We start from the raw sequence: 44,798 nt of genomic DNA, 5'->3' as shown, positions 1-44,798 counted from the left end.
GGCGAATTGACGGCGGGGCGCCGGAGGCGGAGGAGTCGCGGGGGGCCGGGGCCCCCGGCACGGGTGGCGTGTCGGGTGCGGCGAAGTCGACCGATCCCACCGTGGTTCGACCGTGATCAGGACACTCGTGGTCGACGACGATCCGATGGCGGTGTCGGTGCACCGGCAGTTCACCGAGCGGGTCGAGGGTTTCGAGGTAGTCGGGGAGGCGACCTCCGGGATGGCGGCCTTGCGCGCGGTGAGCGCGCTGCGGCCGGAGTTGGTGCTGCTGGATATGTATCTGCCGAGCGACGGGCCGGGCGTGGGCGGAATCGACGTGCTGCGGCGGATTCGGGCGGCGGGGCAGTCGGTGGACGTCATCGCCATCACCTCGGCCAAGGATGTCGATGTTCTGCGGGCGGCCATGCACCTCGGGGTGGTGCACTACGTGGTCAAGCCGTTCACCTTCCGTATCTTCCGGGAGCGCTTGGACTCCTACGCCGCCGCGCACGCTCAGCTGCACCGCATGCGCGCCCCCGCGCAGCGCGATATCGACCGGCTCTACGGGCGGCTGCGCAGCAGCGGCGAGGATTCGCTGCCCAAGGGCATCTCGGCCGCCACACTCACCCACGTCACCGAGACGTTGCGTCCGCTCGGCGACGGGCTCACCGCCACCGAACTGGCCGAACGCGTCGGCTTCAGTCAGGCGGTGGCCCGTCGCTACTTGAAATTCCTGCACGACACGGGAGCGGTGGAGATCGCTCCCCGCTACGGGTCGGCGGGTCGGCCCGAGCACCTCTATCGCTGGGTGGGGGCCGAGGGGGGACTCGACTGCCGCTGAGTGCGGGAGTCGTACCGCCGATGCGGCGAGCTACGCCGGGACGGTGGAGTGGTCGCCCGGAGTACGATGCGTGGCGGCCGCGGGTTACTACCGCTTCTCGGTGACGAATATCGCTGTGCCCGGGAAGATTTCGCCGCGCAGCGGACTCCACTGACCCCATTCCTGGTCCAGCCATTCCGGCCATTCGGGTTCGATCAGGTCGATCAGGGTCAGCCCGGCCGCGACGATCTCACCGATCCGGTCCCCGAGGGTGCGGTGGTGTTCGACGTAGGTGGGCGTCCCGTCCGCGTCCACCTCGACGTACGGGGTGCGGTCGAAGTACGGCATGGTCGCGCGCAGCCCGTCCGGGCCCGGATCGTCGGGGAAGATCCAGCGCATCGGATGGTTCACGGAGAACACCCAGCGCCCGCCGGGCCGCAGCACCCGTGCCACCTCGCGCATGACCCGCGCCGAATCGGCCACGAAGGGCACCGCGCCGAACGACGAACAGGCCGCGTCGAAACTCGCGTCCGCGAACGGCAGTTCCTCGGCCCCGGCCTGCACCAGCGGCACCCGCGGCCCGCCGCGCGCCATCGCGGCCAGTCCGCGCTCGAGCATGCCGCGCGACAGGTCCAGCCCGACCGGATACGCGCCGTGGGCGGCCAGCCAGCGGGCGCACGGCGCGGAACCGCAACCGACCTCGAGGATTCGCTTTCCATGGAGATCACCGATATCGCCGAGCAGATGCCAGTCGCCCTCGTGCAGGCCCTCCGGACACCAGACGAACTCCCCGTCGGGCGAATCGACGCCGAGGAACGCGGCATGCTCATCGTGGTACTGTGCCGCGTCGGCATCCCACCAGCGGCGGTTGGCTCGGGCACTGCTCGTCGAGTCGACGCGCGTACGGGCGATGGCGCTTGTGCCGAGCAGGGCTGTGGCCTGCGCGTGCGGGTCTGCGGGGTCCTCGTGCGGCATGATGGAAGGGTATCGACACCCGCAAATCGCTACCGCGACCCTTGTTTGCTTGGTACAACGAGCGTCGCGTACGCTGTTTTCGCGAGTGTCCTCAGTGTTTACGTACCGGTACGTGAGTGCTGTCGATACTCGTGAGCTGTGAGTTTCAGGGCAGGACAGCGTTGTGCTGTGTCGCGGCGATGTGCTGTGAAGGTGCAATGTAGTCCCCGAGCTGTGAAATCACAGCAAAACCGAGAGTTCCAATGTCCACTACCGACCACAATCCGTCCGGAGCAACCCCACATATGCCCACCACCATTACCTCGCCGCAGGTAGCCGTCAACGACATCGGCACTGCCGAGGATTTCCTCGCCGCAATCGACAAGACGATCAAGTACTTCAACGACGGCGATATCGTCGAAGGCACCATCGTCAAGGTCGACCGCGACGAGGTCCTGCTCGACATCGGTTACAAGACCGAAGGCGTGATCCCGTCTCGCGAGCTGTCCATCAAACACGATGTCGACCCCAATGAGGTCGTTTCCGTGGGTGATGAGGTCGAGGCCCTCGTTCTCACCAAGGAGGACAAGGAAGGCCGCCTGATCCTGTCGAAGAAGCGCGCGCAGTACGAGCGGGCGTGGGGCACCATCGAGGAGCTCAAGGAGAAGGACGAGGCCGTCAAGGGCACCGTCATCGAGGTCGTCAAGGGTGGTCTGATCCTGGACATCGGCCTGCGCGGCTTCCTCCCGGCGTCGCTGGTCGAGATGCGTCGTGTCCGCGATCTGCAGCCGTACGTCGGCAAGGAGATCGAGGCCAAGATCATCGAGCTGGACAAGAACCGCAACAACGTGGTCCTGTCCCGCCGCGCCTGGCTGGAGCAGACTCAGTCCGAGGTGCGCAGCGAGTTCCTGCACCAGCTGCAGAAGGGCCAGGTCCGCAAGGGCGTCGTGTCCTCCATCGTCAACTTCGGCGCGTTCGTCGATCTGGGCGGTGTCGACGGTCTGGTGCACGTCTCCGAGCTGTCCTGGAAGCACATCGACCACCCGTCCGAGGTCGTCGAGGTCGGCATGGAGGTCACCGTCGAGGTTCTCGACGTCGACCTGGACCGCGAGCGGGTCTCGCTGTCGCTCAAGGCGACTCAGGAAGACCCGTGGCGTCAGTTCGCCCGGACCCACGCGATCGGCCAGATCGTCCCGGGCAAGGTCACCAAGCTGGTTCCGTTCGGCGCGTTCGTGCGCGTCGAAGAGGGCATCGAGGGCCTGGTGCACATCTCCGAGCTGGCCGAGCGCCACGTCGAGGTGCCGGACCAGGTCGTGGCCGTCGGCGACGACGCGATGGTCAAGGTCATCGACATCGACCTGGAGCGTCGCCGGATCTCGCTGTCGCTGAAGCAGGCCAACGAGGACTACCACGCCGAGTTCGACCCGTCGAAGTACGGCATGGCCGACAGCTACGACGACCAGGGCAACTACATCTTCCCCGAAGGCTTCGACCCCGACACCAACGAGTGGCTCGAGGGCTTCGAGAAGCAGCGCGAGGAGTGGGAGGGCCGCTACGCCGAGGCGGAGCGTCGCCACAAGATGCACACCGCGCAGATGGAGAAGATGGCCGCCGACGCCGCCGCAGAGGCAGCCAACGGTGGTCCGCAGAACTACTCCTCCGAGAGTGGCGCCCAGGCGAGCTCCTCGTCCTCGTCGTCCAGCTCCTCGTCGGAGTCGGCCGGCGGTTCGCTCGCGAGCGACGCCCAGCTGGCCGCGCTGCGGGAGAAGCTCTCCGGCAACGCGTAATCCGATCGTCTGACGAGGGCCTCGATCCGAACGGATCGAGGCCCTTGTTTTATTTGTGGGGTTGACCCCACAGGCGCGTGTCGTGTTGCGACACACCGAGATTCGTTCCAAACCCCCGTAATCAATTGGCGTCATTGTCGCGTTCGGCACTAGATTGCCGGACTATGGCTGTGATGCCGAATACACCACATGACTTGTTCTTTCGCAAGATCATGGAGCGCTGGCAGGCTGTAGCCGCGGAGATGCGGGCCGTGCTGACGCCGGGGATGGCGGCACTGGTGGACTGGACCCAGATGACGCCGGTGTCGAAGAGTTTCGTGGCTCCACCGTTGCGGGGCCGCTACAGCGATGTGCTGTTCCGGACTCGGATCGCGGGGCGGCCCGGGTTCGTCTACGTGCTGGCCGAACATCAGTCCAGCTCGGATGAATTGATGGCGTTCCGGATAGTGGAGTACATGGTGGCGATCTGGAATTGCTACCTCGAGGAGCATCCGGGTGCCAAACGACTACCGATGATCATTCCGCTGGTGGTGCACTGTAGTCCCCGGGGTCTGCGCTGGAATGCCCCGATGGATCTGGCCGATCTGCTCGACCTGAACGATTCGGAGCGAGCGACAGCGGGCGATCTGGTGCCTCACGTCCGGTACCTGCTCGATGACGTGAACGCGGTGAACGCGCAGCAGTTGGCCGAGCGGGAACTGCCCCCCGACGTGCTGATTCTGCTGTTGCTCCTGCGAGAAGCGCCGAACAATCCGCTGCTGGTTTCGCTACTACTGGACTGGGCCGACGAGCTCAGGGCGTTGATCGAAGAGCCGGGCGGTCTGCAGCGCTGGGAGACGGTCGTGACCTACATCTATACTGTCAACGCTGGTCGAATCGGAATCCAGGATCTGGATCCGGTCTACGACAAGCTCGGCGAGAAGGCGAGGGAGGTCGCGGTGACGATCGCGGAACAGCTCGAAGCACGGGGCGAGGTGCGGGGCGAGGCCAAGGGGCGGATGGCGGAACGGGCCGAAACGCTGATGCGCCTGTTGACAGCCAGGTTCGTGCAGTTGCCCGACTGGGTCGCCGATGCCGTTTCTGCTGCCGATATGGACCGGTTGGAGATGTGGACGCTGCGAATCCTCAACGCCAGTACTGTCGAGGACGTCTTCTCAGTCTGAAGTCGGGCGGCGGTTCGCTCGCGAGCGATGTTCAGGTGGCCGCGCTGCGGGAGAAGCTCTCCGGCTACGCGTAATCGCTTCATCGCGAAAGGCCCCTGGATCGTATGCGATCCGAGGGTCTTCCCGTATGACGAGCCGGATCGTGCCGAGCACGGCCGCATTCGTCGGCGGCGGAGCGGCCGAACTGCGGCATGGCGCACTTGCGCCGCAGGTGAAAGTTCGAGGGATTCCGGACTTTTCGCCTAGGGTGGCCGATGGGCGGAGAACTCTCTCTGTTTCACTCTGTTTCACATACGTGGAAGGTCTGAACGGCGACATGGGCGTCTTCGACGGCATCAATCGGCGCGATTTTCTGACGAAGGCGATGGCCGCGGGTGGGGTTGCCGCGTTGGCCTCGCTGGCGGATCCGATCATCGAGCGGGCGTATGCCGCCGATCCGGCCGGGATGGGCGGGCTCGGGGATATCGAGCACATCGTGCTGCTCATGCAGGAGAATCGCTCGTTCGACCACTATTTCGGGACGATGCCCGGAGTGCGGGGATTCGGCGACGCCTCGGCCGCTTGGAAGCAGTACGGCTACGCGCCCGGCGTCGGGCCGACGGCGGACGGATACGTCATGCCGTTCCGGTTGGACACCACCCGCGGCGCGAGCCTGGACGGGGACTGCATCAACGACCCGGACCACAGCTGGCCCGGGATGCACCAGTCCTGGAACGGCGGCCGCAACGACCGGTGGATGCCGATGTCGATCGCCAGCGTCGGCGCCGGAAACGGTCCCGCGGCCATGGGGTATTACCTGCGTGAGGATATTCCGATCCATCACGAGCTGGCCGACGCGTTCACCCTCTGCGACCACTACCACTGTTCGGTGCTCGGCCCCACCGACCCCAACCGCCTGTACTGGATGTCGGCTCATATCGACCCCGAGGGCGTGGCCGGGGGGCCGCTGGTGGAGACCCCGGCCATCATTCCGCAGAACGCCTACACCTGGCGCACGATGCCGGAGAATCTCTCCGCGGCCGGGGTCAGCTGGAAGATGTACAACAACCGCGACGTCGGTCCGATCTCCTCGGTATTCCTCGACGGGATGATGGGCTGTTTCAAGCAGGCCGCGGACCCGAATTCCGAACTGGCGCGGCGGGGTAAGGCTCCGGTCTATCCGCACGACTTCGCCGACGATGTCGCCGCCGACCGGCTGCCCTCGGTGTCGTGGGTGATTCCGGCGCTGATGAACTGCGAGCACCCAGCCCTCCCGCCGGCGTTCGGCGCGGTCGGCATCATGCAGGTGCTCGACATCCTGACCTCGAATCCTCGAGTGTGGGAGAAGACCGCGCTGATCGTCAGCTATGACGAGAACGGCGGATTCTTCGACCATGTCACCCCGCCGACCGCGCCGGCCGGCACACCGGGGGAGTACTTGAGCGTGGACCTGAACCGGGTGCCCGCGGCCAAGGGCGTGCGTGGACCGATCGGATTGGGTTATCGCGTTCCGTGTTTCGTCATCTCGCCGTATTCGCGCGGTGGGCTGGTGGCCTCGGAGACCTTCGATCACACCTCGCAATTGCGCTTGATCGAACGCCGTTTCGGCGTCGACGTGCCGAACCTGACCGCTTGGCGGCGACGCGTGGCCGGAGACATGACCTCGGCCTTCGATTTCGCCTCCACACCCGACGCGGCGGCGCCGCGTATCAGCGATCCGAATTCGCGCACACACGCCGCGATCGCGGAATGCGGACCGAATATCGCGCTCGGCTCGGCCGGTAAGGGGACTCCGTATCCGGTCCCGCCCAATGCCATGCCGATCCAGCGATCCGGTAGTCGGCGCAGGCCCAGCGGACTGGTGTGATCCCGGGCGCGCTCAGCCCACCGGAGCGGGAACCCAGCCGACCGCGGCCCAAGCCGCGCGACGTCGCAGCGCTGCCCAGCTATGGCGAGCGGGGTTGAGCAGGGCGATCAGCCCGGTGCGGCGGTAACGCGTCACCGTGTCCGCGACGGCGGGGTTTTCGAGACAATACACCCTGCCCGGCAAGCCCAGCCGGTGCCGACCCGTCTGAATGTTTCGGATGCCCTCTTGGACGTGCACCGCTTGTTCCTTTGCTCGCAATGGGTGGGCTGGATCGCTTGCGGCGAACTGTAGTGGAACAAAAGTGGGTACCGAGCAATTTTGATCGACTTGTGTCCTGACGTGTCCAACAATCTCGGACCTCTGGTCGGTATTCTCGACAGAAAGTTGCGAATTGATATCGCAGCCATCACGAAATGGACAATTGGTTCGTTAGGGGGAATTGCTATGCCGAGGTTTGGGTATTCAGCCTCGTTGGGTGTCCGACCGGTGCTCACCTCTCGGGTGGTCGGCTCGATGCGGTTGCGTGGCTTGGTGTGTCGGCCGCGCCGAGATGAGGCGGACAGGGTGAGCGGGGTGGGGAGATAGGGGTAGTGCGAGACTGGGGGAATGTTGCGTATTGGTCTCACCGGAGGCATGGGAGCGGGTAAGTCGACGGTGGCGCGGATGCTCGTGGAGCGGGGCGCCGTCCTGGTCGACAGCGATGCGATCGCCCGCGAGGTGGTGGAGCCCGGTACCGAGGGGCTGGCCGCGCTGGTCGAGGCGTTCGGGCCCGAGATCCTGGCGCAGGACGGCAGCCTCGACCGGCCGGCGTTGGCGGCCAAGGCATTCGCCAGCGACGAGGCGCGGACCACTCTCAATTCGATCACGCATCCGTTGGTCGGGCGCCGCACCGTCGAACTGATCGCCGCCGCCCCGGCCGATTCCATTGTCGTGCAGGATGTTCCGCTGCTGGTCGAGAACGGTCTCGGCGCGATGATGCACCTGGTGCTGGTGGTCATGGCCGATGTCGAGACCAGGGTGCGGCGCCTGGGCGAGTTCCGGGGTATCGCCCGCGACGACGCGCTGGCCCGGATTCGCGCGCAGGCCACCGACGAACAGCGCCGTGCGATGGCCGATGTGCTGCTGGACAACGACGGCTCGCCCGAAGATCTCGAACCCCAGGTGCGGGCGCTGTGGGAGGAGCGGCTGGCGCCGTTCGAGCAGAACCTGCGTACCCGGTCGTGGCCGCCGCGCGGTCCGATCCATGTGGCCGAACCGAATCCGGAATGGGCGGCGCAGGCGCAACGGCTGATCGCGCGGATCGGATTGGTTTGCGGCGGTGCGGCTTTGCGTATCGCTCACATCGGTTCGACCGCGGTGCCCGGGTTCCCGGCCAAGGACGTGATCGATCTGCAGCTCACCGTCGCGGATCTGGAGACCGCCGATCGACTGCGCGACCCGTTGGAGCAGGCCGGTTTTCCGCGAATCGAGCACATCACCACCGACGACGGCAAGGCGGGCACCGACATCGCGCTGTGGGAGAAGCGGATTCACGCCGCCGCCGATCCCGGGCGACCGGTGAACCTGCATGTGCGGGTCGACGGGTCGCCGGGGCAGGTCTTCGCACTGGCGTTCCGGGATTGGTTGCGCGCGGTGCCCGAGGCGCGGGAGGACTACCTGGCGGTCAAGCGCAAGGCCGAGGCGGCGGCCGCGGGGCTGTCCGATCCGCGCGCGATCGAGGCATATCTCGAGGTGAAAACGCCGTGGTTCGACGAGGTGTATCCACGGGTGCTCGCCTGGGCCGACCGGTCGCGGTGATTCGAGCGCCCGGCGTCGCCGGTGTGTTGCGCGCTCGCCCGTCGATGAGACCTGCTGTCCGCCTCACTTCCAGCTCAATGTGATCCCGTAGGTCTTGTCGATCCAGCGCTCGAAGTTGTACCCGTGCCCCGCGATTCCGTCGATCGCTGTGGTGGCCGTCTCGACGGCCTGTTGTGCCTCCCGCAGGGTGAGGTACCCCGCCGTGTGGGCGGCGAGCAACTCGTCCACGTCGAGCAACTCGACCCCGCGGCCGGTGCGCACCGAGAGATCCAGGTAATGATCGACCGAGCGCCACCGGCCCGGCTCGACCTCGCCGAACTCGCCGATATCGATGTAGTAGTCCTGATCACGCAGGTTCACGGGGGTGAAGTGGAAGACCGTGGCGCGCAACGACAGTGCGGGTAGGAACCAGGATTCCAGATAACTGAACTCGGCATGGTCGGCCGTGCGGGCCATGTACAGCCCCCACGGCTCGACCTGATACCGCTCGACCGTCCGCACGAACCCCTTGGGATCGGTGTTGGTGAGCTCGGCGATGTCGAAGTATTCGACCTTCGGTCGGTGCAGATCCACTGCTTGCGCCTGGGTCATGTCTGCCCAATCTACCGGTGATCGGGCTTTGGTTCATTACAACCAGCTGAGGGTGATCCCATGGGTGCCCAGCCAGCGTTCGAGATGATGGTTGTGCGCGGCGACCCCGGAGACCACGGTATTGGCGCGTTCGATGATGCGCTGCGCCTCGGCGGCGTCGACGTAGCCCACGTCGTGGGCGGCGAACAGTTCGTCCAGGCCGTGCAGTTCGGGGGTGCGGCCGTTGCGGCACACGATATCCAGGTAGTGGTAGGTGGCCCGCCACCGCTTGGACTCGATCCGGGCGTAGTCGCCGAGGTAGACGTGGTAGACCGGATCACGGTCGTGCGCCGTGTTCACGTGGCTCATGGTGATCCGCAGCGCCGGCCCGGGCAGTAACCAGGTCTCGGTATACCGTTCGGGCGGGGCGTCGGCCGTGCGCACGAGGTACAGACCCCACGGCTCGGCGTGATAGCTCTCGACCGAGCGCACGAAACCGCGCGAGTCGGTCTTGGTGCACTCGTCGAGGTTGAAATACTCCGTGGACGGGCGGCGCGGGACATGTACGGGCGCGACGAGCTCGGCGGAGTTCGTGGCGTGCGGGGTGGCGCTGTGCGTATGGACGGTCGCGAGCAGGTTGCGTGCCGCGTTGCGCAATGGTTGAAGACTGGTCATTGCACTGCCCCTTCTTGACTGCCTGGGAACCGGATAGGACAGTACACCCGGATAGCCGGTCTCGCTCTCGCATAAACGCGCCGTCCGCGCGTCGTGACGAATTCGCCACATACCTGCAGATAGGTGAACCGCGTTGTGCCACCGGACATTTCGGACATGTGCCGATTGTGTTACGTACCGGGGTCACATCCGCCGAGGAGTTTGCCGTGAATATGCTGTCAGCGGTGTGTCGTGAGGGTCCGCGATGGGTCTTCGGTGCGGTCCGCGCTGGTCCAGGGGCTGAGAGGTGTTTGTTGTCGGTGGGTGGTCCTACGCTGTGAGGTATGGCTTTCGCAACCGAACTTCCCGTCGAGCCGGACCATGAGGGCAATACGCCGCTGGCGCATTCGGAGTTCCGGCCCATCGGTGCGATCGAGCGGACCGATGGCCGGTTCGAGGTGGTCAGCGAGTATCGACCCGCTGGTGATCAGCCCACCGCGATCGCGGAGCTCGAGCGCCGATTGGCGGCCGGCGAGCGCGACGTGGTGCTGCTGGGCGCCACCGGCACCGGTAAATCCGCGACGGCCGCCTGGCTGATCGAGCGGGTGCAGCGACCGACCCTGGTCATGGCGCCGAACAAGACGCTGGCCGCGCAGCTGGCCAACGAGCTGCGAGAGATGTTGCCGCACAACGCGGTCGAGTATTTCGTCTCGTACTACGACTACTATCAGCCCGAGGCGTACATCGCCCAGACGGATACGTACATCGAGAAAGACAGCTCGGTCAACGACGATGTCGAGCGGCTGCGCCACTCGGCCACCATGAGCCTGCTGTCCCGGCGCGATGTGGTCGTTGTGGCGTCGGTCTCGTGCATCTACGGCCTGGGCACCCCGCAGTCCTATCTGGACCGCTCGGTTCAGCTGAACGTCGGCCGTGAGGTCGACCGCGACAGGCTCCTGCGGCTGCTGGTGGACGTCCAGTACACCCGCAACGACATGTCGTTCACACGCGGCTCGTTCCGGGTGCGCGGCGATACCGTCGAGATCATCCCCTCCTACGAGGAGCTGGCGATCCGCATCGAGTTCTTCGGCGACGAGATCGAGGCGCTGTACTACCTGCACCCGCTCACCGGTGATGTGGTGCGCCAGGTGGATTTCGTCCGTATCTTCCCGGCCACGCACTATGTTGCGGGCCCGGAGCGGATGGAGCGCGCGGTCCGCGATATCGAGGCCGAACTCGAGGAGCGCCTGGCCGAATTCGAGCGTCAGGGCAAGCTGCTCGAGGCGCAGCGGCTACGCATGCGCACCCAGTACGACATGGAGATGATCCGGCAGGTCGGCTTCTGCTCGGGCATCGAGAACTACTCGCGGCATATCGACGGCCGCTCGGCCGGCTCCGCCCCCGCCACGCTGCTGGACTATTTCCCGGACGACTTCCTGCTCGTCATCGACGAGTCACACAACACCGTCCCGCAGATCGGCGCCATGTACGAGGGCGATATGTCCCGCAAGCGTAACCTCGTCGAATACGGCTTCCGGCTGCCCTCCGCGGTGGACAATCGCCCGCTGACCTGGGAAGAGTTCGCGGATCGGATCGGCCAGACCATGTACATGTCGGCCACCCCGGGCGACTACGAAATGGGGCAGGCCGCCGGTGAGTTCGTCGAGCAGGTCATCCGCCCGACCGGTCTGGTGGATCCGCATATCGTGGTGAAGCCGACCAAGGGCCAGATCGACGATCTGGTGCACGAGATCCGCCAGCGCGCCGAACGCGACGAGCGGGTCCTGGTCACCACCCTCACCAAGAAGATGTCCGAGGATCTCACCGACTATCTGCTCGGCCTGGGCGTGCGGGTGCGGTATCTGCACTCGGAGATCGACACGCTGCGCCGCGTCGAGTTGCTGCGCCAGCTGCGCCTGGGCGAATACGACGTGCTGGTCGGCATCAACCTCCTCCGCGAGGGCCTGGACCTGCCCGAGGTGTCCCTGGTGTCGATCCTGGACGCCGATAAGGAGGGCTTCCTGCGCAGCACCAGATCGTTGATCCAGACCATCGGCCGCGCCGCCCGCAACGTCTCGGGCGAGGTGCACATGTATGCCGACAGGATCACCGACTCGATGCGCAACGCCATCGACGAGACCGAACGCCGCCGCGCCAAACAGGTCGCCTACAACGAGGCCAACGGCATCGACCCCAAACCGCTGCGCAAGCGGATCGCCGACATCCTCGACCAGGTGTATCGGGAGGCCGAGGAGACGGAGGTCGAGGTCGGCGGCTCGGGCCGTAACGCCAGCCGTGGGCGCCGCGCCCAGGGCGAGCCCGGTCGCGCGGTCAGCGCCGGTGTCTACGAGGGCCGCGACATCAAGTCCATGCCGCGCGCCGAACTGGCCGATCTGATCAAGGAGATGACCGACCAGATGATGAACGCCGCCCGCGAACTGCAATTCGAGCTGGCGGGTCGCCTGCGCGACGAGATCGCCGACCTGAAGAAGGAGTTGCGCGGTATGGACGCGGCCGGTCTGAAATGATCCGGCCGGCCGGTCGCCCGGCGAGGCCGGAGCCCGGGCGCACGCACTCCGAGGGGTGCACACAGGGAAGGTGCGCCTGGGCTCCGGCTCCGCCGGAGCGGTGGTCAGTCCTGGGGGGCTTCTTGGCTGGCCATCCACTCGGTGACGCGGCGTTCGGCCTCCTCGCGGGAGACGTCCTCCACCCGGGTCATGACCACCCAGCGGTGGCCGAAGGGATCCATCACCAGGCCGTAGCGATCGCCGGTAACGAAGGTCTCGGGGTCGGTGACGCGTTTCGCGCCGTGTTCGCGGGCCAGTTTCGCGACCGCGTCGACGTCGGGGCAGTAGTGCACGACGCTGGTGTGCACCCAGTCCTCGGCGGGGGCCCGGACGCCCTCGGTGGGTATCGGCATGCCCAGTTGGAACGTCGAGTCGCCGATGCGCAGTTCGGCGTGGGCGGGCTGGCCGTCGGGCAGGTCGTTGCGGCTCACGACTTCGGCGCCGAAGACGGCTCGGTAGAACTCGATGGCCTTGTTGCCGTCGGGGACGGCCAGGAAACAGTTGATCGAGTGATAGCCCTCGGGGATCGGATTCACGCTGTTCGTCATGTCCACGACTCTCGCCGATCCGGTTCTGCCGGTCTTGTAAGAACGCGACAGCGGAGTGGGCATGGTCGTATCCGATGACGGCGTTGGCGCGGAGGCCGCGCCGGAGTTCGTCCCGGTGCCGCCGCCGGAGGTCGCAAAGGGCATTCTGCGGCCGCGCGAGCAAGATCGGCACAGCAGCCTGCGGCGGCTCGCGGCCGGTCCGCAGACGTGCCGGTTCGTGGAGTGGTACTGGGCGATCGACTGGGATCTGCGCGGCCGGCCGGACTACTACGCGGAGGTGCTGCCGTCCCCGAGTATCAACGTGAGCTTCGAGCGGACCCACACGCGGTCGGGCGGATTCGTCTACGGCGTGTCCACGACGAAGTACGTGCGTGAGCTGCGCGGAACCGGTGAGACCTTCGCGGCTAAATTCCGGCCGGGTGGATTCGGCGCGTTCACCGGCTTGGATGTCGGCGAATTCCGGGACGAGGTGGTCGAGCTCGCCGAGGTGCTGCCGGATACGGCGGGATTGACCGACAAGGTCCTGGACGCGTCCACCGATGAGCAGCGCCGCGAGATAGTGGAGCAGTTCTTCACGGCTGCGGCGGGGCAGGTCCCCGCCGACGAGTCCTATCGGCTGGTCCTGCGGATTATCGCGGCCATGGCCTCCGATCGGAGCCTGACCCGTGTCGACCAGGTCACCGAGCGCTTCGGCGTGCCGACCCGCACCCTGCAGCGACTGTTCCGGCGCTATATCGGCGTGGCGCCGAAGTGGGTGCTGCGCCGGTATCGCCTCCAGGACGGCGCACAACTGCTCGCCGACGGTCGCACCGCCGATCTGGCCGCGCTCGCCGTGGAACTCGGCTATTTCGACCAGGCGCACTTCACGCGTGAGTTCGCTGTGGAGGTCGGAATGGCGCCGCTGGAATATGTCCGGTCGCTGGGGTGAGCGGAATTGTGGTAATTCACTATTTCCAGCAACGGTCATGTTACGTACGGTTCTGCGGCGTTCGCGGCGGCACTGTGATGAGAATCCCACGGCCGCAAGACCGTTCGCCGAAGAGACGCGACTCTCCGTAGCACCCGGAAGAATCGGAATCGGCGCTGGTAGACAAGGCTATCGCAGCATTCGCCGGTGAATGTGTGTCGCGGCACCACACGGCACGTCGATGTGATGTGATGCAATTTGGGATTTTTCCGACTCGACAGCGGTTATGGTCTAGCGCAGTTGCCGCACGGCGGCCCGCATACGTGGGCTCGCCGCGCGCATCCCACCACCTGCCGTTTGGAGGAGAGATGACCACCGCCTACCGGTCCATTGTCGTCGGTACCGATGGCTCGGACTCGTCGTACGTCGCCGTGGAAAAGGCCGCAGCCCTCGCCGGGGCCTCCGGTGCGACCCTGTATGTCGCCTGCGCCTACTACCCGACCGACGACCGTGACGTGGCCGCCGCGGCCGATGTGCTGAAGGACGAGGCCTATCAGGTCCGCGGCTCCGCGCCCACCAATGAGATCCTGCAGTCGGCCCGTGAGAAGGCGCACACCGCCGGGGCCTCCATCGTCGTGGAGAAGGCGATCGTCGGCGAGCCTGTCGAATCGCTGCTGAACCTGACCAAGGACGTCAAGGCCGACCTGCTCGTCGTCGGTAACCGGGGCCTGAACACCCTCGCGGGCCGCCTGCTCGGCTCGGTCCCCTCGGACGTCGCCCGCAAGTCCATCGTCGACGTGCTGATCGTGCACACCGTGCGGTAGTCGCGATCGCGTCGACACCGACAAGCTATGCCCGAAGGCCACTCTCGCACTGCGAGAGTGGCCTTCGGACTGCGGTGAGTGCGTACGGCGGTACTCGGTCGTCGCGGCCGTTTATCGTGTCGACCTACGGAACAGCGCTCCGGCGACGGCGCCCGTCACCACGGTGATCACGCCGAATTCGGCCAGCGCCCACCAGATATGGTCGCCGGCCGGTTGGCTCAGCATCACTGCGCGTAGTGCGTCGATGGCCTGGCTGAAGGGCTGGTTGGCCAGGACGATCCGTAGCCAACCGGGCATCGTGCCGGTGGGAACCAGTGCGCTGCTGAAGAATACTGGCAGGATGATCAACGCGGACAGCTGCTGAGTGACCTCGAGGGAACGGCCCAGCAGCCCGATCAACGCTGCGAGCCAAGACATTCCGAGCGCCACCAGCACCAGCAGGCCGATCGCGGCTGCCCAGTCGCCGACGCCCGCGTGCGGCCGGAAACCGACCGCGATGCCGACCCCCGTGGTGACGACCACTCCGAATCCGCTGCGGACCAGATCGGCGACGACATGTCCGGCGATCACCGATGACTTCGCGATCGGCAGGGTCCGGAACCGGTCGACCACACCGTCCTGTAGATCGGCGGCCACACTCGTCGTGGTGGTAACCGCGGCGAAGGCGATGGCCACGACCAGGATTCCGGGCATGACGTAATCGATGTATCGCCCGCGACCTCCGGCGCCGATCGCCCCGCCGAGTAGGCAGTTCATCAGGACGACGGTCAGCACCGGCTGCAGGGTCACATTGATCAGCTGTTCGGGATCGTGGCGGATATGGCGCAGGCTGCGCCGCACCATCTCCCAGTAGTCGCTGAATATCCAAGCGAGCGAACCACTTCGGTGGATCGGGGGAGTGAGCGCGGTCATGCGGCGGCCTCGGCTTCGGCAGGTCTGGCATGCCCGGTCAGGTGGAAATAGACGTCGTCGAGATCGGGATCGCGCACGGCGTAGCTCTCGACGTCGACCGCCGCGCGCAGGGCCGCGTCGAGTACGGCCCGCAACTCCTTCAGGCCGCCATCGCCGGTGGCGGGCACGGCGATTCGCACGGTCCGATGGTCGGCGACGGTGTGATAGCCGTCCAGGCATGTGGTCAGCCGTGCGGCATCATGCGCGGACGTCGTCGTGAGGACGAGTTGGGTGTTCGCGGCGCGTGCCTTCAGTTCGGCAGGGGTCCCGGTGGCGACCACCCGACCGGCGTCCAGGAATACGATCGAGTCCGCCAGCGCATCGGCCTCGTCGAGGTACTGCGTGGTCAGCAGGACCGTCGTGCCGTGCTGGACCAGGCCGCGGATCACCTCCCAGAGCGCATGCCGACTCGCCGGATCCAGGCCGGTGGTCGGCTCGTCCAGAAACAGCACCATCGGCTGGGCCATCAGACTCAGCGCGAGATCGAGCTTGCGGCGCATCCCGCCGGAGTAGGTCTTGACCGCGCGCGTGCCCGCGTCGGCCAGACCGAACGTCTCCAGCAGCTGTGCCGAGCGCTCCCGCACGACGGGCCAGGACAGTCGTTGCAGACGGCCGAACATCCGCAGATTCTCGTGCCCGGACAGTTTGGCATCGACGGCGACCGATTGGCCGGTCAGGCCGATGACGGCCTGCACGCGTTCCGGTTCGCGCAGCACGTCGTGCCCCGCGACCCGGATCACGCCGGAGTCGGGCCGCAGCAGGGTCGACAGGATCCGCACCATCGTGGTCTTGCCCGCGCCGTTGGGGCCGAGCAGGGAGGCGACCGAGCCGGCCGGGACGTCGAGGTCGACATCGTGCAGGCCGGTGGCGCCCGCGAATTCCTTGGTCACCCCGGTGGCCGTGATCGCGGCCGGGTCGCGTCGGGGCATGCTCACTCACCCCGGCCGACGCGACTGGCGATGAACTTCTGCAGACCCACCAGGACGCGCGGGGGCTCGGCGTGGGCGTTGGAGTTCCAGCGCGCCGCGCGGACCGCGGCGGCCTCGTTCACCGTGGTGTTCCAGCGCTGCGCCCGGGCCTTTCCGGCCGCGTTGACGGCGGTGTTCCCGCGCGCTGCGCGAATCCGGCCGGACCGGTTGCTGTTTCGCGCGGCGGCCTCGTCGTGATCCGGGAAGCCGGGCAGGCGGTGCATGGCGTCGTGGAGGCGGGCGTAACTCATGATGTCCCCTATTCGTGTCTCATACGAGAGTTTCGTATGTGATACGAAAAGATTATTCGTATGCTGTACGCATGTCAACGGCGGACAACACACCCATCTGGGCACACCCCGAGCCGGGCGGCCGCAAACCGCGCTTCACCCGCGAGCAGATCGGTGCGGCGGCCTTGCGCATCGCCGATACCGAGGGCTTCGAGGCCGTCACGATGAAGCGCATCGCCGCCGAACTCGGCGCGGGCACGATGACGCTGTACTACTACGTGCGCAACAAGTCCGATGTCGTCGCGCTGATGCAGGACACGATCCTGGCCGATCAACTCGTATCGGATGCCGAGTTGCGCACAGGATGGCGTGCGGCCACGGCGGCCATCGCACGCCGTACCCGGGCGGTCCTGATGGCACACCCCTGGTCGCCGGCCGCCCTCACTGCCGCCGCCTTCGGCCCGAATGCCATGCGGCACATGGAGCAGAACCTCGCCGCGCTGGCCGGCACCCGTCTGGGCAAGCAGGAGAAATTCGAGCTCATCGCCGCAGTCGACGCCTATGTGCTGGGTGCGTCACTGCACGCCATCGAAACCCTGTCCCGCACAGAGCTTGCCGAATCGGATCCCGAATCGGTCTCCGCCGTGGTCGAATTCGGGATGAGGCTGATGCGTACCGGCGAGTTTCCGAACCTGAATGCCATGAATGATCAACTGTCGGAAGGTGATTCGGCCATTGTGCCGAACGCCGACGCCCTGGACGGCCGATTCGAACGCGGCCTCGAGGCGCTGCTGGACGGCCTCGCCGCCCGCATGACGATCGACTGAATCGGCCGGTCGGTGTCACCGGTGGTATCCGCGCCGCACCCGCTTGGGTCCGCCGGACCTTACGAGCGCGAATTCCCGGACCTTACATGCCAGCGGTCGCATTTCGGCCGGGGAATCGAATCCGCACGGGGCGAGCGCGATTCCCCGGCCCCTGTGCGGCGAACTGTCGCATGCCGGCTGAATCCCGGCCGGAGTGGACTCGGGGCGGGATTCAGCCGTCGGGGCGTAGGCCGGCGTGTCCGAATCGGGAGCTCACCTCGGCCGGCCCCGGCGGCTTGGCCCAAGACAGCTTCGGGGCATGGGTCGGCCGCCTGTGCGGGCGTGGGCTGTGCCGGGGCGGGGGCGCTCCTCAGTGTGCCCTGGCAGCTGGTCCAGGACAGCAGGACGTTCACGGGCCGAGCGCGATTCGGGCAGGAGCGGGTCGTCTGTCCGTGCGTGAACCGATGTGCCGGGCCGGGACGCTCAGCCCAGTGCGCGCAGCACCTCCGGTAGCTCGCCCGAGTGCACCACGGTCAACCGCTGGGTCGCTCGAGTGAGGGCGACGTACAGATCGTTGAGACCGCGCGGGGATTCGTCCAGGATGTCCTGGGGCTCGACGAGGATCACCGCGTCGAATTCCAGGCCCTTGACCTCGCTCACGGTCAGCACGCGCACCGAATCATCGGCCAGATCGGTGTATTCGGCGACCGAGGCGTGCGGTGCGAGGACCGCGGCGGTGCCCGGACGCGGCTGCTCGGCCGCGACGAGGTCGCCGACGGTACGTGCCAGATCACTCGCCGCTACCCGTACCGCTGTTGGCGCGCAACCGGTTTCGCGGACCGATCGGGGAACCGTGGCGTCGGGGTCGATGGCCGCGAGCACATCCGCGGCCACCGCCATGATCTCGGCGGGCGTGCGATAGTTGACGGTCAGCTCGGTGAGTTTCCAGCGCTGGGCCACATAGGGTTCCAGCATCCGCTTCCACGACGAGGCGCCCGCGGGATCGCCGGTCTGCGCGACATCGCCGACGACAGTGACCCAGCGATTCGGGATGCGCCGCATCACCATTCGCCACGCCATCTCCGAAAGTTCCTGTGCCTCATCGATGATCACGTGCCCATAGGTCCAGGTGCGGTCCCCGGCGGCGCGTTCCGCGGTGGTCTGGCGGCTGCCCACCTGCTGGCGCTCGGCCAGCTGGGAGGCGTCGATCAGGTCGTAGGCCATCAGGATCTCCGGGTCCAGCTCGTCCTCGAGATCCTGTGGCGCGGAGCCGCTCAGGATGTCCAGCGCGTCCTGCGCCTCGGCCAGCTGGGCTCGCCAGCGCCGCCGCGACCGCTCGCGCTCCTCCGCGTCGTCGACGCCGAGCAGTTCGGCCAGCTCGTCCAGCAGCGGCGCGTCGGCTGCACTGAACCGGCCACCGCGGCGAGCCGCGTCATTCTCACTGTCCGGCCGAAAAAGCTCCTTGCGATCCTCCGGCGAGAGCTGATCGGCCGCACGGGCCAGCCGAGCCGGATCGGCCCACAGGCCCGCCAGCACCTCCTGCGGCGTCAGGATCGGCCACAGCTTGGCGATGGCGCGCTGGATCTCCGCGTCCGCGCGCATCTCGTCCCGGATCTCGGTCAGATCCGCCTGGCTCAGCAGGTTCTGGCCGCCGGTCAGGTCCTTGCCCATGGTCTCGGCCAGCTGGTCGGTCAGCGCGTCCACCACCGACGCGGCGAATACCGGCCGGGCCAGGTTGTGCGGCCGCCGCGACGAACGCGCCCGCCCGCGCGCCTTGGTGACGATCCTGCGATCCAGGACGAGCTCGTAGCCGTCGAAACTCAGCCGGATCGGGTCCGCAGGGGTCTGCTGCCAGTCCCGCACGCCCTTCTTCAGCGTCTCGATCATGTCCAGCGAACCCTTCAGCTCGCCCGCGTGTAGCGAATCCTCCAGCGCCGCACGCACTCCCGGGTACAGGTTGCCGATCGTCGACAGCAGCACGCCGGTCTCACCGAGCGAAGGCAGCACCTGGCCGATGTAGTCCAGGAAGGTCGAATTCGGGCCGATGATCAGCACGCCCGCCTTGTCCAGCTGCTTGCGGTAGGTGTACAGCAGATAGGCGGCGCGGTGCAGCGCGACGGCCGTCTTGCCGGTGCCCGGCCCGCCCTGCACCACCAGCACGCTCTTGTGTTCGGAGCGGATGATCGCGTCCTGCTCGTGCTGGATGGTCTCCACGATGTCGGCCATCTGGCCGGTGCGGGCCGCGTTCAACGCGGTCAGCAGGGCGCTCTCGCTGCCGACGCCGCTGTCGGCCTCGGTCGCCCCTTCCGCTCGAGCCAGGTCCAGGTCCAGGTATTCGTCGGTGATCGCGGTGATCGAGCGATTGCGGGAGCGGATGTGACGGCGGCGCTTCACACCGTCGGGTGTGGCGGTGGTGGCCAGGTAGAACGGGCGGGCCATCGGCGCGCGCCAGTCCAGCAACAGCGTGGCGTAGTCGTCGTCCTCGTCCAGAATGCCGAGGCGGCCGATGTAACGCTCGGTATCCCCGGGGTTCTCCGGCGTCTCCTCCAGGTCGATCCGGCCGAAGCACAGGCCGTGCTCGGCGGCGTCGTACTTGGCCAGATCCTCGGTGTAGAGCTGGGTGAAGGACTCGCGCTCGCTGCGGGCCTGCGGGGTGCCGCCGGTCTCCAGCAGCACCGTACGCAACCTGCGCTGAGCGTATTCGCGCATCGCGTCCAGGCGTTCGTACAGCAGCGTCAGATGCGTCTGTTCGCGCGCCAGCTCGGCGGTATGGCCGGTCGCCGGGCTGTCCTCGGTGAGGCGGTCGGGCAAGTCGCAACTCCTTGTCACCACGGCCGGCCTGCCGGCCGCGCGCGAAGGGAAAACAGAGTTGTCGAGTCTAGTCAGCAATCTGCCATTGCGCCGTAACCGCAGGTGAACGGTGGGTTGCCGAGCCTTCCCGTCGCATTGCCCCGCGCGCCGGACCGGTATTCGGCGCTCCGGAGCCGGTCAGGAGGCATGGGTATTGTTCGGTCGCCGTCCCATTTGCGAGCCCTCATGGCGAGCCTGGGGTTTGGCCCGGTACATCGCCACGTCGGCATCGTGCAGCACCGCCTCGGGTGTGCGGGAGTCGCCCTGGTGCAACGGCGTCACCCCGATGGAGGCGTCGATATGGATACGGTGCCCGCGCGCGATGATCGGTTCGGCCATGGCCTGGCGCAGGCGTTTGACCAGTGTGGACAGGTCGACAGGCAGGGTGCGCCCGGACAGCAGGACCAGGAACTCGTCGCCGCCGATCCGGCCCACCACGTCGTCCTGGCGCAGGCTGCGCTGGAGTCGCTGGGCCACGATCTGCAGGACGGTGTCGCCGATCGCGTGACCGAGTGAGTCGTTGATCGCCTTGAATCCGTCCAGGTCGATGAACAGCACGGTCGACACCGGCTGCTCTTCGCTGGTGCCCAGCGCCCCGGCCAGCCGGGACAGCACCAGGGATCGGTTGGCCAGGCCGGTCAGCGGGTCGTGGGTGGCCTGGTATTCCAGCTGTCTGCGGCTGGCCCGGAACTCGGTGATGTCGTTGAACGAGGACACCGCCGAGGACTCCGGATCGTCGGGATTCAGCAGCCGGGACGAGCCCGACAGCCAGCGGCGCTGCCCGTCCGGGCGGTCCAGGCCGAACACGTACTGTGCGACGGTCTCGCCGGTGATCAGGGTGCGCGCCACGGGATGCCGTGACATGGGCAGCGGTTGTGAGTTGGTGTCCAGGAAGGACAGCGGCAGCGCCGCGATCGCGATGCCGACCAGATTGCTGCCGTCGTGGCCGAAGATCCGCAGTGCGGCCGGGTTGATCGACTCGATGCGGCCGTCCCGGCCGATCACGACCACGCCCTCCTCGAGCTGGGAGACGACCGTGGTGTAGTGCTGTTCGGCGCGCCGCTGCGCCGCCTCGGCCCGGCGCTGCGGGGTGAGGTCGTGGATGACCACCTGATAGGCGCGGCGGTCGTGCCAGACGGTCAGCACGGAGACGGTTTCCACATCGACCGTCGCGCCGTCGAGCCGGGTGAGGGTCATCTCGGCGGGCGCGGAGGCGTCGCCGGTGTGGGTCAGCAGGTCGATGCGGTCGTGCATGGGGCCCACGTCGTCCGGGGCGACGAATCTGGTCACCGGCTGGCCGAGGATGTCCCCGACCGACCTCGCGCCGAGTAACCGGGCCATAGCCGGATTAGCGAAAACAAGGTTGCCACCCTCGTGTACCACGACACTGTCGGGGCTGTGCTCGACCAGTGTCCGATACCGCAGCGCCAGTTGCTCGACGTCCGCCACGGGATCGTCGTGCTGTGCGCCGTCATCGACGGCGCCGTCCGGGCCACGGCCCACCTCACCCACATGTACCCCCTGGTCATCGACTATTCAGGCCATATCCTGCATGAGATTGTTCTGGTATCGGCGTACCAAAGATCGCGGCGCCGACGCTAACGGGTCAGTCACGGTTCGGGCACTTCGTCGAGCGTTAATCGGACGGTAGAACCACGGGTTAGCTCAGCAGTGGCGAACTGTTCGCTATTCTGCTCGGACCGGCTAAGGAGCGAGACTATGGCGTTCAGCACCCCAAGACACCAAGATCATATGACGATTGCCGGGATCGGCGTCGTCTCCGCGTACGGTTGGGGCCGCGAGACCCTGTGGCACGGGTTGCTGAGCGGAAAGTCCGCCGCCCGGCTGCATCCAGGGTACGGCCCCGCGCGCGATGACTACGCATGGGTTGCTGTCGTCCCCGAGGGCGGGGACCTCACGGTCAGCCCGAGTCTGTACGGGCGGGCCATGCACGAGTCCGTGCGCGAGGCGATCCAGGACGCGCGGGAGCGCGGCTGGCGGCCGGGCGGCACGGTCGGTGTGCTGCACGCGATCGTGCTCGGCGATGTGCGAAACTGGCGCGATTTCTACACCGTCGATCAGGGGCACCGCCGCTCCCGCGACTATCTGCGGCTGCTGCCCTCGACGCCGGTCGCGGTGCTGACACACGAGTACGGCTTCCACGGTCCGTCGATGAACGTGTCGGCCGCCTGCAGTTCGGCCAACGTCGCCTTGATCACCGCCCGACTATGGTTAGACCAGGGGTTGGCCGACGATGTGATCTGTGTGACCACGGATCTGTCGGCCACCCCCGACATGCTCGAGCACTTCGTCAGGGTGGGCGCGGCGATCGACGACGCGGAGCCCCTGGATGCCTGCCGTCCGTTCCAGCAGGACAGCCGCGGTTTCGTCATGGGGGAGGCGTCCACGGCTTTCGTCCTTTCCCGCGAGGTCGAGCGTCCCTACGCGGCCGTATTCGGCGGCGCCATGACCAACGACGCCTATCACGTCGTCTCGGTCGAACCCTCGCACGAGCAGGTCCTCGACTGCTTCGAGCGCGGCCTGCGCGTGGCCGGGGTGCGGCCCGAGCAGGTCCGGTACTTCAACGCGCACGGGTCGGGCACCCGCCAGTGCGATGCGGCCGAATCCGAGGCGCTGAAGCAGATTTTCGACGATCGGCCGTCGCTGTACTCGATCAAGCCGTTGACCGGGCACTGCATGGGCGCCGCGGCCGGGGTCGAGGTCGCCGCGACCGCTCTGGGCTATGAGAACGGGATCGTCCCGGCAGTGCCGCTCGTCGCACCGGCCCATCCCCGGCTGCTGGACGGCCCGACCGAATGTGAGGGCGGGCTCACCGTGAAATCGTCGATGGGTATGGGCGGCAACAATTCGGTCGTGGTGCTGGGGCCGGTCGCGTAGATCGTCCGGGTGCGGCGGATCACATCGCGTCCGGAGTTGCCGCGCGTCGTAGGCTGGTACCCACGGCTTCCAACCTGCACGGTCCTGGCAGCCGAAATCCCTGGTCCGGGCCACCACCTCATCGCCGCGAGCCGAACTTGTCGGTGGGTGTGTTTAGCATGGCGGCCGGGTAGTAGTGGACGCCGGAACACGAATGGGAAGGGACGGCTTGTGGCGGATCGCCTGACGGTGCGCGGAGCGCGGGAGCACAACCTCAAGGGGGTCGATATCGACCTGCCCCGCGACAGTCTCATCGTGTTCACCGGACTGTCCGGATCTGGCAAGTCCAGTCTCGCGTTCGACACCATCTTCGCCGAGGGGCAGCGTCGCTACGTCGAGTCGCTGTCGGCCTACGCGCGCCAATTCCTCGGCCAGATGGACAAACCCGATGTGGATTTCATCGAGGGTCTCTCGCCCGCGGTCTCCATCGACCAGAAGTCGACCAACCGCAATCCGCGCTCCACGGTCGGCACGATCACCGAGGTGCACGACTATCTGCGCCTGCTGTACGCGCGCGCCGGCACACCACACTGCCCCGTCTGCGGTGAGCTGATCGCCAAGCAGACCCCGCAGCAGATCGTCGACCAGGTCCTGGCCATGGAGGAGGGCATCCGATTCCAGGTGCTCGCGCCCGTGGTGCGCACCCGCAAGGGCGAATTCGTCGACCTGTTCGATCAGCTGAATTCGCAGGGCTACTCGCGCGTGCGGGTCGACGGTGTGGTGCATCCCCTCACCGAGCCGCCCAAGCTCAAGAAGCAGGAGAAGCACGATATCGAGGTGGTGATCGACCGCCTGTCGGTGAAGTCGGGTTCCAAACAGCGCCTCACCGATTCGATCGAGACGGCGCTGCGCCTGGCCGACGGCATCGTGGTGCTGGACTTCGTGGACCGCGACGAGCACGCGCACGACCGCGAGCGCCGCTTCTCCGAGAAGCTGGCCTGCCCCAACGGGCATCCGCTGGACATCGAGGATCTCGAGCCGCGCTCGTTCTCGTTCAACTCCCCGTACGGCGCGTGCCCGGACTGCACGGGCCTGGGCATCCGCAAGGAGGTCGATGCGGATCTCGTGGTGCCCGACGGTGAGCTGAGCCTGAACGACGGCGCCATCGCGCCGTGGTCGCGCGGGCAGACCGCCGAGTATTTCACCCGGTTGCTGTCGGGTCTGGCCGGGGCGCTGGGCTTCTCGATGGACACGCCATGGAACCAGTTGCCGCTCAAGGCGCGCAAGGCGGTGCTGGAGGGCAGCTCCGAGCAGGTGCACGTGTCGTACACCAACCGCTATGGCCGTAAACGCTCGTATTACGCCGATTTCGAGGGCGTGATGCCTTTCCTGCAGCGCCGGCTCGAGAACACCGAGTCCGAGCAGATGAAGGAGCACTACGACGGCTACATGCGCGATGTGCCCTGCCCGGTCTGCGACGGGGCGCGGCTGCGGCCGGAGATCCTCGCGGTCACCCTGGGGTCGGGTGAGGGGCACCGGTCCATCGCCGAGGTGTCGGATCTGTCCATCCGGGAGTGCGCGAAATTCCTGAACGGGCTGCGCCTGGGCGAGCGCGAGGCCGCGATCGCCGCGCAGGTGCTCAAGGAGATTCAGGCGCGCCTGGGCTTCCTCTTGGACGTCGGCCTGGAATACCTGACACTCTCGCGCGCGGCGGGCACCCTGTCCGGCGGTGAGGCGCAGCGCATCCGGCTGGCCACCCAGATCGGTTCGGGCCTGGTCGGCGTGCTGTACGTACTGGACGAGCCGTCCATCGGCCTGCACCAGCGCGACAACCGCCGCCTCATCGAAACCCTCACCCGGCTGCGGGATCTGGGCAACACGCTGATCGTCGTCGAACACGACGAAGATACGATCCATGCCTCGGACTGGGTGGTGGACATCGGCCCGCTCGCGGGCGAGCACGGTGGTCAGGTGGTGTACAGCGGGCCGTATCCGGGCCTGCTGGACGATGCGAATTCCCTGACGGGCGCCTATCTTTCGGGGCGCGAGCGGATCGAGGTGCCGCTGGTACGCCGTCCGGTGAACAAGAAGAAGCAGCTCACCGTGGTCGGCGCGAACGAGCACAACCTCCGCACCATCGACGTGGCGTTCCCGCTGGGCGTGCTCACCGCGGTGACGGGCGTCTCCGGATCGGGTAAGTCCACGCTGGTGAACGACATCCTGGCGACGGTCCTGGCGAACAAGCTCAACGGCGCCCGTCAGGTGCCGGGCCGCCACACCCGCGTGAACGGCCTGGACCATCTGGACAAGCTGGTACAGGTCGATCAGTCCCCGATCGGCCGCACCCCGCGCTCGAATCCCGCGACCTACACCGGCGTCTTCGACAAGATCCGCACCCTGTTCGCCGCGACCACCGAGGCGAAGGTGCGCGGCTATCAGCCGGGCCGATTCTCGTTCAACGTCAAGGGCGGTCGCTGCGAGGCGTGCTCGGGCGACGGCACGCTCAAGATCGAGATGAACTTCCTGCCCGACGTGTATGTCCCGTGCGAGGTGTGCCACGGCGCCCGCTACAACCGGGAGACCCTCGAGGTGCACTACAAGGGCAAGACCATCGCCGAGGTGCTCGATATGCCCATCGAGGAGGCCGCGGAATTCTTCGAACCGGTCACCTCGATCCACCGCTACCTCAAGACGCTGGTCGACGTCGGCCTGGGCTACGTGCGCCTGGGCCAGAGCGCACCCACGCTGTCCGGCGGTGAGGCCCAGCGCGTGAAGCTCTCGGCCGAACTGCAGAAGCGCTCCACCGGCCGCACCGTCTACATCCTGGACGAGCCGACCACCGGACTGCACTTCGAGGACATCCGCAAACTCCTCGTCGTCATCAACGGCCTTGTCGACAAGGGCAATACGGTCATCGTCATCGAGCACAACCTGGACGTCATCAAGACCTCCGACTGGGTGATCGACATGGGCCCCGAGGGTGGTTCGGGCGGCGGCGCCATCGTCGCCGAGGGCACCCCGGAGGATGTGGCCGCCGTGTCCGGGAGCTACACCGGCCAGTTCCTGAAGGAGGTCCTCGCCGCCCCCGCCGCCGAACCTGCCGCGAAAAAGGCTGCCGCATCGAAGAATTCGGCAACCAAGACCACGGCAGCGCAGAGTACGACCGCGAAGAGCGCCGCCGCCGCACCCGTCAAACCCACCGCCAAGAAACCCGCCGACAAGGATCCGAAGAAGGCCGCCGCCGCCCGCCGCAGAGCCGCCGCGCTGCGCTGAGATCGGCCGGTGCCGTCACTGCTGTGGGCCGCGAAAGCTCGTGTGCCCCTGCGCTGATGATGATTTCTCGGTCACCTGGCCGTTATTGACGTTGCCGTGCGTGCGTCGCACGGCAACGCTCTACGGCGACTGCCTGTCAGAGTGACACGTGCGGCACGCTTGCGCCGTCCAACGTGGGGCTCCGGAGGATTCATCGGCTGTGCCGATTGGTGCTGCTGAACGTGACGTACCGGGCCAAACCGTTTATAGAACATATGTTCGATAATGCGGTAGGGTGTCTCGGGTGAACACACATTCGACTGCACTGGCACCGGATGCTCCGGCTCGGAGATGGTCCGACCTGGCCGATGTCGACTTGCTGCGCACCCTCATCGAAACCGAACGCCGCCGACGCCGGTTGGGTGCGGCCATGGTCGCGGCCGTTGCCGAGGCCGAGCGCCGTGGTCTCGCCGCCGACACCGGCTACCGCGACACAGTGGAGCTATTGAGTGATCTGCTGCGGATCAGTGCCTCCGAGGCGCGCAGACGAATCGAATACGCCACTCCGCAGGTCCGCTCGCGTTCCAGAAAGGCGTGGAGGGTGCTGACGGCGGCAGTGTGAGGCCGAGCCTGGGTGTGGGGCGGCGGATCCAACGGTGTTTCCGGCCCATTCGCTGAACCCGGTTCAGCGGAGGATGGAGGCGGCGAGACTTACGGGAGGTGGCCCCGCGCCAGGCTCTCGCCGCCCACGACGGCGCACTCAACGACATCGGCACCGCGATGGTCGCCGGCTTTCTGGGTGACAACGGCCCCGGCATCGGCGCCCCGTACCGCCGAATGCCCATCGGCGCATCCGCTGAAATCGCCTGAGATTGCCCACGGTACAGCCACGGATAGTGCGGGTCTGCCCGTCCGCTTGCGGAATCGCTGCCCCCTCAGCGATTCCGCAAGCGGACCGATGAACCCGCTGTAGAACGAGGTGACCTGTCCGGCCGAGAGAAATATTCGATCGAACCGGTAGCGTCGTGTGATGAACAGCGCCGATGCTTTTCTGGAGACGCTAGCGGCCAGTGGCCTGCCGCCGTTGATCGGTCGGCGGCGCGTACGCGGCGACTTCCGCGGTGGCGTCGTGACTCGCGACCTGGGGCCTTTGCGGTTGGCCGAGCTGGTTAGCCCGGAGGGCGAGTGTTTCCGACCGGCGCGGTCGGTCCGCGACGCGGACAGCGAGCTGTGGCAGATCGAGTTGGTGACGCGGGGGCGGGTGCGTGCTGAGCAGGGGGGCAACACGGCTGTGCTCGGGCCGGGTGATCTGGTCCTGATCGATCCGGTGCGGCCGGTGCGGTTCGCTACCACCGCGACCACGAGCGTGACCATGCTGGTGCCGCGGGGATCGCTGCGGCTTCGGGCCGACGATGCCACGCGGCTGGCCGGGATGCGTATTCGTGGTGATCGGGGCCCCGGCGCGCTGGTGTCCTCGCTCGCGCGGGAGATGGCGCGGTCGCTGAGCGGGTTCCGCGCGGACGAGGCGGACAGGTCGGCGGCCGCGGTGATCGAGCTGATCGCGGTGGCGTTGTCGGCTCAGCTGGATGATGCGCGTCCGGTCCCCGACGAGGCGTTGCGTTCCCGGGTTGTCGGTTTCATCGAGGCGAGGCTGTCCGACCGGGATCTCACCCCGGCGAAGGTGGCTGTGGCGCACCATATGTCGGTGCGCCGCCTGCACAAGCTGTTCGAGGGCCAGCCGCTGACGGTCGCGGCTCTGATCCGCCGGCGGCGCCTGGAGCGGTGCCGTGCGGAGCTGGCCGGGACCGACCGCACCGTCGCGGCCGTCGCGGCGCGCTGGGGGTTCACCGATCCGGCGCACTTCAGCCGGCTGTTCAAGGCGACCTACGGATACAACGCGGCGGCACTCACGTCCAGCAACCGTGCGCGGATGATCAAGGCGCTTCCCGCCCGGCTCGGTGAGGATGGAGGCTGACAGCACAGGAAGGTGATCGCATGGAACAGTCGGTCGAGGCGATGAGTGCCATCCCGGCCCAGATGAACGAGGGCTGGAACCGCGGTGACGCCGCCGCGTTCCTGGCCGATTTCGCGGACGATGCCGAGCTCGTGGATTGGGAGGGGAGCGTTCACAAGGGCCGCGAGCAGATGATCGCGTTCCATCAGCCGATTTTCGACACGGTGATGAAGGGTTCCCGGTTGGTACAGGGCGATGTGCTGTTCGCCCGGGTCGTCGGGCCGGGTTGGGGTGTGGTGCACCACCGGATGGCCATGGCGATGCCCGGTGAGCAGGAGCCACCTCCACACCGCCTGTTCATGCAACTGCTCGTCGTGGCGTGGCAGAACGACCGCTGGGAAGTCGCGGCGCTGCAGAACTCGCGCTTGATCTCGCTGGAGACCGCGATGGCCCTGGAATCGCAGGCCGCGGCCGGGTAGGCAGTGGGCACTCCAAATCGCGACTATTTCGGGTTTTCCAGTAGTCCGTTGGCGATGACGTCGGCAGCGGTTTCGAGCAGTTCTCGTAGTTCGGCCTCGGTCCGGTGCAGTTGATCCGGGCGCCAGTTGAGGCTGATGATGCCGTTCCAGGCGGCCAACAAGACAGTGGCGACCCTTGACGGGTCGACCGGCCGTGCGATCCCCGCGGCGATACCGGCGGCCAGGGCATCGACCAGACGATCGTTCTGTCGCTTGATATTTCGCGCCAAACGTTCGGACAACTCTCTGCCGGCCGAGTACCGGCCCGGATCAGCCGGGAAGGCCAGCATGCGAAAGTACTCGGGGTACTGCAGGTAGAGCTGCAGGTACTGTTCGGCCGCGGCATAGATCTGCTCGGCCGGGCTCCGATCCGGGGTGAAGGCGAGGTCCATGAACCGGCCGTCGACGTCGAGTACACGCTCGACCACGGCGGCGTGCAGGCCGGACTTGGATCCGAAGTGGTTGTAGATCGAGCCGACCGCCACTCCCGCCCGCTCGGCGATCTCTTCCACGGTCACATCGTCGGCCGGACGGTCACTGAAGATCTCACCCGCCGCGTGCAGGAGCGCGTCGATGGTGCGTTGCTTGCGAGGGTCCACACTCAGCCCAACTCTTGTAATCGTTGCAATAAGTTCGCCCGGTGCGTAGCGTACCTCCCGGGAGTTCATGCAAGCGTTGCAAGAACTCGGACCGGGGAGAATGTCATGACTGTGCACACCGATCAAGCATCGCTACGCCCGTTCCAGCGGCAGCGATTCGCTCGACTGCCCGAGTTGCCGACGCGGCCGCACCCCTACTTCGCGTCGACGCCACACGAGTTGGAGATGGACTCGGCGTCACTGGGTCCTGTCCGGGTGCACTACCGCGAATATGGCAGTGGGGCACCGCTTCTGCTGATTCACGGCCTCATGACCACCGGCTACTCGTGGCGATACGTGCTCGACGGTCTCGGTGCGCGCTTCCGCCTGATCGTCCCCGACCTGCCGGGCAACGGCCGCAGCAGCCAACCGGCCGTGCGACTGTCCGCACCGGCGATGGCGGCGTGGATCGGCGAGTTCCAGACGGCACTCGGGTTGCGTGGCTGCGCCGCCGTCGGTAATTCGCTCGGCGGGTACCTGATCATGCGTCACGCCCTCGCAGACCCGGGCGCATTCTCCCGGCTGGTCGATATCCACGCACCGGCATTCCCGGTAGCGCGGATGCGCGCATTGCATGCGGCACTGTCACTTCCAGGGGCGGCAAGCGGATTCGGGTGGTGGGTCCGGCGCGACACGACGCGCTGGGCGCACCGGATTGTGCACTACTACGACGACACGCTCCGCTCGAGGAGGCCCGCGAGTACGGCGCCCCGCTGACCACTGCCGAGGGCATTCGCACCTTCGTCAGCTACCTGCGGGACGTGATGGCGCCGAGCGGCTTCGCCGACTTCATCGGCGAACTCGACCGTCGCCGGAGCGTGCGGCAACCGTTCCCGATGCCACTGCTGCTCATCTACTCCCGCCAAGACCCGATGGTTCCGCCCGCCACCGGGCCGAAACTGGCCGCACTGATCCCGGATGCGCAACTACACCAACTGGACCGGTCGTCCCACTTCGCTCATGTGGACAGCCCTGCCGAAGTCACCGCGCTGGTGCTCGACTTCCTGGACACACCCCACCTCGGACCGAACGGGTCGACGCCTGAACAATAGGCCACTGATCACTGGGAGAGAAACGTGAGCGGGCGCTGGACCTCGGTTCCTGCGGCGGGAGATTATCGGGCGTTTCGGCCCCGTGGCTGGCACAGTGGGTGGGGATGAATGACGACTTCGGCGCGACGCTGCGAGGATTTCGGGCGCGGGTCAAGCCTGAGACGGTTGGAATACGGCCCGCGCTGCCGGCGACGCGGCGCGTCCCCGGGCTACGTCGTGACGAACTGGCTCGACTGGCCGGCGTGTCGGAAGAGCATCTCAAGCGCTTGGAGCAAGGGCGTCGGCGCCCGTCCAGAGCGGTGGTCGACGCGCTGGCCAAGGCATTGCGGTTGGATCGTGCGGAGTACTCACAGCTGTGTCTGCTCGTCGGGTTCGCCGTGCCCGACGTCCAGCGTCCGGCGCGCGCGGCGAGGGTGCCAAGGGAGATCACGCCGCCCGCGCAACGGCTGCTGGATCGACTGACCGACGTACCGACCTGCGTCTGCGACGCTTCGTGGACGGTGCTGGCGGGCAATCGTTCCTGGACCGAGGCAAAGTGTGGCGGTGACGCGCCGGGTAGGTACGAGCGCAATATCGCCTGGCGGTTGTTCGGTGACGCACCCACCAATGTCGTGCGTTCACCGGAGTATCTGACGGGGTTCAAGTCGTCCGTGGTCGCGGACCTGCGCGCGGCGCTCCAGCGCTATCCGGCCGATCCGCGGTTGCGCGATCTCGTGACGGACCTGCGTACGGAGAGCGGGGAATTCGCCCGTCTCTGGTCGTCCGCCGATACCGGTGGGTATCACCCGGACCGGATCACCATCCGTCATCCGGATCGTGCGCCGGTCCTGTTGGACAAGGATGTGATGACGATCGAGCCCGGTGACCTGCGGGTGGTGGTTTTCACTACTCCGCTTCCTCCGCGGGCTCCATGTAGAAACGCGATCTCCGGATGAGCCCCTCTTCGAGGTTGACGATGATGACGCCGCGCTGCCAGAACCGTGCGCCGTCGTGTACTTCGCTCCTGAACTCCCACTCTCCCCAGATCTCATTGCCGCTCTGCACGCGCGTGGCGATGGTCGCCTGAATAGTGGGGTATGCCTTGAACAGTCCCTCCCAATTGCGCCGGACCTGATCCGGACCGTTGAAAGAACGGGCGGGATGCGCCGGCCATTCCATCGAGAACGTGGGCGCGAAGCATGCCACCAGCGCCTCGATGTCCTGTGTGCTGATGGCGTCGGCCAAGCGATCTATCACGGTAGGAGTCATGCGTTTTCACCCTTGTCGTTCGATCTGCGGTTCAGGTCGACCGTACTGGCGGACGAAGACGTTCCAACTGGGCCAGTTTGTACCCCTCGGCCTTGTCCAGTCGGCGAGCTTTACCTGGGGCTGCTCATTCTGTGCGGGATCGGTGTGCGTGCCACCGATCGACAGCGGTCTGCACAGCCTCTTCGTCCTCCTTGGCATGAGCCCCGGAAGCCCCGGCCGCACCGAGGACCACCCCGCCTTCGGTGATCAGGACGCCACCGGCGAAAGGTATGAAATCACCGCCGTGGAGGTGCTGGATACTGTCGACGATCGCGCCCGGCAGTTGGATCTGCCCGGACGGCTGCAATGCCATCAATGCGCTGCGCGACTTGGCCACAGCGATCCGGCTGGTCATCGGCATGCCACCGTCGGCTCGTCGCAAGACGATCACGGCACCGCTCACATCGATGACGGCCACCGCCAGTGGCGGGAACCCGCGCTCGGCACTTACCGCCAGCGCCGATGCCACCAACCAGTCGGCATCGGCCAAGGTCAGCCCGGGAAGGCGGGGAGAATCAGTCATGGACTCGAACAATAGTCCGGGCGGACGGACAGAGGGTGGTACAGCCGGTCGCCGTTGGTCAGTCCGGCCGCCGGCCGGTGAGGGCGGTGACCGAATAGGGCCCGAGGTCGATATCGGTGACCGAGTTCGCTTCTCCGGTCTGTAGATCGTCGTCCTTGTCGGCGAACGAGACGAGCGTGACCTTGCCTGCCGAGATGCCGGGCAGGTCAACATGAACGCGGTGCGATCTGGTGCGATCGGTGTTGATGAGTACCACGGTGATGCGGCCGTCGGGTTGCGACAGCGCGTGAACGACGACGGTCGCATTGTCCGACCGGACCTGTACGAGGCGCGTTCCTCGGCGTGTCAGCTGGCTGACCAGCTTCAGCGTGAAGTAGGGCGCGAAAGGCGTATTGCGTGGTGGTTCGCAGATGCGTCGATGATCCGGCATGTCGACGCAGTCGCCGGTCGACAGCAGCCCGATGGTGCCGAAATTCGCGTCGCCATACAGCTGGGGATGGTTGTCATCGGCCGCCATGGCGATTTGCCATGCGTACCAGTCGATCCCGGCGACGCCTTGCTCCAGCCATGTCAGCATGTCGTCGACGAGAAACATGGCGTTGACGATGCCGACGGTCTGCTTCCCGAAGTAGACCGCACTCGAATTGGTTTCGCCCACCATAATGTTCGCGTGACTGCCGGAGTCGGTAAGCTCCTGCCGCAGTTCACGATCGAGTTCGCCGATGGTTCGGGGTGTCGACAACAAGACCGCGTCGTCGGTTCGGTGGCGAACCTGTTCCATGTATCCGCGCGCCCTCCCGCGGTAGCGGGGTAAAGCGGGGCCACCGGAATGCCGATGCGGATCGTCGGATCCGCTTGCCGCATCTCGGTGATGAACGGCAATGCGTTGCGAGCCCACGACGCAGGCCCTTCTGGCGTGCCGTCTGGATTCTTGTGAGCATCCGGCCATGCCCAAGCCCCGCCGGAACCGTTGAGGTAAATGCCCGCGCAGATCCACCGGCCGCGGTAAGCCGAATCGGTTTACGCCGAAGGTGTCAGCGGGTCTCAGTCGCTTGCCGCCTGTGCCTGATGTACCGGCGCGGCGCGGGGTCGCACGCGGCCCGTATGTGCGAGAACCGCGGTGGTCAGCGCGTGGGCGGCGGGTCCGAGGCGTCGTGTCTTCGGCAGGACGAGGCTGACGTCGAAGCTGGGCGCGGGCAGCGTGTCGAGAGTGGGGAGTCCGGTCGTCGGTGGCGCGGAGGTGGGTGCTATCAGGGCGACGCCGAGACCGGCTCGGACGAGGTCCACAACGGTGGCGACATCGCCGACCTCGATCTCGACGTTGCGTGGCAGGCCGAGGGAGGCGCACAGCCGGTCGGTGCTCGCGCGGCTGCCCCATCCCGGTGGGACGTCGATGAACGGCTCGTCGATCAGCTCCTCGAGTCTTACCCGGCCTCGTGCGGCGAGCCGGTGGTCCGGCGGGCAGATCAGGACCATGCGTTCCGAGCGGAGCGGGACCAAGTCGACGGCAGTCTGTTCGGGCGGTGGCGCGGCGATGGCGAAGTCGATCTCGCCGTCCACGACCGCCTGTACCAGTCCTGCCGAGCCTGCCGGATGGGTGTGCGGCAGGAGCCGGACATGAGGGCGTTCACGGTGGAAGGTGGCGAGGGCGTCCAGCACTTCGGCGGCGATCAGCGAGTGCATGATCCCGAACTTCACCGACCCGCGCACCCCACCCGCGACCGCGTCGACGGTGCTCCTGGCCTGCTCCACGGAGGCCAGGATTCGGCGTGCGTCAACGAGCAGTGCCTGCCCGGCTTCGGTCAGATCGACGCGCCTCGTGGTGCGATGGAACAACTCGGCGCCCAGTTCGCGTTCGAGAGCGCGGATCGTGGCCGACAGGCCGGACTGCACGACGTGCATCCGGCGCGCCGCGCCAGTGAAGCTGCCCGTCTCGCTCACCGCGACGAAGTAGTTGAGCTGACGGAGATCCACCTCTCGATTTTATCGTTCGCAGTGATAAGTGGCGTCAGTTTCTATCATTGGACATGCTGGAATGGTGTGGCGGATGCTGAATACATGCTCGACGCGACCGACATCAATGCCATCCGTACCGGGCCGAGGGGCGCGGCGCCCGTGGTGTTACTGCACTCGGCGGGCCTCGACCTCACCTACTGGGACGCCCAGATCGAGGTGCTGTGCCGCGACCACGACGTGATCGCCCTCGATCTGCCCGGACACGGACGCAGCCATGGCAAAGCGCAGGACATCTCCATCGAGAACATGTCGGAAGTGATGTCCGCGGCCATCGCCCGTCTCCATACCGAAGGTCCCGTCCACCTGGTCGGTCTCTCGGTGGGCGGCCTTGTCGCGCAGGCCATCGCCCTGCAGCACCCGCGGCTACTGTGTTCGCTCGTACTGATCGACACGGCTGCCAGCTTCTCGGCCGCCGGCCGGGGCGCGATGCGAGAGCGCGCCGAGGCGGCGCGGCGCGGCGGCATGGATGCGGTGCTGCCCGGCCTGTTCGCCCACTGGTTCATGCCCGAGACACTGGTGCGGCGGCCGCATCTGGTCGACCGTGCCACCAAGACGCTGCTTCACGACGACCCGGACGTCCATGCCGCACTGTGGGAGATGATCGCGGCGTTCGATGTCGCCGATCGCCTCGGTGCCATCACGGTTCCGACGCTCGTGCTCGTCGGCGAGCACGACTCGAGTTCTCCCGTCTCCTGCGCGCAACACCTGTGCGGCATGATCTCGCACTCGCGGCTCCGGATCGTGCCCGGAGCCGCCCACCTTTCACCTCTCGAGAGCCCGGACGTGGTCACCGGCCACATCGCCGCATTCCTTCAGGAGGCCACCGGATGAGCCGGATACCCCTTGCCGACGTCGCGGCGTTGAACGACGACCAGCGCGTCCAGTACGACCGATTCCCTTCCAACCTCACCCGCGCCGTGCTGCTGCTCGACGAGCGGCTTGCCGGCCTGCTCCCCGCGTCCGCCAACGCCCTGCGCGCGACAGACCTCGACGCCGCGTGGCGCGAGGCCATGATCCTGCGCGTCGCGGCGCTGCACCACAGCGCCTACGAAAGGTTCCAGCACCTCGGCCAGGCCCACGCCGCGGGATGGACCGAGCAGCAGATCACCGACATCGAGGCGGGTCGCTTCGACAGACTCGACTCCGGGCTCGCAGCCGTGCTCGCCTTCGTCGATGCCTGCGTCGTCGGCCCCGACGTCACCGATGAGACGTTCGCCGCCGCCCGCGCACATCTCACGGATCGCCAACTCACGACCGTGATTGTCCTGGTCGGGCACTATATGACCGTCGCCCGGCTCACCGGTATCCTGCGACTCGAGCTCGACGGATCACCGGACGACTGGGCCCACGAACACTGACCCGCTCTCGGCTGCCCCGATGAATTTTGCGTGGATCGGTCGTCGACACCTCTGGATACACCGACAGCGGTGGGCGATCCGGACGGGTGAGCGGGAGGCGCGATGAGTGGTACCAGGGTGTTGGTGGCGGGAGCGAGCGTCGCGGGGCCTGCGCTGGCTCACTGGCTGCGCCGGTGGGGGGCCGAGGTGACCGTGGTCGAGCGGGCTCCCGGGCTGCGTCCGGGCGGGCAGGCGGTGGATGCGCGAGGGGTGTCCAAGGAGGTCATCCGGCGGATGGGGCTGGATTCGGCGGTGCGGGCGGCGCGTACCGAGACCGCGGGCGCGCACACCGTGGACGCGGACGGGAATGTGCTGGAGACCTATCGCGCGGACGATGACGGCGGCGACGGGTACATCGCGGAGATCGAGATCCTGCGCGGGGACCTGTCGCAGGTGCTCTACGACGACACCCGCGACGGTGTCGAATACATCTTCGACGACCGGATCGCCGACCTCACTCAGGACCGGGACGGTGTCGACGTGGTCTTCGCGAGCGGCGCCCGGCGGCGCTTCGAGCTGGTGGTCGGGGCGGACGGACTGCACTCGGCGCTGCGGGCGATGGTCTTCGGGCCGCGTGAGCGGTTCGTCCGCCACCTCGGACTCGTGCTGGCCTTCTACAGTGTGCCCAACGAGTTCGGGCTGGACCGCTGGCTGATCGACTATCAGCAGGCCGGTCGCTCGGCCGGCCTGCGGCCCATCCAGGACGCCACCCGGGCGATGGCCATGTTCTCCTTCCCCTCGGGAGACTTCGAGGTCGACTACCGCGACATCGAAGCGCAGAAGAGCCTGCTGCGCGAGCGGATGGCGGGCATGGGCTGGATGGCCCCGCGCATCCTCGCGCATCTGGACGACACCCCTGATTTCTACCTCGACCAGGTCGCCCAGGTGGTGATGGACCGTTGGTCGAGCGGACGGGTGGTGCTGCTCGGGGACGCGGCGTTCAGCTCGTCGCCGATGTCCGGAGGGGGCACGGGCCTGGCGTTGGTCGGCGCCTATCTGCTGGCCGGAGAGCTGGCCACCGCCGGGTGGGACCCGGAGGCGGGGTTCGCCGGCTACGAGGCGCGGATGCGGCCGTTTGTCGAGGCCAACCAGGAGATCGGCCGGTTGCACGTGCGCAGCCTCGTCGCCCCGGGTCCATCGTCGGAGCCGAGTACGGAACTCGACTCCGAGTGGTTTCCGGAGTTGATCGAGCGCGCCATCAATGGCGTCGAACTGCCCGACTACGCCGAGATGCCCGACCACGCCGGGGCGCCGGACTCCGATACCCCGGCCGGACCGCCGATCACCTCGGCGGCCAAACCATAGGCCCACCGCCGGACCACGTCCGCTCTGCCGCGATCCGAGCGCCGAGGCTGCCGAAGAAGCGACGCCTGATCAGTCGAGGCAGTCGGCAGCGCGGGTATGGAGCAGGGCCTGTTCGGCCGTGTTGGCGGTGAGTTCGGCCGCGCGCAGGAATTCGGCGCGGGCCTCGGCGTTGCGGCCGAGCCGGGACAGGAGATCGGCGCGGACGGCGTGCAGTAGGTGGTAGTTGTCGAGTGCGTCGGATGCGGCGTCGACGAGTTCTAGCCCGGCGGCGGGGCCGTGCACCATGGTGACGGCGACTGCTCGGTTGAGTTCCACGATCGGGGAGGGGAATCGTTGTGCCAGTAGGGCGTAGAGGCCGGCAATGCGGCGCCAGTCGGTGTCCTCGGGAGTCGCGGCCATGGTGTGCACGGCGGCGATCGCCGCTTGCAGCGCGTATCGGCCGGGCGGCGCCGAACGCCGCAGTGCGAGGGCGTGTGCACGCCCGAGTGCGGCGTAGCCACGGCGGATGAACAGCTGATCCCAGCGGGCGCGGTTCTGATCGGGTAGCAGGACAAGGCGATTGGCCGTATCGCTGCGTGCGCGTGCGCGTGATGCCTGTAGCTCGAGCAACGCGGTGAGTCCGTGGACCTCGGGCTCGTCGGGCAGCAGTCCGGTGAGGATGCGGGACAGTCGCAACCCGTCGTCGCAGAGTTCGGTGCGCATCCAGTCGTCGCCCGAGGTGGCCGCGTATCCCTCGTTGAAGATCAGATAGATCACCTCGAGCACCGGGGCCAACCGTGCGGTCAGCTCCGAGCGTTCGGGCACCTCGAAGGGGATGCGCTGGTCCTTGATGGTCTTCTTCGCGCGTACTATCCGTTGCGCCACAGTCGATTTGGGTGTGACATAGGCCCGTGCGATCTCCTCGGTCGTCAACCCGCCGAGCATGCGCAGTGTCAACGCCGCCTGCGCCTGCGTCGACAACGCCGGATGGCAGGTGGTGAACACCATCCGCAGCAGATCGTCGGGTATGCCGAGGTGGAGGTCCGGTTCCGGCGGAGGCGACCGTTGCTCGGTCAGCAGATCGTGCCCGAGCAACGGCAGTTTGCGGGCGAGCGTGGCGTCCCGCCGGATCCGGTCGATGGCCCGGCGTTTCGCGGTGAGCATGAGCCAGCCGCCCGGATTCGCGGGAATGCCGTCCCGGGGCCACTGTTGCAGCGCCTCCAGGTGAGCATCCTGCGCGAGATCCTCGGCCGTGCCGATATCGCCGACCAAGCGGGTCAATCCGGCCACCAGCTGCGGCCATTCGATCCGCCAGGCCGCCTCGACGGCACGGGTCGCCCGCTGCCCGGGCGACTGGTCGCTCATCCGCGGGAACCGATCACTGCTGGTCCAACTGCCTGATCTCGACCTCCATCGTCCACCTCGGTCCGTGCAGCCGCAGGAAACGGGAGCCCCATTCCACCGCCTCCTCCTGCGAGCGCGTCTGGAGCAGGCAGTAGCCGCCGATGACCTCCTTGGACTCGGTGAACGGCCCGTCGAGGATGGTCGTCTGACCGTCGGCCAGGCGAATCCGCGTGCCCTCCTCGAGAGGACGCAACCCGTTCGTGTCCAGTAGGACGCCCGCCTTGGTCATCTCCTCGATCAGCTTGCCCATATCCTCGGCCAGCGCCGGGTCCGGGCCGGCAGTGGGCGCGATGCTGGGATCGAGGCGGATCAACATCAAATAGCGCATCTGCGGATCCTTTCTTATCCGAGCCGGTAGCGCAGGTAGACCGCGCCGGAATCGAATGTCTCTGACTCCACAAGATTCAACTCCAGCGCGGACTTGTCGGGGAACAACGGCGTTCCGGATCCGATCACGACCGGGTGCACGATCACCCGGAATTCATCGATGAGCCCCATGCCGAGCATCGAGTGCACGAGTTTCGGGCTCGCGTAGACCGCCATCGCGCCGCCCGGCCGATCCTTCAGTTTCGCGAATTCTTCGGCGAGATTGCTCTTGATCAGGCGCGTATTGTTCCAGTCCGCCGACTCCAAGGTGGTCGAGCAGACGATCTTGTCCACCGCGTTCACCCATTCGGCATGGACGCGTTCGTTCGCTGAGCTGTCCGCGTCCGGGCGGGTGGCCCAGAATCCGTACATCCCCAGGTAGGTTTCACGCCCGTACACCGCGGTGTCGAAATCGGCCTGAATATGCTCCTGAACGTAGGCCGCCAGCTGCTCGCTGTAGCCGCGGTGGGTCCATTCGAGCCCCATCCCCTGGCCCGACGAGACGAAACCGTCCAGCGTCATATGGTCGAACGCCACAAGAGGTCGCATGATCCGGTCCTTCCGGGTTGTGAGGCCGCTGTTCGGCCCCTTCATCAACCCGTCGAACGGGCCACCCCGAAATCGACACGACAAAATAAATTCGCGGCGAACGCCTCGGCGGCCCTGCGCCCGCGCGGGCGCAGGGCACGGGCCTACCAGGCACTCCAGCTGCCGGAGGTCCCCGAGGTGCCGGAGTCGGCGGTCTCACCGAGGTGGCGGCGGCGCTGGCGGCGCTTGAAGAACACCTCCTCCACCGACATCGTCGGGGCGGCGTCGGTGATCGCGGTCAGGCGGGCATCGAGATGGTGTTCGTGAATATGCCACTGGAGTCCGGCGCGGCGCTCGGCCGACAGCATCGCCCAGGCGGCGCCGAACCGGCTCTGCACGGCAGGGTCGGCGACCGAGAGGATCTGCAACAGCATCGGCCACACGTCGGCCTCGGTGGCTCTGGTGGGCAGGTCGACCACCGTCGAGTCGGGCAGGGCGGCGAGCAGCCGGGCCGTGTATTTCTGCACCGCCGGGCTGGTTCGGGCTGCCAGCATGAAAAGCCCACGCCAGCAAGCCGGTTCGGTGCGGCCGTCGAGGGCGGTGAGCATCGCGGCCATCGGCGCCGGATCGTCGAAGACCGGGTTGTCGGCCATCCGGCCGATCGTGTGGCGGCTCAGGTTTCCGGTAAGCGTCAGCAACTCCAGGACCGCACCGACGCGGATCGCGGTGATGATGAGATTGCTGATGGCCGGTGGCGGTCCGACGGAGAACAGGACCTCCCCGAGGGTACGCATGAGCTCGGGTTCGCAGCGGGTGAAGACCGACAGCCCCGCCAATTGCAGATCGGGCGGTCCGGCCAGGAACGTGCGAGCCATCTGGGGAAACCGCCGCGCCGGACCGGTCAGCAGTTGACGCAGGAAGGCGCTGACGCTTTCCGAAGGGAAGACGTAGGCGCAGGAATAGATCAGGCCCGCGTCGTCGCGCACGCCTCGTTCCAGGGCCCTGAGCAATTCCGGTGACGCATTGGAAATGATCGGCCCGACCGTGATGTAATCCCGGCGGCGCAGGACCTCGTTGATGATCCCGATGAAGGGCTCGAATGTCGCTTCGGTCAGCTGGCCGATCGCACGGGGATCCATATACGGCTGGGCATCCGCCGCGTACGAGACGCCCAGCAACTCCGCGATCTCTTTGATCTTCTTCGGGTGATCGATACCGATGAGGCCGGCGGCGCGCCCGGTCATCGCCGCCGGCACGATCTTGCGCATCAGCGGTACACCGATGGACATCGGGACGAAGGGGACCAGTCGGCTGATCCGGCTGAAATTTTCGTTGTGTCGCTGAAACAGTGCTGCGGACATGCGATCCTGTAGCTCGTACAGGCGTGCGGCGCCGAGCTTTTCCAGGTGGGACAATCGTTCCGGCGGTACGTGCAAGGTGCGCGCCAGCAACACGATCTGCGCGCGGGTGACCAGGTTGCTCATAGCTCGCTGAGATCTCCGAACATGATCCGCTTGGCAATTCCGCGAAACGCCCTGGGCAACACGGTGACCATGCCGTCGATGGCCGTCGCGACCGCGGTGACCTCGGTCTTCCGCGCGGCGCGGAACAGCGCGAGCAGATCGGTCACCTCGCGTTCGGACAACAGCTCGGCGGCTGCGACCGGAGCGTTCAATTCCTGCACCAGATCTGTTCTGGCAGTCATGCTTCCACCTCGACAATGGTCGGCTGGGCCCTGACCACCGTGGTGCCTACTGCTCGCTTGCTCATGCCTCTCCTGAATATCGCGTCGGCGCAGGTAATACCCGTGCGCGCGCCCACCGAATCATAGGATTGCTAAACACTTTCGGTGCCGGAAATCGTACTGGACGGAGTGATTGTGATCACGATGTCATCCAGATTCGTCCTGCCCGAGGCGAACTCACCGGACGGTCCGCACGATGATCACCGTGCTGCCGGCCGACGACCAACGTCTGGTGCGGGCCGGGCTGCGCATGCTCATCGAGTCGGCGAGCGATCCGGCCGTCGTCGGAGAGGCCGCCGACGGCGTGCAGGCGGTGCGGCCGGCGGTCTACGCACACCGGACCGCGGGAATCCGACGCTCAGTACACCGGCCCGGTGTACTTCTCGCCCGGTCCCTTGCCCGGCTCGTCCGGGTGCGCCGAGGCCTCGCGGAACGCGCGCTGCAGGGACTGCAATCCATCGCGCAGGGGTCCGGCATGCGGGCCGAGGTATTCGACCGAGGAGGTGATCAGGCCGGCCAGGGCGGTGATCACGCGACGTGCCTCGTCCAGGTCACGGCGCGGGCTCTCGTCGGGATCCGGGTCGGACAGGCCCAGTTTCTCGGCGGCGGAACTCATCAGCATGACGGCCGCGCGGCTGATCACCTCGACGGCGGGGATATCGGCCAGCTCGCGGACGTCGGGCTCGGTCGGGGAGGAGGTGTCACTCATAGCCGGTAGCATCGCATCCGGCCGTCGGCCGTATGCCGGGCAGCCCTGGATCGCCTGTTCGGCGGCGTCGCGTCGCCTCCGCCCATCGGCGGATCGGCAGGATCCCGCAGGTCGCGAGGTATGGGCGATTGGGAGTCTGTGGCGTCGCGATGTTAAGCTGTACGGCAACGACCGCCCCGGGTCATGATTCGGGGCTAGTAAGTGGAGCCCGACTCCCACCGTCTACCGGCGACACGCCAGGCCAGACGGTCCGGTCGCCCGTCAGTGAGTGACGGGTCCTGGTGCTGATTTGCCCAGCACAGGGTCGCTGTGGAGTTCACGCAGCGATGGCCGGTCGACATCGGGCCCCGTCACGGTGAAATACCGTCGCGGGGCTTTCGTGTTGGATATGGGGTTGCAATTACAACGCGGTCGTTGGACGACACCGCTTGACCTAGGAGGCCCCATCAGCACTGAGACCCGCATCAACGATCGCATTCGTGTACCCGAGGTCCGACTCATCGGTCCCGGCGGCGAACAGGTTGGGATCGTGCGTGTTGAAGATGCACTGCGCGTTGCCATGGAGGCAGACCTCGACCTGGTCGAGGTCGCGCCTGACGCGCGTCCGCCGGTGTGCAAGATCATGGACTACGGCAAGTTCAAGTACGAGACCGCGCAGAAGGCGCGCGAGTCCCGCAAGAACCAGGTCCAGACCGTGATCAAGGAGCAGAAGCTCCGACCGAAGATCGATGACCACGATTACGCGACCAAACGCGGCCACGTGATGCGCTTCTTGGAGGCCGGGTCGAAGGTCAAGGTCACCATTATGTTCCGTGGTCGCGAGCAGTCGCGGCCCGAGCTCGGATTCCGGCTGTTGCAGCGGTTGGCTGCCGACGTCGCCGATCTGGGTTTCGTGGAGACGTCGGCCAAGCAGGACGGCCGGAATATGACGATGGTCCTCGCGCCGCACAGGGGCGCGAAGACGAGGGCGAAGGCGCACCAGTCGACATCGGCGCAACCGGCCCCGCAGGAGCGGGAAGCCGAGCCCGCCGCGCCGGCTGAGCCGGTCGCGCCGGTCGCGCCGGCCGCTGAAGTGGCCAACCCGCAGTAAACCGATACAGCACCGGTGGGGGCACCCCCATGCCTCCACCGGGACGAGACAGAACTGAGGAATCCATGCCGAAGATGAAGAGCCACAGCGGCGCCTCGAAGCGATTCAAGGTGACCGGCGGCGGCAAATTGCTGCGTGAGCAGGCCAACCGCCGCCACCTGCTCGAGCACAAGTCCAGCCGCCGGACTCGTCGTCTGGAGGGCACGGAGGTCGTCGCGAAGTCCGACGTCCGTCGCGTCAAGAAGCTGCTCGGTATCTGAGCCGGCTACCCGCGATCCGACTTGCCGCGCTGTAATGCCGCGCTGTAATTCGGATGCCACCCCCGACCACTCGGGTGCCGCGAGCGCCCACAATTCGAACTAGGACTGACCAGTGGCACGTGTCAAAAGGGCCGTCAACGCTCAGAAGAAGCGCCGTACCGTTCTCGAGGCCTCCAAGGGCTACCGCGGGCAGCGCTCGCGGCTGTACCGCAAGGCCAAGGAACAGCAGCTGCACTCGCTCACCTACGCCTACCGCGACCGTCGCGCGCGCAAGGGTGACTTCCGCAAGCTGTGGATCGCGCGCATCAATGCTGCCGCGCGGCTGAACGACATCACCTACAACCGCTTCATCCAGGGCCTCAAGGCCGCGGGTGTCGAGGTGGACCGCAAGATCCTGGCCGAGCTGGCCGTGTCCGACGCCGGGGCGTTCGCCGGTCTGGTCGCGGTCGCGAAGGCCGCGCTGCCGGAGGATGTCAACGCCCCCGCCGCCTGAGCTCTCGGCGGTTGAGCACCAATCGAGAACGACCCGTGGACGCGCTGTCCGAGCACAATCCGCGGGTCGTTTCGGCTGTCAAGCTGCATCGCGGCGCGCATCGTCGCCGGACCGGGCTGTTCCTGGCCGAAGGGGCGAATTCCGTTGCGGCGGCGCTGGATACCGAGCGCGTGGTGGAGCTTTTCTACTCGGTGCGCGCCGCCGAGCGGGAGCACGAACTGGTGGCCGGGGCCGTCGCTACCGGGGTGCGCACGACCCTGGTGAGTGAGCGCGCGGCCGAGCTGCTGGGGGAGACGGTGACTCCGCCAGGACTGGTCGCGGTGTGCCGTCAGGTGGATGTGCCGCTGCCGCAGGTGCTTTCGCCCGCCACGCATGTGTCCGGATCGGATGCGAGCGTGGGACTTTCGACGTCTGATGGCGCACTCGTCCGGTCTCCGCTGATGCTCGCCGTGCCGGTCGAGATCGCCGATCCTGGCAATGCGGGCACACTGATCCGTGTGGCCGACGCCGTCGGTGCCAACGGTGTTGTGCTGGCCGGTGATTCGGTCGATCCGCACAACGGCAAGTGCGTCCGAGCCTGCGCGGGAAGCCTTTTCCATGTGCCACTGGCTCGCGAACGCGATATCGACTCCGTCCTGGCCGCTTTGGCCGAGGCCGGAATCACCGTCCTGGCAACCACCGCCCGCGGCGAGGTCGACCTCGACGACGCCGACGACATCCTGTCCGGCCCGGTCGCCTGGCTGTTCGGCAACGAGGCCCACGGCCTGAACCCCGCCGTGGCGGCCCGCGCCGACCACCGCATCCGCATCCCCATCCACGGCCGCGCCGAAAGCCTGAACCTCGCCGCCGCGGCGGCCATCTGCCTCTACGCCGGCGCCCGGGTCCAGCACCGTCCCCGGTAGCTGTAGCCGACTCGGTCGCATCTGTGCGGGGACCTCGGTGTCCTGTACGGCGGTCCTGCAATGCAGGCCATCGAACTCGGCGGCATTTTTCGGCACTCGGGTCTCGGTGCTGCGAGCGCCAGTGGCGTGGTTCATGGCATTCGCGGATCATTTTGTTGCCGTGCCGATGTCGTGATTCGTCCCGGCGCTGTGGGGTGGAGCGCCGAGACGAATCATGTGCGTGCCGGTTAGTTCTGGAAGTCGTAGAACTTGGCGATGTCTTCCAGCAGGGTGGGGTGGGTGG

At 66.9% G+C, this 44,798-nt stretch carries 45 protein-coding genes and 1 pseudogene; 26 read left to right on the top strand and 20 right to left on the bottom strand.

Annotated elements, in window-relative coordinates; translation table 11 throughout:
- Window positions 1-112 precede the first annotated feature (112 nt).
- Window positions 113-820, top strand: coding sequence for a response regulator (locus JZ791_RS25955; protein WP_216897839.1), 708 nt, complete (start codon window positions 113-115; stop codon window positions 818-820).
- Window positions 821-907: 87 nt separating this feature from the next.
- Here JZ791_RS25955 and JZ791_RS25950 read toward each other — a convergent pair whose 3' ends face one another.
- Window positions 908-1,774, bottom strand: coding sequence for a class I SAM-dependent methyltransferase (locus tag JZ791_RS25950; RefSeq protein WP_216897838.1), 867 nt, complete (start codon window positions 1,772-1,774; stop codon window positions 908-910).
- A 284-nt stretch (window positions 1,775-2,058) separates the two neighbouring features.
- On the opposite strand from JZ791_RS25950, the gene rpsA reads away from it, so the two are divergent.
- The 4 genes from rpsA to coaE all read left to right on the top strand — a co-directional run bounded on the left by rpsA (window position 2,059) and on the right by coaE (window position 8,346).
- Window positions 2,059-3,540: a 30S ribosomal protein S1 gene (gene rpsA / locus JZ791_RS25945; RefSeq protein ID WP_216897837.1), complete on the top strand. Its 1,482-nt coding sequence runs from the start codon at window positions 2,059-2,061 to the stop codon at window positions 3,538-3,540.
- A 173-nt stretch (window positions 3,541-3,713) separates the two neighbouring features.
- The gene (locus JZ791_RS25940; RefSeq protein WP_216897836.1) at window positions 3,714-4,703 is read left to right on the top strand and encodes an Rpn family recombination-promoting nuclease/putative transposase; all 990 of its coding nucleotides are present in this window, start codon (window positions 3,714-3,716) and stop codon (window positions 4,701-4,703) included.
- A gap of 316 nt (window positions 4,704-5,019) precedes the next feature.
- A complete protein-coding gene (locus JZ791_RS25935; protein WP_216897844.1) occupies window positions 5,020-6,549 on the top strand; it encodes a phospholipase C in 1,530 nt (509 codons plus the stop codon).
- Between the two features lie 606 nt (window positions 6,550-7,155).
- Window positions 7,156-8,346: a dephospho-CoA kinase gene (gene coaE, locus JZ791_RS25930; RefSeq protein WP_216897835.1), complete on the top strand. Its 1,191-nt coding sequence runs from the start codon at window positions 7,156-7,158 to the stop codon at window positions 8,344-8,346.
- Window positions 8,347-8,409: 63 nt separating this feature from the next.
- Here the strand turns inward: coaE and JZ791_RS25925 are convergent, their stop codons facing one another.
- Window positions 8,410-8,937, bottom strand: a complete 528-nt coding sequence (locus tag JZ791_RS25925) for a ribonuclease FAU-1 family protein (protein ID WP_216897834.1) — start codon at window positions 8,935-8,937, stop codon at window positions 8,410-8,412.
- A gap of 36 nt (window positions 8,938-8,973) precedes the next feature.
- Window positions 8,974-9,591, bottom strand: a complete 618-nt coding sequence (locus JZ791_RS25920) for a DUF402 domain-containing protein (RefSeq protein ID WP_216897833.1) — start codon at window positions 9,589-9,591, stop codon at window positions 8,974-8,976.
- 323 nt (window positions 9,592-9,914) lie between these two features.
- On the opposite strand from JZ791_RS25920, the gene uvrB reads away from it, so the two are divergent.
- The gene (gene uvrB, locus JZ791_RS25915) at window positions 9,915-12,098 is read left to right on the top strand and encodes an excinuclease ABC subunit UvrB (protein WP_216897832.1); all 2,184 of its coding nucleotides are present in this window, start codon (window positions 9,915-9,917) and stop codon (window positions 12,096-12,098) included.
- Between the two features lie 104 nt (window positions 12,099-12,202).
- Here uvrB and JZ791_RS25910 read toward each other — a convergent pair whose 3' ends face one another.
- Window positions 12,203-12,685 (bottom strand): VOC family protein, encoded by a 483-nt coding sequence (locus JZ791_RS25910; RefSeq protein ID WP_216897831.1) that lies wholly within the window; start codon window positions 12,683-12,685, stop codon window positions 12,203-12,205.
- Between the two features lie 61 nt (window positions 12,686-12,746).
- Between JZ791_RS25910 and JZ791_RS25905 the strand changes: the two genes are divergently transcribed.
- A complete protein-coding gene (locus JZ791_RS25905; RefSeq protein WP_216897830.1) occupies window positions 12,747-13,613 on the top strand; it encodes an AraC family transcriptional regulator in 867 nt (288 codons plus the stop codon).
- A gap of 347 nt (window positions 13,614-13,960) precedes the next feature.
- Entirely contained in the window at window positions 13,961-14,416 is a 456-nt protein-coding gene (locus JZ791_RS25900; RefSeq protein WP_216897829.1) for a universal stress protein, read from the top strand.
- Between the two features lie 111 nt (window positions 14,417-14,527).
- Here JZ791_RS25900 and JZ791_RS25895 read toward each other — a convergent pair whose 3' ends face one another.
- From JZ791_RS25895 to JZ791_RS25885, 3 genes are read right to left on the bottom strand one after another with little or no spacing between them, the layout of a single operon-like run.
- Window positions 14,528-15,328 (bottom strand): ABC transporter permease, encoded by an 801-nt coding sequence (locus JZ791_RS25895; protein WP_216897828.1) that lies wholly within the window; start codon window positions 15,326-15,328, stop codon window positions 14,528-14,530.
- The gene (locus tag JZ791_RS25890) at window positions 15,325-16,296 is read right to left on the bottom strand and encodes an ATP-binding cassette domain-containing protein (RefSeq protein WP_216897827.1); all 972 of its coding nucleotides are present in this window, start codon (window positions 16,294-16,296) and stop codon (window positions 15,325-15,327) included. Before JZ791_RS25890 ends, JZ791_RS25895 begins: the two co-directional genes overlap by 4 nt.
- Window positions 16,297-16,298: 2 nt before the next feature.
- Window positions 16,299-16,586 (bottom strand): hypothetical protein, encoded by a 288-nt coding sequence (locus JZ791_RS25885; RefSeq protein ID WP_216897826.1) that lies wholly within the window; start codon window positions 16,584-16,586, stop codon window positions 16,299-16,301.
- Window positions 16,587-16,657: 71 nt separating this feature from the next.
- Between JZ791_RS25885 and JZ791_RS25880 the strand changes: the two genes are divergently transcribed.
- Window positions 16,658-17,392: a TetR/AcrR family transcriptional regulator gene (locus tag JZ791_RS25880; RefSeq protein ID WP_216897825.1), complete on the top strand. Its 735-nt coding sequence runs from the start codon at window positions 16,658-16,660 to the stop codon at window positions 17,390-17,392.
- Window positions 17,393-17,854: 462 nt separating this feature from the next.
- Here JZ791_RS25880 and JZ791_RS25875 read toward each other — a convergent pair whose 3' ends face one another.
- On the bottom strand, window positions 17,855-20,182 hold the full coding sequence (locus JZ791_RS25875; RefSeq protein WP_254206303.1) for a HelD family protein: 2,328 nt from the start codon (window positions 20,180-20,182) through the stop codon (window positions 17,855-17,857).
- Window positions 20,183-20,359: 177 nt separating this feature from the next.
- Window positions 20,360-21,733 carry a diguanylate cyclase domain-containing protein gene (locus tag JZ791_RS25870; protein ID WP_308163096.1) on the bottom strand — a complete coding sequence of 458 codons (1,374 nt, stop codon included), beginning with the start codon at window positions 21,731-21,733 and terminating at the stop codon, window positions 20,360-20,362.
- Between the two features lie 240 nt (window positions 21,734-21,973).
- Here JZ791_RS25870 and JZ791_RS25865 point away from each other — a divergent pair, with 240 nt between their 5' ends.
- The 6 genes from JZ791_RS25865 (at window position 21,974) to JZ791_RS25840 (ending at window position 28,783) form a co-directional block, all read left to right on the top strand.
- The gene (locus JZ791_RS25865; protein ID WP_216897824.1) at window positions 21,974-23,119 is read left to right on the top strand and encodes a beta-ketoacyl synthase N-terminal-like domain-containing protein; all 1,146 of its coding nucleotides are present in this window, start codon (window positions 21,974-21,976) and stop codon (window positions 23,117-23,119) included.
- Window positions 23,120-23,329: 210 nt separating this feature from the next.
- Window positions 23,330-26,371, top strand: a complete 3,042-nt coding sequence (uvrA, locus tag JZ791_RS25860) for an excinuclease ABC subunit UvrA (protein WP_216897823.1) — start codon at window positions 23,330-23,332, stop codon at window positions 26,369-26,371.
- A 283-nt stretch (window positions 26,372-26,654) separates the two neighbouring features.
- Window positions 26,655-26,972 carry a DUF222 domain-containing protein gene (locus JZ791_RS45275; protein WP_308163095.1) on the top strand — a complete coding sequence of 106 codons (318 nt, stop codon included), beginning with the start codon at window positions 26,655-26,657 and terminating at the stop codon, window positions 26,970-26,972.
- A 98-nt stretch (window positions 26,973-27,070) separates the two neighbouring features.
- A complete protein-coding gene (locus JZ791_RS25850; protein WP_216897822.1) occupies window positions 27,071-27,220 on the top strand; it encodes a hypothetical protein in 150 nt (49 codons plus the stop codon).
- A gap of 160 nt (window positions 27,221-27,380) precedes the next feature.
- Window positions 27,381-28,325, top strand: a complete 945-nt coding sequence (locus JZ791_RS25845; RefSeq protein ID WP_216897821.1) for an AraC-like ligand-binding domain-containing protein — start codon at window positions 27,381-27,383, stop codon at window positions 28,323-28,325.
- Window positions 28,326-28,345: 20 nt separating this feature from the next.
- Window positions 28,346-28,783: an SgcJ/EcaC family oxidoreductase gene (locus tag JZ791_RS25840; RefSeq protein WP_216897820.1), complete on the top strand. Its 438-nt coding sequence runs from the start codon at window positions 28,346-28,348 to the stop codon at window positions 28,781-28,783.
- Window positions 28,784-28,806: 23 nt separating this feature from the next.
- On the opposite strand, the gene JZ791_RS25835 is transcribed toward JZ791_RS25840, so the two are convergent.
- Window positions 28,807-29,421, bottom strand: a complete 615-nt coding sequence (locus JZ791_RS25835) for a TetR/AcrR family transcriptional regulator (protein ID WP_216897819.1) — start codon at window positions 29,419-29,421, stop codon at window positions 28,807-28,809.
- Window positions 29,422-29,526: 105 nt separating this feature from the next.
- On the opposite strand from JZ791_RS25835, the gene JZ791_RS25830 reads away from it, so the two are divergent.
- The 3 genes from JZ791_RS25830 to JZ791_RS25820 all read left to right on the top strand — a co-directional run bounded on the left by JZ791_RS25830 (window position 29,527) and on the right by JZ791_RS25820 (window position 31,447).
- The gene (locus JZ791_RS25830; RefSeq protein WP_216897818.1) at window positions 29,527-30,177 is read left to right on the top strand and encodes an alpha/beta fold hydrolase; all 651 of its coding nucleotides are present in this window, start codon (window positions 29,527-29,529) and stop codon (window positions 30,175-30,177) included.
- Window positions 30,078-30,512: an alpha/beta fold hydrolase gene (locus tag JZ791_RS25825; protein ID WP_308163094.1), complete on the top strand. Its 435-nt coding sequence runs from the start codon at window positions 30,078-30,080 to the stop codon at window positions 30,510-30,512. Before JZ791_RS25830 ends, JZ791_RS25825 begins: the two co-directional genes overlap by 100 nt.
- Before the next feature lie 104 nt (window positions 30,513-30,616).
- The gene (locus JZ791_RS25820; RefSeq protein WP_216897816.1) at window positions 30,617-31,447 is read left to right on the top strand and encodes a helix-turn-helix domain-containing protein; all 831 of its coding nucleotides are present in this window, start codon (window positions 30,617-30,619) and stop codon (window positions 31,445-31,447) included.
- Here JZ791_RS25820 and JZ791_RS25815 read toward each other — a convergent pair.
- The 4 genes from JZ791_RS25815 to JZ791_RS25800 all read right to left on the bottom strand — a co-directional run bounded on the left by JZ791_RS25815 (window position 31,398) and on the right by JZ791_RS25800 (window position 34,296).
- Window positions 31,398-31,760 (bottom strand): nuclear transport factor 2 family protein, encoded by a 363-nt coding sequence (locus tag JZ791_RS25815; protein WP_216897815.1) that lies wholly within the window; start codon window positions 31,758-31,760, stop codon window positions 31,398-31,400. The genes JZ791_RS25820 and JZ791_RS25815 overlap by 50 nt on opposite strands.
- A gap of 124 nt (window positions 31,761-31,884) precedes the next feature.
- Complete coding sequence (locus JZ791_RS25810) at window positions 31,885-32,322, bottom strand: GlcG/HbpS family heme-binding protein (protein WP_216897814.1); 438 nt, start codon at window positions 32,320-32,322, stop codon at window positions 31,885-31,887.
- A gap of 58 nt (window positions 32,323-32,380) precedes the next feature.
- Window positions 32,381-33,277 (bottom strand): hypothetical protein, encoded by an 897-nt coding sequence (locus tag JZ791_RS25805; RefSeq protein WP_216897813.1) that lies wholly within the window; start codon window positions 33,275-33,277, stop codon window positions 32,381-32,383.
- 89 nt (window positions 33,278-33,366) lie between these two features.
- Complete coding sequence (locus JZ791_RS25800; protein ID WP_216897812.1) at window positions 33,367-34,296, bottom strand: LysR family transcriptional regulator; 930 nt, start codon at window positions 34,294-34,296, stop codon at window positions 33,367-33,369.
- An 84-nt stretch (window positions 34,297-34,380) separates the two neighbouring features.
- On the opposite strand from JZ791_RS25800, the gene JZ791_RS25795 reads away from it, so the two are divergent.
- The 3 genes from JZ791_RS25795 to JZ791_RS25785 all read left to right on the top strand — a co-directional run bounded on the left by JZ791_RS25795 (window position 34,381) and on the right by JZ791_RS25785 (window position 37,040).
- Entirely contained in the window at window positions 34,381-35,169 is a 789-nt protein-coding gene (locus JZ791_RS25795; protein WP_216897811.1) for an alpha/beta fold hydrolase, read from the top strand.
- Window positions 35,166-35,696: a carboxymuconolactone decarboxylase family protein gene (locus JZ791_RS25790; RefSeq protein WP_216897810.1), complete on the top strand. Its 531-nt coding sequence runs from the start codon at window positions 35,166-35,168 to the stop codon at window positions 35,694-35,696. The genes JZ791_RS25795 and JZ791_RS25790 overlap by 4 nt, the downstream gene beginning before the upstream one ends.
- 102 nt (window positions 35,697-35,798) lie before the next feature.
- Complete coding sequence (locus tag JZ791_RS25785; RefSeq protein WP_216897809.1) at window positions 35,799-37,040, top strand: FAD-dependent monooxygenase; 1,242 nt, start codon at window positions 35,799-35,801, stop codon at window positions 37,038-37,040.
- A gap of 69 nt (window positions 37,041-37,109) precedes the next feature.
- Here the strand turns inward: JZ791_RS25785 and JZ791_RS25780 are convergent, their stop codons facing one another.
- From JZ791_RS25780 to JZ791_RS25760, 5 genes are all read right to left on the bottom strand, one after another.
- Window positions 37,110-38,384: an RNA polymerase sigma factor gene (locus tag JZ791_RS25780; protein WP_216897808.1), complete on the bottom strand. Its 1,275-nt coding sequence runs from the start codon at window positions 38,382-38,384 to the stop codon at window positions 37,110-37,112.
- Between the two features lie 13 nt (window positions 38,385-38,397).
- Window positions 38,398-38,751: a YciI family protein gene (locus tag JZ791_RS25775; RefSeq protein WP_216897807.1), complete on the bottom strand. Its 354-nt coding sequence runs from the start codon at window positions 38,749-38,751 to the stop codon at window positions 38,398-38,400.
- 14 nt (window positions 38,752-38,765) lie between these two features.
- Complete coding sequence (locus JZ791_RS25770; protein ID WP_216897806.1) at window positions 38,766-39,338, bottom strand: dihydrofolate reductase family protein; 573 nt, start codon at window positions 39,336-39,338, stop codon at window positions 38,766-38,768.
- Window positions 39,339-39,481: 143 nt separating this feature from the next.
- On the bottom strand, window positions 39,482-40,801 hold the full coding sequence (locus tag JZ791_RS25765) for a hypothetical protein (RefSeq protein WP_216897805.1): 1,320 nt from the start codon (window positions 40,799-40,801) through the stop codon (window positions 39,482-39,484).
- The gene (locus JZ791_RS25760) at window positions 40,798-41,022 is read right to left on the bottom strand and encodes a hypothetical protein (RefSeq protein WP_216897804.1); all 225 of its coding nucleotides are present in this window, start codon (window positions 41,020-41,022) and stop codon (window positions 40,798-40,800) included. Before JZ791_RS25760 ends, JZ791_RS25765 begins: the two co-directional genes overlap by 4 nt.
- A 235-nt stretch (window positions 41,023-41,257) precedes the next feature.
- Here JZ791_RS25760 and JZ791_RS45265 point away from each other — a divergent pair.
- A pseudogene (locus tag JZ791_RS45265) lies at window positions 41,258-41,380 on the top strand (DNA-binding response regulator); the annotation flags it as partial.
- A 39-nt stretch (window positions 41,381-41,419) separates the two neighbouring features.
- Here JZ791_RS45265 and JZ791_RS25755 read toward each other — a convergent pair.
- A complete protein-coding gene (locus JZ791_RS25755) occupies window positions 41,420-41,770 on the bottom strand; it encodes a DUF1844 domain-containing protein (protein ID WP_216897803.1) in 351 nt (116 codons plus the stop codon).
- Between the two features lie 388 nt (window positions 41,771-42,158).
- Between JZ791_RS25755 and infC the strand changes: the two genes are divergently transcribed.
- The 4 genes from infC (at window position 42,159) to JZ791_RS25735 (ending at window position 44,515) form a co-directional block, all read left to right on the top strand.
- Window positions 42,159-42,860: a translation initiation factor IF-3 gene (infC, locus tag JZ791_RS25750; RefSeq protein WP_216897841.1), complete on the top strand. Its 702-nt coding sequence runs from the start codon at window positions 42,159-42,161 to the stop codon at window positions 42,858-42,860.
- A gap of 65 nt (window positions 42,861-42,925) precedes the next feature.
- Window positions 42,926-43,120 carry a 50S ribosomal protein L35 gene (gene rpmI / locus JZ791_RS25745; protein ID WP_216897802.1) on the top strand — a complete coding sequence of 65 codons (195 nt, stop codon included), beginning with the start codon at window positions 42,926-42,928 and terminating at the stop codon, window positions 43,118-43,120.
- A 112-nt stretch (window positions 43,121-43,232) separates the two neighbouring features.
- Entirely contained in the window at window positions 43,233-43,613 is a 381-nt protein-coding gene (rplT, locus tag JZ791_RS25740; protein WP_216897801.1) for a 50S ribosomal protein L20, read from the top strand.
- A gap of 35 nt (window positions 43,614-43,648) precedes the next feature.
- Window positions 43,649-44,515, top strand: a complete 867-nt coding sequence (locus JZ791_RS25735) for a TrmH family RNA methyltransferase (RefSeq protein WP_216897840.1) — start codon at window positions 43,649-43,651, stop codon at window positions 44,513-44,515.
- Window positions 44,516-44,798: the final 283 nt, after the last annotated feature.

The organism is Nocardia alni (assembly GCF_019038435.1).
Classification (GTDB): Bacteria; Actinomycetota; Actinomycetes; order Mycobacteriales; family Mycobacteriaceae; genus Nocardia; species Nocardia alni.
This window is presented reverse-complemented; position numbering and strand designations above follow the sequence as displayed.

Excerpts from the sequence above, each read along its gene's own strand:
- JZ791_RS25950 (WP_216897838.1), bottom strand. The coding sequence starts at position 1,774 with ATGCCGCACGAGGACCCCGCAGACCCGCACGCGCAGGCCACAGCCCTG.
- rpsA (WP_216897837.1), top strand. The coding sequence starts at position 2,059 with ATGCCCACCACCATTACCTCGCCGCAGGTAGCCGTCAACGACATCGGC.
- JZ791_RS25940 (WP_216897836.1), top strand. The coding sequence starts at position 3,714 with ATGCCGAATACACCACATGACTTGTTCTTTCGCAAGATCATGGAGCGC.
- JZ791_RS25935 (WP_216897844.1), top strand. The coding sequence starts at position 5,020 with ATGGGCGTCTTCGACGGCATCAATCGGCGCGATTTTCTGACGAAGGCG.
- coaE (WP_216897835.1), top strand. The coding sequence starts at position 7,156 with ATGTTGCGTATTGGTCTCACCGGAGGCATGGGAGCGGGTAAGTCGACG.
- JZ791_RS25925 (WP_216897834.1), bottom strand. The coding sequence starts at position 8,937 with ATGACCCAGGCGCAAGCAGTGGATCTGCACCGACCGAAGGTCGAATAC.
- JZ791_RS25920 (WP_216897833.1), bottom strand. The coding sequence starts at position 9,591 with ATGACCAGTCTTCAACCATTGCGCAACGCGGCACGCAACCTGCTCGCG.
- uvrB (WP_216897832.1), top strand. The coding sequence starts at position 9,915 with ATGGCTTTCGCAACCGAACTTCCCGTCGAGCCGGACCATGAGGGCAAT.
- JZ791_RS25910 (WP_216897831.1), bottom strand. The coding sequence starts at position 12,685 with ATGACGAACAGCGTGAATCCGATCCCCGAGGGCTATCACTCGATCAAC.
- JZ791_RS25905 (WP_216897830.1), top strand. The coding sequence starts at position 12,747 with ATGGTCGTATCCGATGACGGCGTTGGCGCGGAGGCCGCGCCGGAGTTC.
- JZ791_RS25900 (WP_216897829.1), top strand. The coding sequence starts at position 13,961 with ATGACCACCGCCTACCGGTCCATTGTCGTCGGTACCGATGGCTCGGAC.
- JZ791_RS25895 (WP_216897828.1), bottom strand. The coding sequence starts at position 15,328 with ATGACCGCGCTCACTCCCCCGATCCACCGAAGTGGTTCGCTCGCTTGG.
- JZ791_RS25890 (WP_216897827.1), bottom strand. The coding sequence starts at position 16,296 with ATGCCCCGACGCGACCCGGCCGCGATCACGGCCACCGGGGTGACCAAG.
- JZ791_RS25885 (WP_216897826.1), bottom strand. The coding sequence starts at position 16,586 with ATGAGTTACGCCCGCCTCCACGACGCCATGCACCGCCTGCCCGGCTTC.
- JZ791_RS25880 (WP_216897825.1), top strand. The coding sequence starts at position 16,658 with ATGTCAACGGCGGACAACACACCCATCTGGGCACACCCCGAGCCGGGC.
- JZ791_RS25865 (WP_216897824.1), top strand. The coding sequence starts at position 21,974 with ATGACGATTGCCGGGATCGGCGTCGTCTCCGCGTACGGTTGGGGCCGC.
- JZ791_RS25845 (WP_216897821.1), top strand. The coding sequence starts at position 27,381 with ATGAACAGCGCCGATGCTTTTCTGGAGACGCTAGCGGCCAGTGGCCTG.
- JZ791_RS25840 (WP_216897820.1), top strand. The coding sequence starts at position 28,346 with ATGGAACAGTCGGTCGAGGCGATGAGTGCCATCCCGGCCCAGATGAAC.
- JZ791_RS25830 (WP_216897818.1), top strand. The coding sequence starts at position 29,527 with ATGACTGTGCACACCGATCAAGCATCGCTACGCCCGTTCCAGCGGCAG.
- JZ791_RS25820 (WP_216897816.1), top strand. The coding sequence starts at position 30,617 with ATGAATGACGACTTCGGCGCGACGCTGCGAGGATTTCGGGCGCGGGTC.
- JZ791_RS25815 (WP_216897815.1), bottom strand. The coding sequence starts at position 31,760 with ATGACTCCTACCGTGATAGATCGCTTGGCCGACGCCATCAGCACACAG.
- JZ791_RS25810 (WP_216897814.1), bottom strand. The coding sequence starts at position 32,322 with ATGACTGATTCTCCCCGCCTTCCCGGGCTGACCTTGGCCGATGCCGAC.
- JZ791_RS25795 (WP_216897811.1), top strand. The coding sequence starts at position 34,381 with ATGCTCGACGCGACCGACATCAATGCCATCCGTACCGGGCCGAGGGGC.
- JZ791_RS25790 (WP_216897810.1), top strand. The coding sequence starts at position 35,166 with ATGAGCCGGATACCCCTTGCCGACGTCGCGGCGTTGAACGACGACCAG.
- JZ791_RS25785 (WP_216897809.1), top strand. The coding sequence starts at position 35,799 with ATGAGTGGTACCAGGGTGTTGGTGGCGGGAGCGAGCGTCGCGGGGCCT.
- JZ791_RS25780 (WP_216897808.1), bottom strand. The coding sequence starts at position 38,384 with ATGAGCGACCAGTCGCCCGGGCAGCGGGCGACCCGTGCCGTCGAGGCG.
- JZ791_RS25775 (WP_216897807.1), bottom strand. The coding sequence starts at position 38,751 with ATGCGCTATTTGATGTTGATCCGCCTCGATCCCAGCATCGCGCCCACT.
- JZ791_RS25770 (WP_216897806.1), bottom strand. The coding sequence starts at position 39,338 with ATGCGACCTCTTGTGGCGTTCGACCATATGACGCTGGACGGTTTCGTC.
- JZ791_RS25765 (WP_216897805.1), bottom strand. The coding sequence starts at position 40,801 with ATGAGCAACCTGGTCACCCGCGCGCAGATCGTGTTGCTGGCGCGCACC.
- JZ791_RS25760 (WP_216897804.1), bottom strand. The coding sequence starts at position 41,022 with ATGACTGCCAGAACAGATCTGGTGCAGGAATTGAACGCTCCGGTCGCA.
- JZ791_RS25755 (WP_216897803.1), bottom strand. The coding sequence starts at position 41,770 with ATGAGTGACACCTCCTCCCCGACCGAGCCCGACGTCCGCGAGCTGGCC.
- infC (WP_216897841.1), top strand. The coding sequence starts at position 42,159 with ATGGGGTTGCAATTACAACGCGGTCGTTGGACGACACCGCTTGACCTA.
- rpmI (WP_216897802.1), top strand. The coding sequence starts at position 42,926 with ATGCCGAAGATGAAGAGCCACAGCGGCGCCTCGAAGCGATTCAAGGTG.